Below are 57,671 nucleotides of genomic sequence, written 5' to 3'. Positions count from 1 at the left end.
TTCGGCTTGCTTGTGAAGCGTGAAACGCAAGTGACAGACGCGCAGGCTGCTGGGCTGCTGGGCCGCTGGCACCGCTGCCATTGACCCAGACCTTGCCTGGCCTTGTACTGCTACCTGCCTACCTGCCTGCTCCTGCTATGACGAGCCAGACCCCTCTGCTGGATACCGCCTTGCCGGGGCTTGCGGTAGCCTCCGTGCTGCGCTACCGCTTCGCTCGAGCACACGAGCGGCTCTCTCCCCTTCGACACCCTCCAGGGTTGCCAGCTCTGTCTGCGAGGCCGTCTCTGCGAATCAAGTTTTAATCGCAGGATCGTCTCCAACGCTGGCGGGCAGGCCCTGGCTGCCAGGAGCAAAAGAAAAAAGTCCCAAGCCGTGTTGTTCACACTGGCTCAGGACTTTTCAGTTCACTGTCCTGTCAATTCTATATTTAGTTGTCTCTGCTTTGCTACAATGGTAGCAGTACAGGCCGGCTAATAACCCGTGCCTTGCTTATAATATAGTTAACCCACCTTGCTTTGTCAAGTGCCGAATTGCTGACAGTCGGGCAGGCCCGCCCGGTCCCCGATGGAGATGGTCAACTGGCTCAGGCTAGACAAACAGGCTGCCTCCTGACTATAATAAAGATACAATGACGCTCCTGGACCACGCAGGTCGAGCGCTTCGAGGAACGGCCCCCTTGTTTCACCGAGGTGTGTATACGCAAGCTGCACTGGAAATTGTGCGTCTGGCGCGTCTCTACCCCGTAGCGGCGGCGCTCAAATCGGAGGAGGATATGCGCCTTGCTCTGGAGGCGGACACGCCCCTCCTCTTTCTGCTGAAGGGCGATGCCTTTCAGCTGGCCCCCTTTGTCGAAGAGGCGCGGCGGCGAGGCAAGCGCGTCGTAGTGCATGTCGACCTTGTCAGCGGCATCGGCAAGGACCGCGCCGGCATCCAGTATCTGCACCAAATCGGCATCGATGCCATCATCACCAGCAAGTCGCAACTGGTGACGGCGGCGCGTGCCGAGGGGCTCATCACCATTCAGCGCCTGCTCCTGCTTGACGACTCCGGCCTCGAAAAGGGGGTCCGTACCATCGCCCATGCTGGCCCTGATCTTGTTGAGGTCCTGCCAGGCATCATGTTCCCCGAAGTGGCTGCCACTCTGCGGCGTCTCCTGCCTGGTCCCTTCATCGCTGGCGGCTTCATCCGCACTGCTGAAGATGTGGCCCGTGTTCAGCAGGCCGGGGCCATCCTCAGCAGCAGCAGCACCTACAGCCTTTGGCGCAACCTCTCCCTGGCGTGAGTGAGCGGCTCAAGCGAGGGGCCTCCTCTGCGTTTCTCTCCTGAAAAAACGCAGCAGGGAGAGAAGAAGGAGGCCATGATACGCTGATGCTACGCGCCTGACGCTGCGGCGGCCTGCTCTCGCTGCCACTGGATCATGACCAGCCAGAAGAAGAAGAGGACGATAGGCAGGGGAAAGCCGGGAATCTCGATGATCGCTTTGCGGTTCCACAGACTTTGCGGGCGGATAGTCCCCAGCACTTTGCCGTCGCGTTCCAGCAGAAAGGTACGTGTCCACAGCGACTGCGCGCGCAGGCTGTAGCGCTGGCCCGCGTAGTCGATCTCAAAGCGGCGCCTGAACGAGTGGCTCATGGCCTGGGCCTGGGGTATGCCATCCACCTCGTAGAGAAAAGGCCCGGTCAGCCCGGCGCGCCGAATGGTACATGTCTGGCCTTCCACCACAATACTGCCCTGTTCGCGCAGGATGCCTCGCTTGATCTCTGCAATCTCCTGTCCATCCTGACGAATGGAGTAGGTGTTTGAATACCAATGATGGGGCACGGCTTCTAGCATTGTCGTTGCTCCTTTGCTGCCTGCTTCCTCTTGCAGTGAAAAACGTCGCCTATCTGCCTCTGCTTGGAAGAAGGGTGGGACTCGTATGCTTGCCAGCCGTGCTCGACCCACTTGTATCTTACATGGCTCCGCCGCCGCCGTCATGATGCTGACTATGCCAGGTCGTAATGGCCAGCCAGAACATAAAGAGGACCAGTGGCAGGGGGAGATCAGGCAGGTCAATCACGACTTGCCGAATCCACAAGAACCAGAGACCCCGCGGGCGGATCGTCCCGACTGCCGTGCCATTGCTCTCCAACACGAAGGTCATGGCCAGCGGTCGCCTGGGTCGCAGCCGATAGCCCTGCTCGGACCCGGCATAGCAGGTGATGGACCAGCTCCGTCCAGACCACGAGCCCCGCGCCTGGGCCAGTAAGGAGCCATTGACCTCCAGCAGGTATGCCTGGATCAGGCCAGAGCGCCCACGACGCACGGGACGGGTGCGTCCCGCGACCGTCAGGCCCTCTACCCGGCAAAAAAGCGCGGGACCAATCTCCGTGAACAGCGTCCCATCCCGGAAGAGGCGGTAGCTGTTCGACCAGCGCGTGCGTGGCACGGCTTCCAACATGGCTTAGACTCCTCTCCCCTGGCATGGAAAACGGCTCTGCACTTCAGACTACGGTTTGCTTCCCTGGCTGTACCCGCTGGGCCGTGCCTCCTGATGGATGATCAGCCTGATGGCAGAAGACTGCCCAGGCTCGCCTCGCTCCCATGCTCTAACAATGAGGCTACGCTGCTGGGGCCCGTATATCCACTACTATTCGTTGCCAATCTCTGAACTTCTCCCTTGTCTTGAGGATAGAGTCAGAACCTCTGCTTGTCAAGAGGAGGCTGCGCCAATTTGTACCTACAGCGCACGCTGTACGACAAAGAGCACATCCTGCCCGGCCTCTACCGTTCCACTGGCGCGCTGCGTCAGGACCCCGCTGCCGCTGAAGACCACCGGGCTAAGCATACTCTTGCCCCGCGCTTCGATGCGGGCGCGATCGAAGCCTACCACCGGCGTGCCGGCCTCGACATGCTCGCCTTCCTGCGCTAAGAGAGTGAAGCCGTCGCCGGCCAGTTCCACCGTGTCGAGACCCAGGTGGACGATCACCGCGGCCTCCTCCTCACTGTCCTCGGAGCCGACAGCGACGACGAAGGCGTGACCACCCGGAAAGAGGCGTACCAGCCTGCCGCTGATGGGAGCGACCGCCACGTTGCCCTGCGGATCAATAGCCAGGCCATCGCCAACCAGCTTCTGAGCGAAAACCTCGTCGGGTACCTGCTCCAGAGGCACTACCTGGCCATCAAGCGGGGCCACAATCACCAGATCATTTTTCTTGCCGACTCTCATGCTCTTCTTCAAAACCTGCGCTTTCCAAGAGTATCGCTCCATTGATGGAGTTGTTAAACGAGTCTGGCCAGGCGCGCGGCCTGCCCCCTCGACCGTCCTGACGAGCTGGCCGTAGTGGGTGATGGCGGCGGCCCGTGGCCTGAGAAAGATCTTCTTCCTGTCACAGGATCAGCCACAGGAGGGGCAGGCAGATGCACCTGTCTGCCTCGAGCGCTCTGGATTTTCTCCCAGAGCGGCCTTCCAACCTGAAGGCTTCACGTTGAACGGGCAGACCTCTTCAGGCTGCCCGTTCAAAACGAGAGGCACCACGCCGATCTCTCTCAGAAGAGCGCCAGCGCTGACAATGTGCACATGTGCACGGCAGGGGGAGGGGTCACTCGCGGTGACGCCAGTTCAGCCCTGGCTCTCCTCGCTCTCTCCATCTGATGTATCTGCGCTCTGCTCTAGCTCGCTGCTGCCCTTCTTCATCAGCTGTTTCATGCGGCTGGCCAGGCGATCGGACTGCGTGCCCATGACCACCTGGACGATCTTGCCGTGGCGAATGACTCCAGCGGCTCCCAGGCTCCTGAGCCGGGCCTCGTCGATGCGCTGCGGCTCGCTGATAAAGAGGCGCAGGCGCGTGATACAGCCCTCGACGCTCTCAACGTTCTCCTTGCCACCCAGAGCAGCCAGCAGCTCCGCAGCCAGGCGCTCATCGGCATCGCCTGCCGTTGTCGCTGCCTCCTCCGTCTTTCGTCCAGAGCGTGGCCCGCGCTGACTCTCGGGCAGAATCCAGTCGCTGCGGCTGTCTGTGGCCGTGCCGCCGCGCCCTGGCGTTGCCAGATTGAAGCGTGAGATACAGAAGCTGAAAGTAAAGTAGTAGATGACGGCATAGATCACTCCGATCAGCAACAGCACCAGCGGCTGGGTCGTATTGGCCTTACTGAAATTGATCAGGTAGTCGATCAAGCCGGCGGAGAAAGTAAAGCCGATGTGGATGCCCAGGGCTGTGCAGATCGCCAGGGCCACGCCGGTCAGCACAGCGTGGATCAAAAAGAGTACAGGAGCCACGAAGAGGAAGGCGAACTCAATTGGCTCGGTCACGCCCGTCAGGAAGGAAGTCAGGGCGGCGGAGAGCAGGATGCCCGCGGCCACCCGTGGATAATGGGCGCGGCGAATCATCGCCAGACAGGCTGCTGGCAGTCCGAACATCATCACGGGGAAGAAGCCAGCCATAAAATTGCCCGCTGTTGGATCGCCGGCAAAATAACGGTTGAGGTCGCCGTTAACGAGGCCGTGCGCCGTGTGGTAGGTGCCCAACTGGAACCAGACGTAGGTATTCAGCACATGGTGCAGGCCGAAGGGGATCAGCAGCCGGTTGAGGAGGCCATAGATCCCGGTGCCAAGTGGCCCCAGGGCCACAATACCCTGACCGAGGGCATTGATGACCCCCTGGATTGGCGGCCAGATCAGGCCGAAGATAGCTCCCAGCACGAGGGCAACCAGGGCCGTAATGATAGGGACGAAGCGCTTGCCTCCGAAGAAGGCCAGGTAGTCCGGCAGGCGAATGTCGTGGAAGCGCCGATAGAGGCCGGCGCTGACCAGCCCCATGATGATGCCGGAGAAGACGCCCATTGAGATCGAGGGATCAGGAGCGCCGTTGACCTGGGGAATGATGACGTTGAAGACGCCAGTGAAGACAAGGTAGCCGACCAGCCCGGCCAGGGCTGCTGCTCCCTCTCCTCCGGTGAGGCCAATGGCAATGCCTATGGCGAAGATCAGCGAGAGATTGGAGAAGACAGCGTTGCCCGCCGCCGCCATCCAGGGCAGGTTGAGCAGGTCGGGCTGCCCGAAGCGCAACAGCAGGCCCGCCGCCGGCAGCACGGCAATCGGCAGCATCAGCGAGCGCCCGATGCTCTGTAAGGCTCCCAGGATGCGGTCAAAGCCGCTGACTCGCCCAGGGAAAACAACACCAGGAGAAGCTGAACTATTGGCGGCACTCATTTCAATGCTCCTGACGAGAGAAACTTAAACTACCAGTGGACGTGCATTACATGACTATGTTCTACGCTACCACTGGTTCATTTGTCAAGTCATCTATACCTATCATTGTACAGACGCTGATCTGGCCCTCCTATGCTGGCTGGCTAACACCGGCGGTCTCGTCTTGTCTTGTCCCTTGCCGTGTCGCCCACTCCGGGCGTATAATAGAAAGCTTTGATTCGCTTCGAGGCCATCGTCTGCTGCTATGGTGTAGTAAAGAAAGGGAATTGCATGCGTTTCGGCGTCCTTGGTACAGGTATGGTTGGCCAGACGCTGGCTGGCAAGCTGGTTAGTCTCGGCCACGAAGTCAAGATGGGAGCGCGGCAAGCCGGCAACGAGAAGGCCCAGGCCTGGGTGGCCTCAGCTGGACCTTCGGCCAGCGCAGGATCATTTGCCGAGGCGGCGCGCTTTGCTGAAATTGTGATTAATGCCACTGCTGGGGCCTGGTCGCTGGAGGCCCTGACTGCTGCCGGGGCGGAAAACCTCGCTGGCAAGATCTTGATCGACGTGGCGAACCCAATTGCTCCCAATTCGGGGATGCCGCCTCAGTTGAGCTTTTGCAATAGCGATAGTCTGGCGGAGCGCATCCAGCGCACCTTCCCGGCCAGTCGCGTGGTGAAGACCCTCAACACCGTGAACGCCGCCGTAATGGTGAATCCTGCTCTGGTACCCGGGCGGCACCACATGTTCTTGTGCGGCGATGATGCCACCGCCAAGAGCGAGGTGGCGGCTCTGCTGGTCAGCTTCGGCTGGCCCCCGGAGAGCTTGATCGATCTGGGCGGCATCTCAAATGCGCGTGGCACTGAGATGTATCTGGCGCTCTGGCTACGCCTCTGGGGGGTACTTGGTAGCAGCCCCTTTAATATCCGGGTAGTCTCGAATGACTTCTAGCAGCGACGCCAGTGTGCTTCCGGCTGGCATCGTGATCATTTTTTTCAGGATCATCGAATCTGCCTGACAGAAGCGGCTGGTCATCCTGTCTCAGGAGAGGTGTCGTCAGACTGCCTGTTTAGCCTGCGCGAGGATTGCAGAAGCTCCAGCCCTGGCGGCGGACGGACAGAGGTTCGCGAGCAGAAGACCCCGTCTTCAGGTGCAGTGCTGAGAAGTCAAGCCTTTTCGCTGGCGATCGAGCTGCTCTCTTGAAGGAGTATTGCTCGGACCTCTGTACAGGTTCGTCAGTCCTTTCGGGCAGGTGCCGCCAGGACAGGTTGCCCGCCTGCACAGCATATCACTGACATGGCAGAGCAGAGCGGCAGAGGTAGCAGACGCTTCGGGCAGGTGTGGCAGGTGGGTGCCTGTAAGGCCGGGATGCGGGGTGATAGCAGGCATCCTCGACCTCGATTCGGCGGAAGCACGGTGACTGGCTGGCGAGGATGCCTGCACAGCAGGGCAGGGTCGACCTGCCTGCCGACTACGCTATGTCTGTCTGGCCTCCCTGACCCTGGTCGGGAGATGAGGGCGCTGGCCCTGCGCTCAGCGGAGCACCGCAATTGCCACAGAAGCGGGCCGCGACGACGCGCTCGTGGCAACTGGCGCAGGTCACCAGCTCGGGCGCTCCTGCGGTGCTGGCTGGGCTGGCTGCCAGAGCGGCGCCGCAGAGATGGCAGTGCTGGGCCGCTTCGTCGTTGAGGGCCCCGCAGCGCGCGCAGTAGAGGCCGTGCAGGGTGCTGGTGCTGATGCGCGTAGCCTGAGCCTGGGTGCAGTAGGTTTCGATGGCCTGCCAGACGTCCTGGTAAAAGCTAAAGGCTCCGATGCTCCGAATCAGAGGAAAGATCACCAGAGGTGGAAAGAACAAGGCTCCCCACAGCATGCCAGGCAGCGAGCCTTCCAACCAGTTGCTCTGGCCAACGCTCACGCTGATACCATCGGGCACACGCGAGATGCTGACGCCGAGGGCAGTGCGCAGGCGCCCGCTCCAGGGACGCGCCTGCGCGATCTGGACCAGAACGTGATCCCCCTGCCCGATCTTCTGGGCGATAGTGTTGAGCGTGCTGCCTCCCCAGCCGAGATAGCTGTAGTTCTGGCCAAAGGTCTGGACGAGGTAGTCGGCCAGGCCGTCCGGGGAAAGGGTGCCGTGGTAGATACGCTGTTCCATGTGCAAAGCTCCTCCTTTGCTAACTAACAGTCAAATCGGGACACGCGCTTAAAGGGGAACAAACAGCTGATCGACTCCGGGAGAGACCTGGGCTGCCGTAGCTGGGCGGCCTTCTCTATTGCTAGGGCTGGTCGAGATGGTGGTGGTTGCCAGCAAGAAGAGGAGTCGGGAGGAGCACGAAGGAGTGTGAAGAAGGTTTGGATAGGCGGCAAGAAGCAGCCCGCTGCTGTGCGGCACTGACTGGAACCGCCAGGTCGCTGCCGTGAACATCGCTGGTCCTCCTTGGGCGCCGAGCTAAGCAGTGCGGCCCGCGGCCCTGGCGGGTAGCACCCTGCCGGTCTGCCCGGCTGCTGAGCAGCCAGATGGTTGTCTCAGACACTGGGCTGCCTTTCCTGTTCTGCTCCTGAGTCTCTCCTGACTAGAGCTGCCAGCCTGCTTCTATAGTAGCAGAAAATGCGCGATAAATCAATTTTTCTACTCCTGGGTGCGATACTGCCCTGGCGAGGTTGCGTGATGCGCCTTCCCGATGGCCTGCTCCTGCGGCGTTGGGCGAAATATAACTGAGCCTTAACAACCCCTACTTTATCTATTAACTTCCTCTTAGCATGGCCGCCCTACCATGAAGAAGCGTGGAGAGAGCAAGCGTACGGAGAGGCAGGGCCTGTGCTCTGTGGTCCGCCTCGGGCCTGCCTGCCGTTGACCTGCTGTCTCGCCGTTTGGCCGTCTGCTGGATGCGCTTGCGGCTGCTCGTTCTACCGGGCAATGGAGATTGCTGCCTCAAGCGCCGGCTCAGCATGCTGGGCCAGCAGTCCTTCCCGTGTGACCTTTGACCGTGTTCTCCGTGCATGCCAACGATCAGGAGGTAGCCTTTTGATGCGCCCTGGACGCAGCCAGGAACAGCTGCTATTCAATGATCTCTTCGGCCAGCAGAGCCGCCGCCACTTTCTGCGGCGGGCGGGCGTGGCTGGCCTCTCGGCCAGCGCCCTGGCGGCCATGCTCGAAGCCTGCGGGAGCAGTAGCACTGGCAGCAGTGCCACCACTGCCAACGTCAACATGGCTGGTCCTATCAAGCTGGATACGCTGATTGCCAATGCCAAAAAAGAGGGCCAGCTGCAGGCCGTGGGCATCCCACCAGAATGGGCTGACTACAAAGATATCCTGGCCGGTTACACCAGCCATTATGGCCTGCCTATCTCCTACAAGGCCGAAGCCGAATACTCCTCAGCTCAGGAGCTAGAGGTCTTCAAGAACTCGAAGACGCGCCCTCACGGTGACATCGGTGACGTTGGCTTCAAGTTTGGGCCGCTGGCTGTTCAGCAGGGGCTGGTTGCTCCCTACAAGCATGCCTACTGGGATGACATCGATGCCAGTCTCAAGGACCCCGACGGCTACTGGTGCACCGAATACTATGGCGCGCAGGCTTTTGTGATCAATACCGACCTTGTGAAGAAGCCGCCGACCTCCTTCGCTGAGTTGCTGAGCGGCAACTATAAAAATATGGTCGGCATCGACGGCGACCCGCGCCAGGCCAACGATGCCTTTCTGGCGGTCTTTGCCGCTGCGCTGGCTCACGGCGGCAGCCTCGACAATATTCAGCCCGGCATCGACTATTTTGCACAACTCAAGAAGAGCGGCAATTTCACGGTTGCCCGCTCCAGCATTGCCAATATTTCGACCGGCGAAGTGGCCATTGCCGTGATGTGGGACTATCTCGGGCTGGGCTTCCGCGACCAGCTGGCCGGCAAGCCACATCTGGAAGTGATCATTCCCTCCGATGGCTCGATCGCTGGTCCCTATGTCTCAGTGATCAATAAGACGGCTCCCCATCCTTTCGCGGCTCGCCTCTGGATTGAATATATTTTCTCCGACGAGGGACAGCTCTTCTATCTAAAGGGCTACGCTCATCCAGCCCGCTATCAAAAGCTGGTGGCGGCTGGCAAGGTTCCCCCTGATCTCGCTGCCAAATTACCGCCTGCTGAGCAGTATGCCAATGTGCGTTTTCCGTCGCTGGCTCAGCTGAATGCGGCTTCGACGCTGGTCAATAACAACTGGGGGCCGCAGGTGCTTGGCTCGTAGCGAGCCTGAGATGAGAGGAAGAGGAGCACATTCTCGCTCGGCGCAGCGGCGCTCTTCGCTCCTCTGAGTGGTCCGCACTGGCTGGCCGCTGGATCGGAGCGAGTGCGCTCGCTGCGGCTATCTGATCAGGAGGGAGGGAGGCCTATGCTTTCGCAGGCGCTCGATGAGGAAGAGGGGCGGGCCCAGCCTGGCATGGCCGGAGAGAAGAGGCGCGAGCAGCCGCTGGCGCGGCGTAGTGCCTGGCGCCTGGCTGGGTTGCTGGCCTGGTCGATTCTCGTGCCTTTCTTGCTCTTTTGTCTGCTCTTCGAGTTGCTGCCCGTGGTCATCACGATTCAGGGGAGCCTGACCAACGGTGGCACTGGTGGGCTGAGTCTGGCCGGCTATCAGCGGCTCCTGGCCCAGGCCAGCAATCTGCGCGCTTTTCAGAATAGCGTTGCCCTTTCGCTGGTCACGGCCCTCATTGGAGGTTTGCTCGGAGCGGTGGCTGCCTATGGGCTGGCCAGCCTGCGCCAGGGCTGGCTGCGCAATTTGCTGATCAGCTTTTGCAGTATCGCCGCCAACTTTGCGGGTGTCCCTCTGGCCTTCGCCTTCGTCGCGACACTTGGCGTCACGGGCTTTGTGACGGTCGCCCTGCGCAGCTGGCTGCATCTCGATCTCTACGCGCTTGGCTTCAGCATTTACCAGTTTTGGGGTCTGGTGCTGGTCTATGTCTATTTCCAGCTTCCGCTGATGATCCTGGTAACGCTGCCCGCCTTTACGGGGTTACGCCCGGAGTGGCGCGAGGCGGCCATCAATCTGGGGGCCTCGCCGGCTGGTTACTGGTGGCGCGTAGCTCTGCCCATCCTCTTCCCGTCGCTGGTTGCTGGCACCATGCTGCTCTTTGCCAACTCCTTCGGGGCCTTCGCTACGGCCTATGCGCTGGCTCAGGGGAACATCAACCTGGTCCCCATCCTCATCGATTTTCTGGTCAATGGTAACGTGACCGTTGATTTTGGCCTGGGTGATGCTCTTGCTGTCGGCATGATGGGGCTGCTGCTAGCGGTGGTCGCGCTCTACACGACGATGCTCAGGCGGGCGAGCCGCTGGCAGGGGCAGGGTCGCTAGCGGACCAGGACAAGGAGAAAAAAGCATGCGATCGCTATTTCGGCCTCGTCACCGCGAACCGGGCCAGGACGTGGGGCAGCCCAGCCAGCACTTGGCGAACGAGGGCGGACTCCTGCCGGCCAGGCTGGCACTCGCTCTGGTCCTGCTCTATCTGTTGATCCCGCTGGCGGCCACCCTGGTCTTTGGTCTCAGTGGCAGCCACGGCTGGGGAGATCTCTCAAGTCTCGGCGCCGTCTTTGGCGATCCCGATTTCTGGCAGACGCTGCTGACCTCACTCGGGCTGGCGGCGGGAACAACGGTGCTGGTCATTCTGCTGCTGACCCCTACCGTTTACCAGGTGCGTCTGCGCCTGCCACAGGTGCAGCCTCTGCTCGGAGCACTGGTCTTGCTGCCCTTTGCCGTCCCACCCATTGTGCTCGGAACCGGTTTGTTACAGGAGTACAACGGGGCGGCCACTAACAGCCCCCTGGTGGCCCTGCTCTCCCTGGGTCTGGTGCCGTTGCTGAGCAATGTCTTCCCCTTGCTGGATCTTCCGTTCTTGCTCATCTGCGCCTATGTCATCGTAGCGCTGCCGTTTGCCTATCGGGCCATTGACAACAGCCTGCGCGCGGTCGATGTCAGGGTGCTCACGGAGGCGGCGGCCAGCCTGGGAGCGGGCTGGTGGAGGACGCTGCTGCTGGTGATTCTGCCCAATATCTGGCCGGGAATCTTGACCGCGGCCCTGTTGACCTTTTCGACGGTGATGGGCGAGCTGACGCTGGCCAGCCTCTTCAATACCTATACCTTCCCGATCTACCTGAACATGACGGGGCAGAATGATCCGCACCGGGCGGCTCTGCTGGCGGTCCTCAGCTTTCTACTGACGCTCCTCTGTGTGCTGGGCATGGTACCGGCCACGCGCCCGCGCACGGGCAGGGGGCGGGCCGCGCTCCCGGGACAGATCGAGGGGGCTGGCCCACGCTAGACCGACTGGCCCTGCTGGCTGTCAAGCATGGATGACACAAGGATGAATGCCTATGGCTTTTCTAGAATTGCAGGAGCTGAGTAAATCCTTTGGAAGAACGCGGGCCGTTGAGCGCCTCTCTTTGGAGGTTGAGCAAGGCGAGTTCTTGACACTTCTGGGACCAAGCGGCTGCGGCAAGACTACTATTCTGCGCCTGGTTGCTGGCTTTGAACAGGCGGATGCTGGGCGCATTCTCCTTGATGGGGAGGAGATCACAACCCGCCCGGCCAACCGGCGCCCGATGGGCATGGTCTTTCAGTCCTACGCCCTCTTCCCGCATATGACGGCTGAGCAGAACGTTGCCTTTGGCCTGCGTCTCAGGCGCTTGTCTCCTACCTTGGTCCACCGGCGCTGTGAGGAGCTGCTGGCCCTGGTAGGGCTGGCCGATCGGGCGCGCAATTATCCGCATCAGCTCTCGGGTGGGCAGCAGCAGCGCGTGGCCCTGGCGCGCGCGCTGGCCGTTGAACCGAAAGTGCTGTTGCTCGATGAGCCGCTCTCGGCCCTCGATGCGGCGGTGCGCGTGACCTTGCGTGAGGAGATCCGGCGCATTCAGCAGCAGCTGGGGATGACCGTTATCTACGTGACCCATGATCAGGAAGAGGCCCTGGCCATCTCCGACCGCATCGCCGTCATGGCCCGCGGTCGCCTTGAGCAGCTTGGGGCGCCCGAGGAGATCTATCGCCGACCGCGCACGGTCTTTGTGGCCGGCTTTGTCGGGGCCAGTACCCGCCTGCCGGCTCGCCTGGAGCGCGCGGCTGATGGTCACTGTCGTCTTGGCGAGATCCTCCTCCGTGTGCCACCTCAGCCGGAGCTGAGCGATGGCGCTGCTGTGCTGCTGGTGGTGCGCCCCGAGCTGGTCACACTGCAGCAGCTCGAAGAGGCTGATGGCGTGGCTGTGGACAGGGGTCAGAGCCAGGAGCAAGAGAATCTCCTCACAGGCATCGTGGAGCTACGCACTTTTCTGGGGGCAGTGACACGCTTCCGCGTGCGGGCCGACGGAGGCCAGCTCTTCACGGTTGACCTCCCTGGGCTGCAGGCCCGAACCCTGGTTCCCGGTCAGCGCGTCCTTCTCGCTTTTCCGCCCGAAGCCTGCCTGGTGCTACCATACGGGGAGAGCGAGGCAGAAGCGGCTGCCGGGCGCTCAGGCAGGGCCGCCGTTGTCGGGCAGGTCTCGCCCGAGCGCGAGCCGCAGCCGGAACATGCCTGAGAGTGGGTCGGAGACACTCTGGCCAGCTGGCGGGCGGACTGGCTCCAGCAGCCTTAAGGAGAAAAGAAAGCGCCCGCAGGAAGAGGGCGGCCAAAACGGTCGCTGTCTCTCCCCAACGGGCGCGGCGAGCCAGGAGGAGCGAGCACACGAGCGAGCAACAGTGACCCTGGCCCGCTGACGCTCGCGAACGAGCGAGCGAGCGCGCCGCCCGTCCCACGAGCGCCATTATGCAGGGGTATAGATGCCAAATTCCCAGAGCGAGTAGCCGTAAGAGGTACCGCGCGCTGTTCCATAGAGGCGCACATAGCGCCCTGAGCCGCTCACGTCGAAATCGTCGACCCCACCGGTCCCGCTCGTCGTCGAATAAATCGTCGTCCAGGTCGTGCCATTGTTCGAGACCTGGACCTGATAGGCCGAGCCATAGGCGGTCTCCCAGACCAGTTGAATATGGTTGATCTGTCTCGCCTGACCCAGGTCGACCATGATCCACTGCGGGTCACTCCAATCGCTGGCCCAGCGTGTTGACAGGTTGCCGTCGGTGGCATTCGATGGCGGATAAGGGGCGCCATTGCCGGTGGTCTGGTAAGAGGAGGCCGTTGTGGGTTTACCAATCGCCACATTGGTCCCGTTGACAGGCGGAGGCACCACCTTGAACGAGCGCGTCTCGATGCCAACGTTCCCCAGGCCATCGTAGACATACAGGTAGACCTTCCAGGTTCCCAGCACCTTGGGCGCCGTCACCGTGAAGGTGCTGTTCCCCGCCTGGCTGAAGGTGGCGTAACGCAGGCCAGTGCTGCCATCGATGTATTTGCTGCTAAACATCACAGTGTAGCGCAGCAGGTTGCCGCCGGGGTTGCTGACGCTCGCGCTCAAGGTAAACTGGCCGCCTGCTGGCACCGTATTGGTGCTCACCGTCAGATTCGAGATCACCGGCGGGGTGCTGCTGGCCGCGGGGGTCTGCCCCGTATAGAGCTGTTGGACCGTGTAGTAAGCCAGTCGTTTCCAGCCGCCGGTTTTCAGATTAAACCAGACGCCGCCGAAATCGTTCTCGATGCCGTAGTTGAACAGCGTCGCCCCCAATGCTACCCCGCGGTGACTCGTGATACAATTCCAGGCCGTGGCATAGCCCTGAGCTGACTGTGTGTCCGTACTTTCCTGGGGGACGCCGTTGGCATCGTTGGGTACCTCCCACTCGCCTGGCGGCCCCGACTCGGTCACGAGGTAGGGGACACTGTAGCCGCCGTTGATCCAGTCCTGTTTCACATTGCAGACCGCTCCATAGGAATTGACGGCGTAAAGATCCAGGTGTGGCGCGTTGGCCTTGTAGTATTGCCAGGCGCCGGTCCAGGCGTCGGTTGACGTCACAGGATGGTTCGGATCGATAGCGTGGATCGCCTGAGCCACCTGGTCCACGAACTGGGCGTAGGCGTTGCGTTCCTGCTCTAGCTGTGTCCCCGAAAAGCTATTTTGCAGATTGAGCAAGACCTCGTTGCCGACGTCCCACATCAGCACCGCCGGATTATTTTTGTAGGTGTTGACCAGACTCTGGATGGTGCTGAGCTGGCTCGTCTTGTAGGCGCTGTCGTTGAGATAGTCGGCGCTCTGGGAGAGCCAGAAGCCATTGATAACCTTGATACCGTAGGCGGCGGCAGCGTCGAGCAGCGACTGCGTACTGCTATCGGTCCCCCAGGTGCGGATCGTGTTGACGCCCAGTGCCTGCAGGTCGGGCATATAGGCCAGAGCGGCAGCGTTTGAGGGACCGAAGGTCACGCCCTTGATCAGATAGGGCGAGCCGTTGACCAGCAATTGCCAGTTCCCCTGCGTCCCAGTGACCTTGACGACACTGGCCCCGCTCGGAGTTGGCGGCGTCGTCAGAGCCGGCGGCGCTGTGCCCGTTTTCTGGTAGACCGCTACCGAGGCGATGCTCAAGGTGCCGCCCGAGGAAGTGGCGCTTGTGGGCGTCGTGCAGCTGCAAACGGTGTTTGGGAAGGAGCCGCCGATGGCCAGATCGAAGATCAGGAAGAAGCTGTGATCGACGGCGGCCTGCCAGGCGCTCACGCCGACCTGGCTCTCGCGCACAATCCAGATCTGCTGGTTATCCAGGTACCAGCGGATCTGCTCATCCGAGAGACTGCGGTCGATGATCACTGAATAGGTGTGATAGCCGCTCTGGCAGCCTGGACAGGTGGCCAGGCCGCTGGTGAGGCCATTGTACTCGTTGCACGGGCCGCCTGGGGCACTGCCGCAGTGCAGGGTTGCGATCTCAGCGTTGCGTCCGTTGACGTCCTCCAAAATGTCGATCTGGCCAACTGCCGGCCAGTTCTGGTAGTTGCCCCGGTACTGGGCGCCCATGGCGCTGAAAGCTGGCCAATAGCCGAGGCCGTTGGCCGGGTTGGGCTGCTTGATGGAGGCGCTAATTTGCAGCATACCGCCCGCGGGGGCGGCGAAATCGCTGCGCTTCGTTTCGATGCGTCCAGAGGTCCAGCTCCCGTTAGTGTTGAGCGCGGTAATATTCAGGTGGTTATTGCCGTCGAGATAGACGTTGCTGGCCGAGTTACTCATGGTCTCGACCTCGCCGGTGCCCCAGTTGGCCGCTCCGCCGGGGTAGCCTGTGCCAGTGTCGATGATCCAGTTGTCCGCTGAGGGCAAGCTGCCAGCAGGACCGCTGAAATTGTCGCTCCAGACGAGCGTCCAACCGCTGCTGGCAGCAGGCAGGACTTCGAGGCCGTTGAGCTGGGCCTGGTCGACAAGAGAGCTGAACTGGAGGGAGATCGTGCCGCCGGAGGAGGCGGTGGCGCTGAACTCCTTGATGATGGCTTTGTTGGCACCGCCCGCAGTGGCGAAGATGTCGAAGTTGGCGAGGACCGTTTGCCCGTTGAGACTGACGTTAAAGACGCGCTTGCCGGCGGTGGTCCAGTAGGTTTCGGCGAAGTGGAGGCGGACGGTATAGCTGGCGCCGGGGGTCAAATTGGGGATAGCGTAGGAGAAGTTGCCGAGGTGGGCGGTCTGGTAGACGGCCTGGGGGGCGGGATTGGAGAGGCCGGACGTGTCGACAGTGTTGGCGGTGGAGGAGGTGCCGCCACCGGAGAAGTCGGTGTCAGCCACGAAAGGAGAGACCGCCGGCCCACCGGCATTGATCTGGATAGCAGTGGCAGCTCTCGCTAGAGGCGCCCGGCCCAGCAGCGAGGCCATGACACTCCAGGAACAGATTAACATGAGCACGAGCAACCAGCGAAGCCTGGGCAAGGGCGCTGGCGCCAATGCTGACAGTGACATAGGCTGCTGCTGCCTTGCTACATCGGGAGCAGGTGCATCCATGACAAACTCCTTTGCTTGCTTGCTTGCTTCTTTGCGGCTTGAGCCGATCGCGCAGTTCTGCGATTCTGGCGGGGCCAGGCACCCTGCTGCCAGCCAGAGGACCTCGCTGTCGCGCTGACCAACTGCCGGCCTGCTGGCCTGCCGACCTCGACCGGGGGCGGGAACACAGCGCTGGGGCTTTCCCCTCCTTTCTTTCCGAAATTTTGCGAAATCAATATCGATGCCTTTGTTTTGAATATAGAGAATTCGGGGGGTCATGTCAAGAGGGAGTGAAACTTTACTTGTTCTTTTTCGAAAAATGGCAGTGCAGGGGAAAGGCTTGCCCTGCTAGCGGGCAAGATGCTATCATAGGGCCTGCCGATACAGTGACCATCGCTTTTTTCCTGCATCGAGCGGGTTGCATCGGAAGAGAGCGACCCTGACCGGGGATGGATGCCAGCAATGTTCACTCTGCGCCGTTATAGGCCGGCTGATCAGGAAGCCGTAGAGCGACTCCACGTAACGCTTCTCAAAGAGACGGGGGCCTATCTTGGGCGAGGTTCCTGGGATGACGACGTCTACGCTATCGAAGAGCACTATCTGAACAACGGCGGGGAATTTCTCATAGGAGAATGTGACGGCAAGATCGTAGCGATGGGGGCCTTAAAGCGCACGGATGCTGAGCGTGCTGAAATCAAGCGCATGCGTGTGCTGCCTGAATATCAGGGTCGGGGCTACGGTCAGCGTCTCCTCGAAGCCCTCGAAGCGCGGGCGCGTACTCTTGGTTATCGCCTGCTGCATCTTGATACATCGGTGCTCCAAACGGCGGCCCAGCGTCTCTACACAAAAAATGGTTTTCGCGAGGTAGGCCGCTCCTTCTATCAACAAGGTCAGCCTTCGGGAGAAGGGGAGAGCCGTCCGCTAGAGAAGATCCTTTATGAGAAGCCGCTGATCTAACCCTGAACAGCGGGTAGGTCCTCTGGACTCTTCCCGCGGGGAGGGACAGAAGAAGCCGTCAGCGCCGCAGACCCTGCTCAGGATGTGGGAGGAGAAGGAGAGCGGGCCCCTTTGCCCGCCCGGGGCGTGCCGATTCAGCCTGCGCGTGGTGGGCAGCATGACTGGCGCTCGACCAGGTGCGTCGGCAACACGACGCGCGGCATCTCTAGCTGTTCTCCATTGAGAAGACGGAGCAGCATCGTCGCCGCCGTGCGACCCAATTCCAGGCGTGGTGCATGAATGGTCGTCAGCGGTGGATTCATGATCTCAGTATAGGGCAGATTGTCGAAGCCCACCACGCTCAGCTGGTCAGGCACTGCCAGCCCGCGCTCATGCAGGGCGCGGTAGACGCCCGCTGCCTGGCGATCGTTACCAGCGAAGATGGCCGTCGGTGGCTCGGGCAGCTCTAGCAAGCGCAAAGCGGCTTGATAGCCGCTGGCCTCAGTGAAGTCGCCATCGCACTCCAACTCGGGCATCAGCGGCAGCCCGGCGGCATCCAGAGCGGCGCGGTAGCCGGCGATGCGCTCGATGGCATCCCTGGCCGGCGAGGTCTTGCCAATGTAGGCAATGCGCCGGTGGCCCAGCCGGATCAGGTAGGTCGTGGCTACAAAACCACCCTCCCAGCTCGTAATGCGCACCGAAGGCGCCGTCGCCTGCAGTCCCCCCTGGTTGTGAATGAGCACAAATGGCAGGCCCGAGCGCTCAAGTTGCTCGATCGCTCGCTCCGACGGCAGGACCACCAGGATGCCATCGGTCGAGTGGTCGGTGACCGTGGTAATCCAGCGCACCTCTTCCTCCGGCTTGTAATCGGTGGCCGTCAGGACCAGGCGCAGGCCAGCCTCACGCACTACCTGGGCTACTCCCTCCAGAATGGGTAGATAATATTCGTCGTCCAGTCGCGGCAGCAGCAGGTCGACCAGCCCGGTCTTTCCTTTGCGCAGCGCCCGCGCCGCTCGGTTGCGTACAAAGCCATACTCTTCAATAATCCGCTCGACTTTCTCTCGCGTTGGTAGCGAGACGTCTGCTCTCCCGTTAAGAACTTTGGAGACCGTGGGGACCGAAACCCCCGCTATTCTGGCGATTTGGGCAATGGTGGGTCGCCCGTCACTGTTGTGTCGTCTTGCCATTGGCTTACGCTGTGCTTGCTCCCCTCTGAAAGTTTCCGACCTATTATAGCACAGCCACTGCACAGTCATCTGAACGCTCCTTTGCTCCTTCTCTCTTGTTTCCGCTGCTGTTGCTATCCCTCCAGCTCGCTCTCTTGACAAGCCACGGGCAAATCCGTATAGTTTTCTTCTAGAAAACGATTTCGCCTTTCTTTCGAAAGAAAAGGTTGGCGAGCCGAAGACCTCAGCCCCGCCGCTCTGGCTGGCTCGCCTCGTCACAACAGGCGGACAGAAATAGAAGAGAAAGGAGGCGAGGCCCCGCTTCTCGATAGCGTTCGCTGAATGTTGCCCCAGTACCAGCCAACTCGCTGCTTTGCTGGCTGTCCTTGTGAGGGAGCCTGGCCTGGCTTGCTCGACTGCCCGAGGCATGACGCATGACTGGCAGTACAGCGCGAGGCTCACTTCCTGATCGTACCTGCCAGCAGCGACCATTCAGAAAGGAGATGTCATGGACGCATATGCTCCCAGGGTGACGCAACGGCGCAGGATTGCGCGGCAAAGTCTTTTGAGTCTGCTGATCCTCCTCTCTATTTGCTCGCTCTTTCTCGTGCTCCCATCGCTCAACTCGGCTCCCCATGCCCATGCCGAGGCTCCTGTGCAGATCAATGCAGGTGGGCCGGCGACGGCGCCGTTTGTGGCGGACAGCTACTACAGTGGGGGGACGACGGCCAGCACGAGCAACGCCATAGATACATCGGGGGTAACGAACCCGGCGCCGCAGGCGGTCTATCAGAGCAATCGCTATGGGAACTTCACCTATACGATCCCGAGCCTGACGGCGGGGGCGACCTATACGGTGCGGCTGCACTTTGCTGAGACGTACTGGAGTGCGGCGGGCAAGCGGGTCTTTAATGTAAGCATCAATGGGCAACAAGTGCTGACGAACTTTGATATCTATGCGGCAGCGGGTGGAGCGAACAGGGCGGTAGTGAGGCAGTTTAGTGCGACGGCGACGACGAGCGGGACCGTGACGATCCAGTTTAGCACAGTGGTGGACAATGCCCAGGTCAACGGGCTAGAGATCCTGCCAGCGGGCAGCGCTGTGCAGATCAATGCAGGTGGGCCGGCGACGGCGCCGTTTGTGGCGGACAGCTACTACAGTGGGGGGACGACGGCCAGCACGAGCAACGCCATAGATACATCGGGGGTAACGAACCCGGCGCCGCAGGCGGTCTATCAGAGCAATCGCTATGGGAACTTCACCTATACGATCCCGAGCCTGACGGCGGGGGCGACCTATACGGTGCGGTTGCACTTTGCTGAGACGTACTGGAGTGCGGCGGGCAAGCGGGTCTTTAATGTAAGCATCAATGGGCAGCAAGTGCTGACGAACTTTGATATCTATGCGGCAGCGGGTGGAGCGAACAGGGCGGTAGTGAGGCAGTTTAGTGCGACGGCGACGACGAGCGGGACCGTGACGATCCAGTTTAGCACAGTGGTGGACAATGCCCAGGTCAACGGGCTAGAGATCCTGCCAGCAGCGGGCGGCACGCCGACACCGACGCCGACCCCAACAGGGACGCCGCCGGGAGGCACGCCCAATTTCGGGCCGAACGTCTACATCTTCGACCCCTCGATGCCCAGCTCGACGATCCAGAGCACCCTCGACGCCATCTACAGTCAGCAGCAGACCAACCAGTTTGGCACCAATCGCTACGCCCTGCTCTTCAAGCCGGGCACCTACAATGTCACGGTCAATGTCGGCTTCTACACTCAGGTGCTCGGGTTAGGCCGCTCGCCTGATGATGTCGTGATCAATGGGGCGGTCGATCTCGACGCGGCCTGGATGAATGGCAACGCCACCCAGAACTTCTGGCGTGGCGCCGAAAATCTCAAGATTATTCCCTCGGGCGGCTGGAACAAATGGGCAGCAGCCCAGGCCTCGCCACTGCGCCGCGTAGACATCCAGGGCAACCTCCTGCTCTGGGATGGTGGTTGGGCCAGCGGGGGGTTCCTGGCCGATAGCCTGGTCACGGGTCAGACGCAGTCTGGCTCGCAGCAACAGTGGCTCTCACGCAACGATCAGCTTGGGAGCTGGAACGGTGGGGTCTGGAATATGGTCTTCGTGGGAGTCAACGGCGCGCCGCCGCCGAGCTTCCCCAATCCGCCCGAGACGGTGGTCAACCAGACGCCAGTCATTCGCGAGAAGCCTTTCCTCTACATTGACCAGGCCGGCAACTACTATGTCTTCGTGCCGGCGCTGCGCAGCAACAGCCAGGGCACAACCTGGGCCAACGGAACGGCGGCGGGCACCTCGATTCCCTTGAGCCAGTTCTACATTGCCCATCCTGGCGATTCTGTCGCCACCATCAATAATGCCCTAGCTCAGGGTCTCAACCTCCTCTTCACGCCGGGGGTCTACCAGCTCAATGGCACCATCAACATCACGCGCCCGAATACAGTGGTGCTGGGCTTGGGACTGGCGACGCTAGTGCCCCAGAATGGGGTCATCCCCATGACAGTGGCCGACGTCGACGGGGTCTCGATCGCAGGACTGCTCTTTGACGCTGGCCCGGTCAACTCACCGGTCTTGCTCCAGGTCGGTCCCAGCGGCTCCTCTCAAAACCATGCTGCCAATCCGACTGTGCTGAGCGATGTCTTCTTCCGCATCGGCGGGGCTGGCGCCGGCCAGGCTACTCAGAGCCTGGTGATCAACAGCAACAACGTCATTGGCGATGACCTCTGGCTCTGGCGGGCCGACCACGGCAGCGGCGTTGGCTGGACCGTCAACCCCGCCGCCAATGGCCTGGTTGTTAATGGCAGTAACGTGACGATGTATGGCCTCTTCGTCGAGCACTATCAGCAGTACGAGGTCATCTGGAACGGGAACGGAGGGCGTACCTACTTCTTCCAGAACGAGATGCCCTATGATCCGCCCAACCAGGCAGCCTGGATGAACGGGAGCACACGCGGCTATGCCGCCTACAAGGTGGCGAACTCGGTCACCAGTCATGAAGCCTGGGGAGTGGGCAGCTACTGCTACTTCAATGTCGATCCCTCAATCGTCGCGGACCGCGCTTTTGAGGTACCCAATACGGCGGGGGTGATCTTCCACGACCTGGTGACGGTCTCGCTCGGCGGCGTGGGGACGATCCAGCATATTATCAACAACACTGGAGGCCCCTCGAATTCGAGCACGACGAACGCCTATCTGGTGAGCTATCCCTGACGCTTGCTTCCTCCCAGGCTGGCAATCTCTCCTGTGGAGGCATTCGCTAAGGACGGAATGCAGCTACCTGAAAAGCAGCTGCATTCCGTCGTAGCAGCAAGGCAAGAGGGTGGATATCTGGTCTGCTGTGGAAGGAGGGGAGCCGGGAGCTAGCGCTCTTTTGGCTGAGCAAGGCCATGCCACTTGCGCAGATGTTCGGTATGGGTGCGCAGGTAGGCCCCAGGCTCAAACAGGGTGTCGTAGTATTCCAGGTCCAGGTGATGGGCTTGCAGATACATCAGAATGAAAATCGTTGGGACCGTAGCCGGAAATTTGCCGAATGTGTCAAAGATATACTGGGCCTGGAGTGCGACGCATTCGCGAAAGCGCTCGTCATGGACCTGAGCGCTGGCGCGCACTCGCCGGCTCTCCTTCCACGGGCCTGGAGTATCGGGATGGAAGGGCCCGCCAGGGCCAAACTTGCGCTCGCAGAAGCGCTCGACGGCTGCCCGCATCGTCGGGAAATGTGGTGGACAATAGCCTTCGAAGATGCCCGGTAGGCCGGTTGGGTTGGGCTGTGACCAGCGCTCATCGGTGTCATAGCGGAAGCCAAGTCCGGGCACTGCGGGGTCGCCGCTGGCGCCCAGCATTGTCAGACGATCGATACCGTCGAACATCCAGCCGCCAAGACCCAGGGCCTGGAGCATCAACATGCCGGCATAGGCAGCCGTGGCCAGCTCGGCAGTGCACTCGGTCAGCGAATATTGATCCAGAAAGGTCAGTGGCAAAGGATTGTCAACATCGACCGGATCGGCGAAGCGCTCGAGGCCCGGAATGGGGCGCCGATGGATGTCATCGTAGATACAGTAGCCGTTCTGCACATAGAAGCACAAATTGGCGATCGTGTGCTGAGCAACGTCGCCGACTGGGATCACGAGCAGCGAGCCGGGGCGGTTGGCCACCCAGGTATTGTGTCCCTCCATATAAGGCTCGCGCGGTGGCAGGTAGATCCGCTGGCCTGAGAGGCGGCGAATCCGCACACGATGGGCGCGCAGTAAGTCCGCCAGGGAGAGCTGGCCATCCGCTGCGCGCGGCACCAGGGCAGGGGCGTCGCGCGTGGCGAAGAAATAGGTGCCGCTGTCGTCAGTGAAGAAGATCTCACTGGTGTGGAAGCCGGCAGCAGAGGGGAAGGTTCTTCCGCCAGCGGCGCCCGCGTAGTTGGCGAGACGGGGGGCGTAGCGCTCATGGCGCGTAATAGAATGGTGCCAGCCAGTGTTACCGCCAACGGCAAGCAGCACTAGCAGCGTCTCCAGCTCTGATAAGGGCAGCGGCTCGTAACGAGAGCGATAGGCCAGTGGCCCGTCAGGAATCTCGGCCCCGAGAAGAAAGCGGCGCGAGCGCCTTCCAAAGAGGGCCTCTACGAAAGGAAAGGTCAAAAGCTCTTGCAAGGCTTGCTCCTCGTCTGGCCCTTCTGGGGAGAAGTCAAGCTGTCGCTGCTGATCGCTCATGATCTTCGTCTCCTCGCTTATCCTCTGAACAGCTCCCCCACCGCGGCGCACAGCACGCCCTCGTCTCTTCCCTTGGCCCCCTCACCCCGTCACGGAGGGAGTGAAATCAGCCTGGCCTCCCTCCCTGGTCGCTGCGCTCTTGCTTTCCGCTGCCTGCCGCGAGCAAGGCAAGGCAAGGCTGATTCCCAAAGCTATTATTGACTATCTGGATGAACTTTGTCAACAACCTATTGACAGAGCCGGCAGCGGCAGGTAAGCTATCATTAGCTGGACCAGCAAAGTGTGGAGCGAACGGTGCCGTTGCCGCCAGTGTCGGCGGCTTATCTTTTCCCTGGAAGAGCAGAGAGGAGTCATTTCTCTCTGTTTTTGTTTTTGCTCTGAGGAATGAGGCTGCTTCTAGTGAGAGAAAGGGGAATGACCATCTATGTCTGAGACGTCCGAGCACCTTGCCGAGGCGGTGCTGAGCGGGGAGCAAGGGGAAGGAGTGGCTCAGCCCGGCCTGCGACGCAATGCCATCGGTCTCTCCGAGGTACTCTTTCAATCCATTACTTCGATGGCTCCGGCCACTGCCGTTACCGCCGCTCTCACTCCTGCTATCCCCTATACGGGGGCCTCGCTGCCGCTAGCTGTGCTGCTGGCGACCGTGGCCAGCACTCTGGTGGCGGCTAACATTGGCCAATTGGCCATCCATATCCCCTCGGCTGGTGGATTGTATACCTATATCAGTCGCGGTCTGGGGGCGCGCCTTGGCTTCCTTGCTGGCTGGATCTTTCTGCTTGCGCAGCCCTTGCTGCTGCCATTTATCAGCCTCGTCTGGGGAACTGTCAGTGAAAGTCTGCTGGCGAACCTGACGGGCCTGCACCTGCCCTGGTATGTTTGGGTCCTGATTGGCAATGGCCTGCTCCTCCTGCTGACGTATTTCGGAATCAAGCTGTCGGCAGACGCCAGCCTTGTCCTGGGCCTGATCGAGATTGGTGTGCTGCTGGCCTTGAGCTTCACTATGATCATTACTGCCGGAGATCATAATGACCTGACTACCTTTACACCGGCTTTTAGCGTCGATCGCGGCCTGGGGGGCTGGCTTGGTATTGGGCAGGGCATGGTCTTTGCCTTTCTGGCCTTCTTGGGCTTTGAGGCCGCTGCTCCTCTGGCGGAGGAGAGTGAGCAGCCGCGTCGGACGATCCCGCAAGCGGTAATCTTTTCGGCTCTGGGCATCGGTCTCTTTTATGTGCTGGCCTCTTATGCAGGTGTCATCGGCTGGGGGCCGGCTCGACTGGACAGCTACGTGGCGGCCTCCAACCCCTGGGTAGTCTTAGGGGCGCGCTATTGGGGCGTGGCTGGACCAGTGATCTTGAGCCTGGCGGTGATCAATAGCTCGCTTGGGAACGGCAATGCGGGCATCAATGCCGCGACGCGCGTGGTCTATGCTCTGGCGCGTGCTGGGGCGTTGCCGTCTTTCCTGGGGCATCTGAGTCGGCATCGAACCCCGAGTGTCGCAATCGCTCTCCACGTTGCCTTGGCCACGCTGGTAGCCCTGGCGACGGGCTTTCTCTTTGGGGTGTCAGTGGCTTTCTCGCTGCTGGGCACCGTCTTGACGCTTGGTTTCTTGTTGCTCTATATAGCTGCCTGTCTGGCTTCTGCCGCTTTCTATTTCCGCGAGCGGCGGCTGGAGTTTGGCTTCTGGCGTCATGTCGTCCTGTCGCTGGTTCCTACGATCATACTCTTCTTCCCGCTGGCAGTCCAGGTCTATCCGCTGCCGGCCTACCCGCTCAATCTGGCGCTTCCCATTCTAGTGCTCTGGATTGTTCTGGGGGTGATCTATCTCGGGTTTCTGCAATGGCGTCACCCGAAGGCGCTGGAGCGAGGTAAGGCAATCTTTCTTGAGGAAGAGGAGGAAGTGGCCGTATGAGCACGAATGGCCTGGTGACCGCTTTCGACTGGCTCTTCCTCGAGACCCTGGGCTGTGGCGAACTTAGGGATGATCACTTGGATGAGCCGCTGCTGACCAGGATGCTGCTGCTCTGTTATGCTCAATTTGAGCGGCTGCAGCGCCGTCGGTCTCCTGTCTCGTGGCCTTTTCATGGGCGATTGCTCCCTCGCCGTTCCGGTCTGCCCTCGCGCCTGCTTGTCTACAGGCTACCGGTCAGTGAGCGCGGTGAGTTGAGCTTTGTTGGCTTCATCGGGAAGAAGCAAGCTCAGCGTCCTATGGGACTGGACGAGCAGATTCAGCAAGTCGATCTGGCGCTCATTGGGGAGCTGACTCGTTTCCCTGAGCTGGTGAGCTATGCTTCTCTCCAGCTCGGAGATGGCAATTGGAGCAATCTGGTCTTGTTTGCCCAGCCATCGTTGCCGGAGCGTCTGCGGGCCAGCGAGCAGCATCGCCATGCTGCCTTTGAACTGGCCCCCTACTACTATGAGTGGATTCGCCTCCATTATGGCCTGGTCTGGCCCGGAGAGCGCTCTCCCTCGCTGCAGTTCCGGACGACACGCTACTATCTCTTTCAGGGCAGGCCACCGCGACCGCTGATTCAGGAGCGCCAGCGCCGCGGTCTGGCCCGTGGCGCCTGAGCGCTCTGCCCTCCTGGAGATGGGATGAGGCCCGTAGCCCGACTCTGAAGAGTTCGGTGCCAGGGGCCTCATCTCTCCTGGTCATCTTGCCTGGATAGGGCTGCCTTTCCTTGCTAAGGCAGGCCTCTTGAGTGAAGAAGCGGTCCCACTCCTGTGATCTGTCTGCAGGGCTATTCTGCCCCGGAATCCTGCTGGTGAGGTGTCGAGGGCGGGGGGAACTGCGGGCCGCCGGCGGGAGCCGGCTCGCTCTGGCCGTGCTAATGCCGGGCTTGCTGGCGATCAGCGGCTCCGGCCAGGAGGCTGATGCCCAGGCTCAGCAGGATGATGATTCCCAAAGCCAGGCGTAGGCCCACAAAGCTGGCCACAAAGCCGATCGTGGGAGGACCAGCCATGAGACCCGTATAGCCGCAGGTGGCAACGGCGGCCAGAGCGGTGCTGGTGGCCTGACCTTGTCCGGCAAAGCGCCCAGCGGAACTGAGGGTCAAGGGAAAAATGACGCTGAGACCGCAGCCGATCAGGGCAAAACCGCAGAAAGCCAGCACCAACCAGGGCGCGAGCAGCACCAGTGCCAGGCCGCTGGCTGCCAACAGTCCTCCAAGATGGATCATCAGGGCCGCTCCCAGACGCGCCGTGAGAGCGTCGCCAACGCTGCGGCTGACCATCATCATGACGGAGAAGATGGCGTAACCGATGGGGGCCAGGCCAGCCCCGCTGTGCAGGTTGTTGTTGAGATAGAGAGCACTCCAGTCGGCCATCGCTCCCTCTCCAAAGAGAGAGCAGAAGGCAATCAGTCCCAGCACCAGTGTGGCCCGCGAGGGGCGGGCAAATATCACTCTCCTGGCCTCGCCCGTGCGCTCGCCAGCGGGCTGATCATGAGATGAGGGCAGGAGGCCCGGAATGCAACAGAGCGTCAAGATCGCGCCCACTAGGGCAACGCCGCTGAAATGTGGCAGCAATGGAATATCGTATCCAGCGATGAGTCCCCCGAGCAGGGAGCCTGCCAGGCTCCCAAGGCTGTAGCAGGCGTGAAAAGAGTTGAGGATAGGCTGGCCGTAGAGGCGCTCTGCAGCTACCCCCTGGGTGTTCATGGAGACGTCCATCGCTCCTGAGCTGGCTCCGAGCAGGGCCACGCTGGCGATGAGCAGCGGCAGGCTCGGCGCTACTGCGACCAGGGTCAGCATCACGCAGAGGCTGAATGTGGCAAGGGTCACAATGCGCCGACTGCCATAGCGCGCTGCCAGGTAGCCACCTCCGCTCATGCCGGCCAGGGCCCCAGCAGCCCCGCTAAAGAGGACGCTACCGAGAAGCGCCGGTGCCAGCGCCAGACGGGCCTGCACGGCAGGAATACGCGCCGCCCAGGTTGCGAGTAGTACGCCGTTCAAAAAGAATAAAAAAGCGACGGCCAGCCGAGCCCAACGCCGCCGCGCTAACGAAAGGGGATGCATCCCTGCGGTCTGGTCCATAAGTCGTCTGTGTACCCTCCTTCCTGCTTGCTTATTCTCCGATGCCTTCCCGCCGCTCTCTCCGTGACCAGCCGGGATACTCGGAAGCAAAAATATAGTAGCCCGGCTCCTCTAGCTCTTCGGGCAGCCGCCGCAGGCCAATCTTGAGGGCGACCTGTTGCGATGGCAGGTTAGCGCTTCTGATGCGCGCGATGATCGGTAGCGACGGTAGATAAGCCTGGGCGAGCTGCAGAGCTGTGCGGGCCATCTCGGTGGCGTAGCCGTGGCCCCAGGCGCTCGGAGTGAAGCGATAGTAGAGGTTGAGAACGGTGTACTCGTGCCAGCGCTGCTGCTCCAGTCCGCCGAAGCCGATGATTGTGCGATCCTGTGCTAGCTCTACGGCCCAGTAGCCGAAGCCGTGCTCGGCCCAGTGCCGCCGGCAAAGGCGCAGCATGGCCTCGCTCCCCGCCAGGGAGCGGTGGACGCTCTCCGGGCTGTACTGATAGGTGGCCGGGTCGCCGTGCACGCGAAACATCGCAGGCCCGTCCTCAGCTTGCAGACGGCGAAGCAGCAGGCGTGGTGTGCGCACAGCACTCCAAATAGCTGCCAGCTCTCCAGGTGAGCGATGGGCCAGTTGAGGCTGAAAGCTCTCTTCGTGAGTCAGTGCTGGTTTGCCTCCCTCTAGGTTGGTTGTGGTAGTGGGGCACCGGCCAGGATGAGCGATGAGTCGCTCCTTCCTGGCCGCGATGCCGTGCTTCTGCTTCCTTCAGTCTATCACACTCGTCAGCTCCGCCAGGTGCGGGCGAGGGGTGGGAAGGCAGGAGAGTTGGCGGGACTCGCTCGCCATCCCGCGTCGTGAGACCTGAGAGCCTGCTCAGGATTGCCCTTCATATTGCTCATCGCTGACCGGCTCCTGCCAGTCGGCTATGCGCCCTGCGAGCTGCTCTTAAATAGCGATGTGCGTCATGGCCGTGGTGGGAGCGGCGCCGTGCCAGCGCTTCTCACCGGGCGCGAACCAGACCACATCTCCTGGACGAATCTCTTCAACAGGGCCGCCCCAGCGCTGGACCCGTCCGTTGCCGTCAGTCACGATCAAGATCTGCCCGAAGGGATGACTGTGCCAGGCCGTACGGACACCCGGCTCGAAGGTCAGGCTGATGGTGTGCACCCCTCCAGGCTCCTGGGCTTCGCCCAGTGGATCAATACGCACCGGACCCGTGAAGTGCTCGGCGGGTCCTCGCTGTGATGGCTGGGTGCCACTTCGGCAAAGCTCCATCTTGCTTCATTCCTCCTTCTGCCCGGAGACTGCCCTCTCAGGAGAACACTCAGCAGCGCTCTTTTCTTCCCCCCAGATGTCGCTTTCATTCTGGGGTTATAACATTAGTTTTTCGGTATAAATCAAAATTAGAATATCATTAGAAGTCAAAGAAAGACTTGCATTCATAACATGAATAGACTACCATGTTATCGCACCGTATCGCTATACAGTTGTCCTTTCGCCTGGTGGCGAGCTGCCCTTACGAGCGGGAGGGCAGAGCGATGGCATAGAACAGGGATTGAAGGTATGGAAGAGGATCAACATCAAGAGGCGCTGGCGTGGTCTGGGGCCGTCTCCTGGCCGGTGAAGTCGCTGGTGGAGAGAGCGGAGAGTACGGAAGAGCAATTGTGGCGCAGCGAGGTTGAGGCGTTGCGGACCTTGCTCTGGCAGCGTCGGCTCTGGCTAGTGGAGGCGCTGGATGCGCTGATGGAGGAGGCGGGACTACTCAACCAGGCGGCGCGCTGGCTCTGCAACACCCTGGCGGCTGGGCGGAAGGTTCTGGTGGCTGGCAACGGAGGCAGTGCCGCCCAGGCCCAGCATTTTGCCGCTGAGCTAGTGGGGCGTTTCAAGCGCGAGCGCCGTCCCTACCCAGTGGTTGCCTTAACAAGCGATAGTGCCACTCTAACGGCTCTGGCCAACGACTATGGCTATGCGGCAGCCTTTGCGCGCCAGATTCAAGCGCTGGGGCAGCCGGGCGATCTGCTGTTGGCACTGAGTACCAGTGGTGAGTCTGAGAACCTGCTGCAGGCAGCGCTGTTGGCACGGCAGCAGGGGGTATTTGTGTTAGCGCTCACAGGAGAGCGAGAGAGCCGCCTGGAGACGCTGGCCGATCTTACGCTGCGCATGCCCGGCGGGACCGAGCCGGCACGCACACAGGAGCTGCAGCTGCTGCTCATCCATGTGCTCTGTGATCTGACTGAGGCCCAGCTCTGCCTGCGGGAGCGCCACCGTGCGCTGCGGATGGAGGCACCTGAAGGTCTATGATGCGACCTGCGCTCTTTCTGGATCGTGATGGGACACTGGTCCAACCCGTCCATTATCCGCGCCGCCCCGAGGATCTCCACCTCTATGAGGCGATTGCGCCGGGCCTGCGTCTCCTGCAAGCTCTGGGCTACGTGCTCGTCGTGGTGACGAACCAGTCCGGTCTGGCCCGTGGCTATTTCACTGAGGCGGCCCTGGAGGAGATGCATGCTTATCTGCGCCGGGAGCTAGCACGGGAAGGGGTCTATCTCGCCGCCATCTATTATTGCCCTCATCATCCCGAGGGCCGTATCCCTGCCCTGGCAATTCAGTGCAATTGCCGCAAGCCTCAGCCGGGACTGTTATTGCGGGCCGCCGCCGAGCTTCGCCTCGATCTGACCCGCTCCTGGTTCGTGGGCGATATCCTGGACGATGTCGAGGCGGGGAATCGGGCCGGCTGCCGCACGGTGCTGGTTGATCTTGGAACTGAAGGCCCGCCCGAATCTGCCCTGCGCCGGCCTACCTTTGTTGCTCGTGATACCTGTCAGGCTCTAGAGTTGATCGTCGGGTCTGTTCTGATGGCGAACGCTTCGCGGGAGCCTGACCCTTCCTCGAAGGTACTCCCCTGTCAGGGGGGAGCTGCGCCTGCTGTGCCTGTCGAGCTACCCCGCCTGCCAGCGCGTCTGGCTGAAAAGCTCAGCTGAGCTGATGGTCCATCCTGCTGGCTGGTCAAATATGCTCGCGCAGGCCGGAACTGCTGCCTTATCCCCGACCATTATGCCGCTGGGCAGTCCTTCTGCGGCTGCCAGCTGGGTGCTCTCTATCTGCCTGACTACCTGGCTGATTGCTTGCCCATGAAGAGGCCCTCAGAGGGGAGGGAGGTGCGGGGATCTGCTTCCAGCAAGATGAGGTGGAGACGGCGGTCGCGATTCCTCGGGGCCAGATCGGGAGATTGCTGGATTGTCTGCTTCTGCTTGCTTGTTTGGGATTGGCTCGACTGGATCAGATTGGAGGCTGGAGTGTCAAGGTATGGCTTTTGTTGATGTGGTGTCTGCGTTTCGTTGTCTACGCGCCCTGGTCATTGGCGATGTCATGCTTGATACCTACCTGGAGGGCACCGCTACGCGCCTCTGCCAGGAGGGGCCAGTGCCAGTAGTGACTCGGCGGGCTGAGCATCGCCTGCCCGGTGGCGCTGCCAATGTGGCAGCCAATGTGCAGTCTCTGGGCGCTGAGGCGCTCTTGCTTGGGGTGGTCGGCTGCGACAGCGCTGCGTCCCTCTTGCGGACTACGCTGAGGCGTGCTCAGGTTAGTCTGGATTGGCTGCTGGCTGATCCTTCTCTGGAAACGTTGCACAAGGTACGCATTCTGGCCGATGGGCAATATGTGGTGCGCTTCGACGAGGGGGACGAGCTGCAGCTGGGACCCGTTCTTTTAGAGCGCCTGCTGACTGCGCTGGAGGCTGCCTACGCCTGTTGTGACCTGGTGATTGTCTCGGACTATCGCTATGGGGTTGTCTCGGACCAGGTGATTACGCTCCTGGCGCAGCTTCAGGCGCGCAGGCCGAAGGTGCTGCTGATCGATTCGAAAGCGCTGGGACGTTTCCGCTCGGTGCCGGCGACTGTAGTGACGCCTAATTACCTGGAGGCTCGGCTCTGCCTGGCTGAGCGTTTGCCTGTGGCGGCCCATGCTGTCCAGCGGGGCGAACCGCTCTCTGAGACAACCCTGCGTCAGCTTGGCGAAGGGCTGCTCTCCTCACTCCAGTGTTCAGCAGTGGTCATCACGCTGGCGGAGCAGGGGGCTTTCCTGCTCGATCGCCGTGGAGAAGCGTACCATCTGCCGGCCAGTGCTCTACAGTGCGCCAGCGAGGTTGGTGCGGGTGACTCTTTTGCGGCGGCCCTGGCTCTGGCTCTGGCGGCGGGGGCCTCACTGATCGAGGCGGGGGTGATTGCCTCTGAGGCCGCAGCCCTGGCAGTGGCTCAGCGCTGGACGGCCAGCGTGCGTCAACAGGAGCTACTTCAGCGCCTTGGCCTGCGCGCGGCTCTGGAGGAAGGGCACCAGGCTGCCAGCTCGCTTGCGCAAGAGATTTCCTATAGTTTAGAACGCCAGCGTTTGGCTGCCCTGCTAGAGCAGGAGCGGCGAGCGGGGCGGCGCATTGTCTTCACTAACGGCATTTTTGATCTGCTGCATGCGGGCCATGTCCACTTCCTGCGCCAGGCCAAGGCTCTTGGCGATGTACTGATCGTGGCCGTCAATAGCGATCGCAGTGTGCGGCGTCTTCGGGGAGAGGGGCGACCGATCACGACGGAGCGCGACCGGCTGGCGCTCGTTAAGGCGCTTGATATGGTCGACCATGCCCTGCTCTTCGATGAAGAGACCCCGGCTGCTCTGATTCGCTGCCTGCGTCCCCATGTCCATGTCAAAGGGGGAGACTACCGGACAGAGGAGCTGCCAGAGGCTGAGGCGGTGCGAGCTGTCGGTGGGCAGGTGGTGATCTTGCCGCTGCTGCCCGAGCGCAGCACAAGTGCTGTCATTGAGCGCATCCGTGCCAGCACCGAGGCTTGTAGCCCGGTCAGAGTGGCTGCTTCGGGTGAGGGAGGAGACCATGAGTGAGCAGCATGAGCAAGGGACTCTGGGGCTGGTTCCATCCTGGGAGGAGAGGCCCCTCTTAGGGGGCGAGGGTGTTGATGAGCGCTGGCGGCAGGCGCGGCGCCTGCTGCTAGTGCGCCTGGACAATCTGGGTGATGTACTGCTCATGACGCCGGCCATTCGGGCGCTCAAGCGGGCCTTACCGCAGGCCAGGCTGACCCTGCTGGCTAGCCCTGTTGGGGCTCAGGTTGGTCTGCTCAATCCCGATCTGGAGGCAGTGATCATCTATGAAGCCCCCTGGGTTGATCCCTGGGCTTGCCTGCCGCACGACAGTCAGCGTGAGCAGGCAATGATTCGCTGTCTCAAGGAGCGGTGCTTTGATGGGGCTATCATCTTTACCTCGTTTCGCCAGAGTGCCTTGCCAGCGGCCTATCTCTGCTATCTGGCTGACATTCCTTTACGGCTTGGGGCATCTCTCGATGGTTCCGGCTCTCTGCTAACCACGCGCCTGCGGCCAGCGCCGCGCTTGATGCACGAGGTGGAGCGAGCGCTGGAGCTAGTGGCGGCGATTGGGGTGCCGCCGGACGAGCGTGGTCTTGTGCTGCGCGTGCCCCCCGAGGCGCACTACGAGTGCGCGACTGTGGTGAGCAGTATCGGGGAGGACGCCGGGCAGACGCAGGCGCAACCGCTGATCGTGGTCCATCCGGGCTGTAGCATGCCAGCGCGGACCTACCCCTGGGAGCTGTTTGGGGCCACGGTGAGGTTGCTGGTGCGTGAGTTGGGGGCGACTGTCTGTGTGACAGGAAGCCAGCAAGAAGAGGAGCTGGTGGCGCGAGTCTGTGCTTGTGTACCGTCGCCAGAACGTCAGCGGGTGCTGCCGCTGGCCGGACGCCTCTCCTTTGCCGGTCTGTGTGCGCTGATTCAGCGCGCGGGGTTGGTTGTGACCAATAACACGGGGCCGATGCATATCGCGGCTGCCGTAGGCACCCCGGTGGTCGCCCTCTTTGCCCTCACCAATCCGCCTGAGCAGTGGGGGCCGTGGCTGGTGCCGCATCGCCTCCTCTATCGTGAAGTTGCCTGCCGTCTCTGCTATCAGCGCTGTTGTCCCAATGATCAGCTCTGCCTCCGTGGGGTGAGTCCCGCTGAGGTACTGGCGGCAGCCGCTGACTTGCTAGGTCTGGCTGCTGTGCCAGCGAGAGGAGAAGGATCGGCTGAGGTGGACGCTGGGCGGCAAGAGCGGCGGTCGGAAAGGAGAGGCGCGTGAGCAGAGGTCTGGACCTTGAGACGGTCTCGATTCGGCGTATCGCTGTTGTGCGGGCGCTCCACCTTGGCGATCTGCTGCTGGCGGTGCCGGCTTTGCGGGCTCTACGGCGGCGCTTTCCTGGAAGCGACATTACCCTGATCGGCCTCCCCTGGGCGCGGGCCTTTGTCCGGCGCTATCACCGTTATATCGATCGTCTGGCTATCTTCCCTGGCTTTCTGGGCATCCCAGAGCGGCCCTGGGAGCCGCGGCGAGCAGCAGCGGGTCTGGCGCGCCTGCGGGGGAGGGGCTATGACCTGGTTGTGCAGTTGCATGGCAGTGGCCAGGCGAGCAATCCGTTTGTGCGCGCGCTGGGGGCGCGCTTGAGTGCCGGTTATTACGATCCTGCGACGGGTGAGTCTCATGGCTTAACCCTGGCTGCCCCTTATCCCTATGATGAACATGAAATCTGGCGCAATCTCCATCTAGTGGCCCTCCTGGGAGCGGAGGCTGATGATCCTGGCCTGGAGTTCCCTTTGACAGCTCGCGATCGCGCGGAGGCAATCGCCTTGTTGAGGCCCCTGAGCAGGGTACAAGGCCCGCTGGTGGGGCTGCACGTTGGAGCAAGGGACCCGGCGCGTCGCTGGCCTGTGACCTCTTTTGCCGCCCTGGCTCAGATGCTGGTCCAGTGCTTTGGTACTCATATCATCCTGACTGGAAGTATGGACGAACAGTCAACTGTGCAAGAACTGATGCAGCATCTCCCTGCGCCAGCTCTTAATTTGGTGGGACGCACTGCCCTGGGTACGCTGGGGGCTGTCTTGCGTCAGCTGGATCTCTTCGTCAGCAACGACACTGGGGTGGCGCATCTGGCCTATGCCCTCGATGTGCCCAGCATCACGCTCTTCGGTCCGACTGATCCCCAGCGCTGGGGTCCGCTTGATCAAGGGCGCCATCTCGTCGCGCGATCGCCTGTGGCCTGCAGCCCCTCTGCTCACAGGCTCTGCTCATCATGTGATCAGTGTTGCCTGCAGCGACTGGCTCCAGAGGCGGTCTACGCTCTGGCCGCGCGCCTGCTGGAAGGAGGGTGGAGGTCCACGGCTCGCGAGCGTGCAGGAGCACTCGCGCTGCATGAAAGGAAGTATCAATCTTGGAAAGAAGATTACGCATTTTGATCTGGCACATTCATGGAAGCTACTTGAATGCGCTGGCTCGTCTTGACCATGACTGGTATCTGCCAGTGAAGCCGGGGCGTCCTCCTCGCTACACTGGGCGCGGTCCCACCTTTGATCTACCCCCCACGGTGCGAGAGGTTCCCGCGGAGCAGGTGCGTCACTTGTCTTTTGATCTGGTCATCCATCAGACACCCGAAAATTTCTTTGAAGACCAGTACGCCATTCTCTCCAGGGAGCAACGGGCTCTGCCGTGCATTTACCTGGAGCACAATACGCCGCGTCCTCATCCCTGTGATACGCGCCATCCAGTTGATGAGCCGACGGTGCTGTTGGTGCATGTGACGCACTACAATCGCCTGATGTGGGACTGTGGTCGGACGCCGACGCAGGTGATAGAGCATAGTGTGGCCATTGATCCGCGTGTGCGTTATCGGGGCGAGCTGGAGCGTGGGATGACGTTGGTCAATGGTCTGGCGCGGCGCGGACGTCTGGCCGGCTGCGATCTCTTCCTCTGGATGCGCGAGCGCCTGCCGCTGGACCTGGCCGGGATGGAGAGTGAGCAGCTCGGCGGCCTCGGCGATATTCCCTATCGGCAGCTTCACCGTCGTCTGGCGGCTTACCGTTTCCTCTTCAGCCCCATGCGTTATAGCAGCCTGCCGTTGGCCGTCATCGAGGCCATGACCATTGGTATGCCGGTCGTGGCGCTGGCAACCACAGCGCTGCCCACGGTGATCACTCATGGCGTTCACGGCTATCTTTCCTGTGATCCCGATGAATTGCTGGCAGGCATGCGCCGCTTATTGCAAGATGCTGCCCATGCGCGCAGGCTGGGGGAGCAGGCGAGACGCCTGGCGCTGACGCGCTTTGGCCTGGAGCGTTTCCGTCGCGACTGGGAGAGGGCCTTTGCGCGTGCCCTGGCCCTTCGTCAGGCTGTAGTGGGTGGGCGTGAGAGCGAGAGTGAGAGCGAGGCGCTTCAGCCAGGGAAAGGCATCTCTTTGGCTGCCGACGGGGCGGCCAGGCCAATCGCTATGCCCCAAAGGAGTGAGCAACAATGAAAGAGCGCAGAGGACGAATTGCCTTGCTCAGCGAGCATGCCAGCCCGCTGGCCTTGCTTGGTGGAGAGGATGCGGGGGGCCAGAATGTCTACGTAGCTGAACTGAGTCGTCATCTGGCGGCCTGTGGCTATGCTGTCGACGTCTTTACGCGCCGCACTGGTCTCAGCCAGCCCGAGGTTGTGAACTGGCGGGACGGCGTGCGCGTCATTCATCTGATGGCGGGTCCGCCGCTGCCGTTGGCCAAAGATGCTCTTTGGCCGCTCATGGGCGACTTCCGTGCAGCCCTACTGCGCTTTATCGCCTGTGAGGGAAGCCGCTACGACGTGCTGCATGGGAATTTCTGGATGGCGGGCCTGGTCGCGGTCGATCTGCAGCGGTGGCTCAGCGCGCCTGCTGTCCAGGTGTTCCATGCCCTGGGCACAACCAAGCGGCGGCATCAGCCGGAGCACGATACCAGCCCTACGGTGCGCATTCCTCTTGAGCGTGAAATTGTGAGACGGGCGGCGTGTCTGATTGCTCAGTGCCCTGATGAGCGGCAGGAGTTGATCGAAGACTATGGAGCTGATCCTGAGCGCATTGTCTTGATCCCTTCGGGGGTGGATATCGAGCTTTTCCGCCCGTGGCCTCAGAGCGAGGCCCGCCGGCGTCTTGGACTCCCACACGAAGAGGCGCTCATCGTCTACGTTGGGCGTCTCTTGCCCCGTAAGGATGTACGAACGGTTGTACGAGCTGTAGCGGCGCTGGTGCACGACTATGGCTATGGCAGGGAATACCCTCCTCTGCGCTTGCTTGTGGTTGGTGGCGAGACGACGGAGCCAGATCCGCAGGCTACGCCGGAGATAGGCATCTTACAGCAACTGGCCATCGAGTTGGGCGTTGCTGAATACGTTATCTTCACAGGCAGGCGTCAGCCGGCTCTACTTCCCCTCTTCTATAGTGCTGCTGATGTGGCGGTAACCACTCCCTGGTATGAGCCATTTGGGCTGACTCCCTTGGAGGCTATGGCCTGCGCCCGCCCGGTGGTCGCCTCGGCAGTCGGGGGCCTGACCTATACCGTGGCCAACGGGGAGACGGGCCTCCTGGTGCCTCCGCGCGAACCGGCGCTGCTGGCGGCACGTCTTCACGAGCTGCTTGCTGCGCCGCATCGCCGTCAGCGTATGGGAGAGGCCGCGCGCCGGCGGGTAGAGCGTCGCTTTACCTGGCGCCTGACTGCCCTGCGCACCGCTGCTCTCTACGAGACGCTGCGAGAGGCACGGCTGGGGGGAACACGAGCAGACGCTGGGTCTTCCTCTCAGCTGGCCGCGTCGTACGATACCCTATTGGCGGGGGAGGTGCAAACGCTGTGGCCCTGGTAGAGGTCCTGATTCCCACCTGCGGGCGCAAGACCGGCCTGGCGGTTGTCCTGGCCGGCTTGCTGGCCCAGGACTTCGTCGACTTTGATGTGATCATCTCTGATCAGACCGAAGCAGGGGAGGACTATCTGGAGAGTGTCGAAATTCAGACGCTGGTGCGGGCCTTGCGCTGGCGCGGACATCGGGTGACGCTCCATCGTCATCTGCCGCGCCGTGGTCTGGCGGAGCAGCGCCATTTTCTCCTGGAGCAAAGCCGCGCTCCATATGTCCACTATCTCGATGATGATGTGCTTCTGGAGCCGATGGTCCTGGGGCGCATGCTAGCCGTGCTGCGCGCCGAGGGCTGTGGTTTTGTCGGTTGTGCCGCAGCGGGCCTGCATTTCCTGGAGGATGTGCGCCCGCATCAGCAGCAGATCGAGCTATGGGAGGGGCCAGTTTTGCCCGAACCCTTTACACCGGAGACCGTGCCTTGGGAGCGCCATCTCGTCAATAACGCGGCCAATGTCTTACATCTGGAGGCGCGTCTCCTCTCGCGCGAAGCCTGGCGCAGCGCTGACCCAAGTCACTGTCTGCGCTACAAAGTGGCCTGGGTGGGGGGAGCGAATGTGCTCTACGACCGCGCCAAACTCCTGGCGGTCGGCGGCTTCTCCTGGTGGTGGCGTCTGCCGCCCGAGCACGCTGGCGAGGAGGTTCTCGCTCAGTGGCTGCTGCTCTGTCGCTACGGCGGCTGCGCTTTGTTGCCCTGTGGCACCTATCATCTCGGCCTGCCGACGACAGTGCCTGATCGACGCTGCAATGCCACTCATCTCTTTGCTGAGCTGGCTCGCCAGTATCTGGCTCCCTACGACTGGTCAGCTGCCCCTGCCTCCGATGAGGAGAGCAACAAGGAGGGACCTCAGCACCGCCGCGGCGGCCATGAGTCCAAAGGGCGGCCTTCTCCCTCTGGACGCCGTGACCGCGCTTGAGATCTTCCAACACAACAACAGACAGAGAAAGTTGAGGAGCGTCATCATGTCAGAAATGGTAAGGCAATGGCGTCAAGCGTTGCAGAAGCGGGTTGTTGCGGTCACAGGAGCTGGCAGTGGTCTGGGCGAGGCCACTGCTCGCGCCTTTGCTGCTGCTGGCTGTTATCTCGCCTGTCTCGATATCAATCTGCCGGAGCTGCAGCGTGTTGGTCGTGAGCTGGAGGAGGCCAGTACTGAGGTCCTGACCTGCCTCTGCGACGTTAGCCAGGAGGCAGCCGTGGCGGAGAGCGTGGCCGCGATCTTAGGCCGCTGGCAGCGCCTGGACATTCTGGTCAATTGCGCGGCGGTGGACCACACGTTGCCGGTAGAGGAACTGAGTGTCGGACAATGGGATCAGGTGCTCGGGGTCAATCTGCGCGGGCCTTTCTTGTTGGCACGGGCGGTTTTCCCACCCATGCGTGCCCAGGGAGGTGGTCATATCATCAATGTGGCCTCGACGGCTGCCTTGCGTGCCTGGGCCAATGCCTCCGCTTACCACGCTTCGAAGTGGGGACTGCTCGGCTTTAGCCGCGGACTCAGCGTCGAGGGGCGCCCCTATGGAATTCGCGTCACTACGATCATTCCTGGGGGAATGCGGACGCACTTTTTTGATCGCTTCCTGGCGCAGGGCCTGCCCTTGCCGCAGGAGGAGCAGCTGCAAGATCCAGCGACGGTTGCCGAGACTATTGTCTTTGCTGCCAGTCTGCCCCCCGAGTCGGCCTTGCAGGAGCTGCTGGTGACGCCCTTCAATGAGACGAGCTGGCCGTAAGGGGAGGTGACCGATGATTCGCGGTGAGAAGGTCGCGAAGGTCGAGAAGATTGCTGTGCTGCGTGCCAATGGCCTGGGCGACTTTATCTTTCTCTTACCAGCCCTGCAGGCACTGCGAGCGACCTATCCTACAGCCGAGCTGGTGCTGTTGGGCAAGACCTGGCATGCCACCTTTCTGGAGGGGCGTGGCCTTGTTGACCGCGTGGTGGTGGTACCGCCCTATGGGGGAGTAGGCGAGCCAGAAGGAGTGGAACCGGATACTGCCCAGGTCGAGCGCTTCTTTGCCGCTATGCGCCGCGAGCGCTTCGATCTAGCCCTCCAGCTTCATGGGGGCGGACGCTATTCCAATCCGTTTGTGGCCCGCCTGGGCAGCCGCCTCACCGTTGGCCTGCGTGCCCCCGAGGCAGCTCCCCTGGATTGCTGGCTGCCCTATGTCTACCTGCAGCCTGAAATTGTGCGCTATCTGGAGGTGGTGGCCCTCGTGGGAGCAACGACCACAACGCTGGAGCCACATCTGCCGCTCATAGCGGCTGATGTCCGGGAGCTGAGACGGTTGCCTGGTCTCTCCTGGCCGCTTGCCAGGCTGGTGGTCTTGCATCCGGGCGCCAGTGATCCGCGGCGCCGCTGGCCACCGGCAGCCTTTGCCTGGGTGGGGGAGAGGCTGGCGGCGGCAGGGGCTCAGCTGGCCCTGATTGGTACGGAGGCCGAGCGGGCGCTCGTAGAGGCGGTGAAAACTGCTATGCGGTCCCCCGTCCTCGATCTCTGTGGGCGCCTCTCGCTCGGTGAGCTAGCGGCCCTCTTGCATGCGGCTCGCCTGGTAGTCGGTAACGACTCTGGTCCTCTGCATCTGGCTGAGGCCGTAGGTACGGCCACTGTTGGCATCTATTGGGCCTTCAATGCGCTGACTGCTGGCCCTTTGACTCGTGCTCGGCATCGCTTGCTGGTGGCCTGGCAATTCCGCTGTCCAGTCTGTGACCTTGATTGTCTGACGGCCTCCTGTCCTCATAGCGACTCGTTTGTGTCGTCTATCAGGCCCGAAGAGGTGCTGGCGGAGGCGCTGGCGCTCTTTACATCTGAGGAAGGGCGGGAGCTACGCCGTCAGGAGCAGGATACAGCCCTGTGGCAGGCTGGCTGATGAGGAAGGGATGGAAGAGGCGCCGGGCAAGGCAGGCGCTGGCTCCTGCTCGGTTCAGACGACACGCGAACAGGGGTTGACTCGTGCCGAAGGCAGAAAGAACTGCCAACGCTCAGACGGAGGTTGGGTCTCCCAAAAGGAGAGGCCTCAAGCAGCATGCCGCTGGCCCATCGGGGCAGTGAGGGCGCTCTGGCAGGCTGCTGTCCACTTGCTCATCATCTGTCGTTGATCTGCCCAGCAGACCTGAACTATGGTGAGGCCGTGGAAAAGACAAATGCAAGGCAGAAGAGCCTGCCCCTTGCAGCGGCAGGCCCTTCTCAAGGCAAGGGAGGAGCTACAAGGGGAATGTCCGCCATGCTTGCACGCCTGCGCATGCCCCGGCCTCACTGGAGGCAGACAGCAGCCGTCGCCGCTCTGTTGCTCTGCCTGCTCATTTCGACGCTTGTGCTGCTCAATCCACTCGGTGCAAGCCATGTGGCAGCTGCTGGCAGCGCTCAAGTCACGGTCAATGCGAACCAGTCGCTGGGAACGTTGACCGCGCTCAGTCGAGGCTTGAACACGGCTGTCTGGGATAGCAATCTGCGGGATAGCGCAGCCAGCACCGATATCAAGAACGCTGGCCTGGGCATGCTCCGCTTTCCGGGCGGCTCAACGTCCGATGTCTACCATTGGCAGACGCATTCTCTGGTCTCCGGCCAGGGCTGGCTCGACCCCAACAATACCTTTGATGCCTTTATGGGCCTGGTACAGGCCGTTGGGGCGCAGCCGATCATTACCGTCGATTATGGCGCTGGTACGCCTGCTGAGGCCGCTGGCTGGGTTCAGTATGCCAATAAGGGGGGACCGGGCTACAGCGGCCCCGTGCCGACCTATTCGGGGGCCAGCAGTACTGGCCATACCTATGGTATTAAGTACTGGGAGATCGGCAACGAAGTCTATGGCGATGGCACCTATGGGGCTAGCTGGGAGTATAACAATAACCCTCATACCTCGGCAGCCTATGCCAACAATGTTGTCACCTATAGCCAGGCCATGAAGGCCGTCGACCCAACAATCAAGGTTGGCGCTGTGCTGACGACGCCGGGCAACTGGCCCGATGGCGTCACTAATTCCGCTTCGCCTCAGCCCTGGAACCAGACCGTTCTGTCAACGGCCTGCTCGGCTATCGATTTCGTCATCATTCACTGGTACCCGCAGAATCCGGGCAATGAGTCGGACTCGGGCCTGCTGGCCTCGACCAGTCAGATCTCAAGCATGGTCTCGACGCTGCGCTCGGAGCTGTCGCAGTATTGTGGCTCCCATGCCAGTGCCGTTCAGATTCTGCTGACCGAGACTAATTCGGTCTCTTCTAATCCCGGTAAGCAGACCGTCAGCATCGTCAACGCGCTCTACGAGGACGATGATTACATGACCTGGCTGGAGAATGGGGTGACCAGCGTCGATTGGTGGACGCTGCATAACGGTCCTGTAGCCGGCAATACGAGCTCGTCGCTCTACGGCTCAGCACAGTACGGCGACTATGGGGTCCTGGCCAATGGCGCCTGTATCAGCGGGGGACCGTGTGAGCCGGCTGCCGATACGCCTTTCCCGGCTTACTATGGCCTGCAGATGCTCTCGTACCTGGGCAATGCCGGCGATACGATGGTCTCCTCTTCGTCTAATCAGGCGCTGGTGGCCGCGCATGCGGTGCGCCAGGCCAATGGTAACCTGGCAGTACTGCTGATCAACAAGGACCCGAGCAATAGCTACACGGTAACGTTCTCGCTCAATGGCTACAATGCCGCCAGCAGCGCGCGCGTCTACTCCTACGGTCCTGCGAGCAGCTCCATTAGCTCGACGAGCGCCTCGGGCTCGCCTTTGCCCACTATATCGATCGCTCCCTATACGTTGACGACGGTCGTCTTCACACCGGGCAGCGCAGCCACGCCCACGCCCGCGCCAACGGCAACCGCTACGCCCAGCCCGACGCCAAGACCGACTGTGACGCCAACGGTGGCCCCAACGCCGACGGCAACCACGGCGCCGGCCACACCAACGCCTACGCCGACAGCCGCGGCGGGCCTGAGCTGCTCCATCCACTATGCTGTCACCAGCCAGTGGCCGGGCGGCTTTACGGCCAGCCTGACAATTACCAATACGGGCAATACGGCTATCAATGGCTGGACACTTCAGTTTGCTTTCCCAAGCGGTCAGACAATTACTCAGCTCTGGAACGGCTCCTATACCCAGTCGGGGAGCACAGTAACTATCACCAATCTGGCATATAATGCCGCTATTCCGCCGGGGACCACGCTCGGCTCCGCGCCCGGTTTCAATGGAACCTGGAACGGCAGTAATGCCAGTCCAACAGCCTTCACCTTGAACGGGCGGACCTGCAGCGTCGTTTAGCGGCCAGGACGCCGGCTTCTACCTGCCTCTAGCTGGACCGCTCTCGTTGGGCTGTCTCGGAGCCGGCAGCGGCCTCGCTACCGCTGCCCTCCGGGGCAGCTTTTGCGCCTTTAATGGTTTTGGATGAAATGCAGCCGTGACGCTGGATGGGTGCCTTTACCCTGGTGGGTCCTATTGCTATGTGCTATAATTAGAACACCTGCTGTAAATACGTAGATGAGATGGTCCGATGTTGAACTTCTCTTTCCCTTGGGCTGAGTTCGCCGTCCTGACCGGAGCGGCACTCGTCAGTGTTGCCTGTCTCACTCCCTATCTGCTCGAACTGAATAGTCAGGCTTTCAAACAGGCACAGGAGCGCCTGCGGCGTCCCTTGTGGGTGCTGCTGTTGCTGCAGTGGTTGCAAAGTGGTGTGCTGCTGGTGGTAGCGGTGGGCCTGGGTCTGCCTATTGCCCATCGTATTGGCCTGGGTGCTCCCTTGCTGGAGGGGCTGCTGGCAGGTAAGGCGGTGACGGCGCAAGCGCAGGCGCTTGTTGGGCCGGCCCTGCTGTTGGGCCTGGGACCCGCCGCGCTGCTGCTTGTCCTGGAGATCGTGGTTTTCTGGCCTCGGCTACCGGAGGCCATGCGCACGGCCTTGCCGATCCCTGCTCTCTGGAAGCGTTTCCTGGCCTGCTTTTACGGTGGCATTGCTGAAGAGCTGCTGTGTCGTCTCTTCCTGCTCTCCTTATTCGCCTGGCTGCTCGGCTTTGTCTGGCGCCTGCCAGGAGGTCAGCCAGCGCCTGGTGCCTTCTGGTTGGCCGCGGTCGTGGCGGCTCTGCTTTTTGGTCTAGGCCATCTGCCGACCACAGCGGCGCTGACCAGGCTGACCCCCCTCTTGATCGGGCGGGCTCTTCTCCTGAACGGCGTGGTCGGCATCGCCTTCGGCTACCTCTTCTGGCGCTATGGTCTGGAGACGGCCATGCTGGGCCACTTTTGCGCCGATCTCGTCTTCCATATCCTTGGGGATTCCATCGCGAAGAGGCTGCGCTCGGCGCAGGCGGGGGAGCCACCAGTCGATCGCGCGTTGTCCTAACCCTTGTAGTCTCAGTCACATCTGTTCTCTGTACTACACACAGTGCCTGGCCATAAGGAAGTCAGTTCTTATCGCACGAAGAAGGTGGAAAAAACTGCTGCTCCTTCGTTCTCTCAAGAGGATAGGTAGACATCCCCCGTAGTGCTCGCGAGCGTAGTTTGCTGCAGCAAAGAGCCAACCTTGCTGCCTTCAGGAGAGAAGGTCAGGTGATCCTCGGTGTTGCCATCTCCCCAGAAGAAGACGCGGTCACTCCTCTCGGTTCCACTTGAAGTGGAGCAGGTAGCCCAGAGCGCCGATTTGGGCCTGCCCAAGAAGCACTACCGACCGTCGGTTCTCACTTGGTTTGGAAGTTTCCTGAGTATAGCAGGATGGTTACTATGGCTGCTTTTATCATATTTTGTTGTTATATTACTTATAAGACACGATGATATACTTGAATTGCTTCGCGAGTACTTTTTCATCGTGCTACTGGCAGCAGGTGCGTTGCTGATACCAGCCTTACTGCTCTCCCCACTGGTCTTACTCGTGCATGAGGTCACCTCCTCATGGGGGTTCTATGTGTACGATAGGGGATTGGTCTACAAAAGGGGCCGACGTGCGACTGCCTGGCGCTGGGAACAGATTACGGCCCTCTGGCTGGAAGTAAGAGAAAAGATGCGTATGATCGCTGTTGGTGATTGTCTTGTCGATTACACTGAAACCAAGCGTTTATATAAACTGGAGTTTCAAGATGGTAAAAAGATCATTTTTGACCTGTATTTGGTCAAAATGCAGGAGCTACTCGATCTCCTGGACGAGCAGATTAGAAACCATCTCCTCCCCCGGGTCATTGCGGCCTTCGAGCGGGGCGACACAGTGACCTTTGGCGATTTGCGTCTCAACCGGGAGGAAGTGGGCTGGAAAGATAAAAGTCTCTTTTGGTTCGAGATTCGTGCCTTCACGCTTCGGGATACCTCTCTGATCATAGAAAAGATAGACAAGAAGAGGGTCTATTGGGATCTAGTCGCTATGCCCAATATCAGCCTGTTCCAGGGCCTCAAAGATTACATCTTCCAGCGCTATCAGGGCATCACTGAGCTGAAGAGTTGAGCGAAAGGAGGGGTTTCCGGGCCAGCCGGGCCTCCCGCTCTCCGGGGTGATTTCAGCGCCCTTGCCCTGGTCTGGCTGGCCCGGAGTCAGGACCAGTCGCTGCTAGCGAGAGTGCGAATCTGTCTTTCCGTCAGCCAGCCCAATTTCTCGGGATTGACCACGCCGTAGATCCGTCTGATGCGCTCCCCTTGCGGCTCCAGCTCCAGCATGACCAGTCCTACCGCTTTCCCCTGTGCCAGGCCGATGATGGCCGGCTGGCCGTTGACCTCGGCGAGCTGCGGCTGCAGATCCGGCGGGAACCACTTGCGCAGTGCGCCGAGCATGCCGCGTGCCACGCGCTTCGCTCCCTGGATTGGCTTCAGGGCGGCCTTGACCTTGCCGCCGCCGTCGGCAACGAAAATGGCCTCGTCGGTCAGCAAGCCAAGCAATCCCTCGACATCCCCCTCGGCGGTTGCTTGTAGGAAACGGGCCGTGAGCTGCTCCTGTTGGGCACGTGGGACGCTGAAGCGTCGCTCATGCTGACCCAGGCGCTGGTGGGCGCGGTGGAGGAGCTGTCGACAGGTTGCCGGATTCGTCCCGAGGATGGTTGCGATCTCCGGGTATTGATAGTCAAAGACCTCGCGCAGCAAGAGGACTGCCCGTTCGCGGGGGCTGAGCTTTTCTAGCATGAGGAGGTAGGCGAAGGAGAGCGATTCCGCCAGCTCTGCTGTGGCCACCAGCTCAGGATGCTCGCCTGTGGCCAGGGGCTCGGGCAGCCACGGGCCGACATAGACCTCGCGCTGCGCTCGGGCGGAGCGCAGCTGATCGATGCACAGCCGCACAATGATCGTGGTCAGGTAGGCACGTGGCGACTGCACTGCCTGCTCGTCGGCCTGCAGCCAGCGTAGAAAGGCTTCCTGTACCATATCCTCGGCTGCGCTGGCCTCGCCTAGCATGCGGTAGGCGATGGAGAAGAGCAGGAAGCGGTACTCTTCAAAGATGCGGGCTGTCTCTTCGCTTGTGTTTGTCATTTGCCTGCGACTTGATCTGCGGGCCCGGGCTGGAAGCTCTCAGCGGCTGCTTCCCTGCCGGACCGGACGCGGTCATGCTCTGTCATGTGCCTTCCTCGCAGCGACACATGACAGAGCATACCATACTTGACCTGCCTTATGCTATGCTGCTACCCTGACGTGACGGGCTGCTGCTCGCCGACCTAGCCAGGCGAGCAGCAGCTGCGCCGCCCGACGGGCGCTGGCAAAGCAAGCGTCGGTGAGATAGCCCTCATGGCCGACCCAGTCTCCTGCCAGGTAGAGACCTCCGATGTGCTCCACTTGTGGCTCTGGGCGCCCTGCAAAGCCGTGACGGCTGGCGCTCGGCACGGCCCCCATGACCGGCAGATGGGGCAGGAAGAAGCGCTTGACCACCAGATCGCGCCAGCCCGGTTGTGCAAGGTCGAGCAGCGCCTCTAGCTCGCGCTCGTGCTCTCGGGCCTCGCCAGGGTCTGTCGGGTCAAGGTAGCGGACAGCGTGCAATACTGCTCCGCCGGCAGGCGCAACGCGAGCAAAGAGCGATTGGGCCGAGTAGAAGCGCGGCTGATCAAGGTCCAGGGAAACTGGCCGCTCGGGATGTGGCAGGCGCTGCAGAGCGACGTCGAGACAGGCCACAGGCAGCGGCGTCAGAGCTGCCAGACGCTGTTTCAACAGAGGATCAGCTACCAGGCGCGCGACGTCGGCTGGTTCAGTCGCCAGGAGCACGGCCTGCGCCTCGTACAGGCTCCCGTCGCCCAGCTCAAGGCCACGAACGCGCCCGTTATCCTGGAGGACTGTCGCGACGCGCGTCCCGGGCTGGAGATGAGCCCCAGCCTGCTCGGCGGCGCGGCGCAGCTCTGCGACCAGGGTCTGCCAGCCCCCATCGATGTAGAGCACGGGTCGTTTCAATGAAAGCTGCAGCTGAGTGACCACAGCCTCCATACTGATCAGATCTAGATTCCCGCTGTAGGTCAGCGTACGGGCTGTGGCAAGCAGAAGCTGGCGTACACGTGTGTGCCTGGTGTGGGCATCGATCCAGGCGTGGGCGCTCTCGGCGGCCAGACGGCGTGGTTTGAGAATCGCCAGTCTGGTCAGGAGTCTCAGTAGCTCCACTTTCTCGGCTCCGTTGAGCAAGGTCGTGCTCAGGAAGCTGACGGCGTCTCCCGGGTAGGCAAAAAAGCGCTCCTGGAAGAGGGCCTGAACGCCGCGCGGTGAGCCGGCGTGGAAGCTGATGCCCAGCTCGCGCAGGACGCGGGTCGCCGCGCCTCCGCTATAGAGGGCGTGGCCCCCACGGTTCAGGCTGTAGCCTTGATGAACCTGGGTGGCGGCCCGCCCGCCGAGGTTGGCTGCTTTTTCAAAGACGGTTACCTGCAGGCCGGCCCGCGCCAGGTAAGTGGCGGCGGTCAGTCCTGTCAGACCACCACCGACGATTGCGATATCTGTCTGCATCTTATTTTCCTCCCGAACAGGGGTGATCTTTGCTGATGACACAAAGCAGACGGGGGGCAACCCCCATTTGTGACAGTGTGAGCCGGAGACTTTGCTCTGCTCGATGGCGCCTGCTCTGGTCTGTGGCAGGCACCGCCTGGCCGGCCCTGTGATGCGCAGCAGCGCCGGATCGTTCGCATTGTAACTGTCTCTCTTCCATTGCATGGTCTGCTGCTGGTACACTTGAGAAAGAAGCGCTCGGGGCTGTCCCAGTAGTGCTTATCTGAATGCCAGGTGAAACCAGGACGAAGCAAGGAGCACAGTCAATGGCCGAACCAGAGAATAGCTATCCGATTGACCCGGAGAACGCGGGCGAGTTGGCGCGGCTGATGCAGCAGGATCGGCTGCTGACGGAAGGGATGGGGGGGCTGTTGCCCGAACCAGGGATCAGGCTGCCGGAGCGGGGGAGAGTGCTGGATCTGGCATGTGGGCCGGGAGGATGGGCCTTAGAGCTGGCCTTTCACTATCCGAAGGCGGAAGTGATTGGGGTAGATATCAGCCGGCAGGTGATCGAGTATGCGCGGGCGCAAGCCTGGTCGAGGGGGCTGGAGAATGCGCACTTTGAGGTGATGAATGTGATGGAGCCGCTGGCCTTCGAAGACGGCTCCTTTGATTTAATCAACGGGCGCTTGCTCGCTGGCTTCATGTTGCCGGGGGCCTGGCCGAAGCTGCTGGCGGAGTGCGACCGGTTGCTCAAGCCAGGTGGCGTCGTGCGCCTGACAGAAACCGAGGCACCCCTGACGACCAGTCCAGCCTATGAGCGCTTTGCTTCTCTGGTGGCACAAGCGCTGAAGCGGGCTGGTCAAAGCTTCTCGGCGGATGGGCGCCACTTAGGGATCACGCCCGTCCTGCCGCGCCTGGTGAGGAAGGCGGGCTTTGAGCAGGTGCGGCTGCGCGCCACGGTCGTCGAGTGGTCGATGGGAACGGAGGCCCACTATCCCGTCTTTAAGGACTATCTGCTCGGCCTGGAGCTGGTTCAGCCTTTCCTGGTGAAAGTGGGAGTGGCGACCAGGGAGGAGCTGGAGCGCTTGTATCAGCAGGCCGTGGCTGAGATGCAGCAAGACGATTTCTGCGCGCTCTGGCATTTGTTGACTGTCTGGGGCTATAAGCCTCTGGCCAGTCATGAGTGAGACGCAAGCGGAGCCGGAGCAGGCTCTGTCTGGATCAGACCTCGACAGGACGGATGGCTGAGTGATGGGATGGCACTGCTTCGATCTTCCCGGCCTCCACTTGAGGTGAGGCCAGGAAGATCGAAGCTCCAAAGAGGAGCTGCTTGCCGTGAAAGCAGTGCATGATGAGAGTGGACAGGTGACGAGGGATAGGGTCGGATTCTGTAGTGAGGGTCGCTTGCTGGTTAGCTCAGCCTGCCGATGCTTACCGGATCGGTAGTATTGTTACTGTCTCCCTTCCGCTGCGCGGTCGACTCCTGGTACACTTGAAGAAGAAGCGCCAGAGGCGGTGGTGATCACACTGATCTGGACGCCAGGTGAACATGAGGTTGAGCAAGGAGCATGGTTAATGGCCGAACCGGAAAATACCTATCCGATTGACCCGGAGAACGCAGGTGAATTGGCGCGGCTGATGCAGCAGGATCGGCTGCTGACGGAGGGGATGGGGGGGCTGTTGCCCGAACCAGGGATCGCGCTGCCGGAGCGGGGGAGAGTGCTGGACCTGGCATGTGGGCCGGGAGGATGGGCCTTAGAGCTGGCCTTTCGCTATCCGAAGGCGGAAGTGATTGGGGTAGATATCAGCCGGCAGGTGATCGAGTATGCGCGGGCGCAAGCCTGGTCGAGGGGGCTGGAGAATGCGCACTTTGAGGTGATGAATGTGATGGAGCCGCTGGCCTTCGAAGACGGCTCCTTTGATTTAATCAATGCACGATTGATGTGTGCCTTCATGTTGCCGGGGGCCTGGCCGAAGCTGCTGGCGGAGTGCTACCGGCTGCTCAAGCCGGGCGGCATCGTGCGCCTGACTGAGACTGAAGGCCCGTGGTGTAGTAGCCTTGCTACCGAGCAGTATTGGGGGCTGATCTATGAGGCCTTCAAGCGTGCGGGTCAGAGCTTCTCGCCGAATGGGCGCCGTATGGGGATCACGCCCGTCCTGCCACGTCTGGTAAGGCAGGCGGGCTTTGAAGGTGTGCAGGTACGATCGAGTATCATCGAGTGGTCAGTTGGTACAGAGGCCCACTATGCTGTTTTCAAAGACTATCTGCTTGGGTTTGAGTTGATCCAACCTTTCCTGGTGAAGATGGGGGTTGCGACGAAGGCAGAGCTGGAGCGCTTGTATCAGCAGGCCGTGGCTGAGATGCAGCAAGACGATTTCTGCGCGCTCTGGCCTCTGGTGACGGTCTGGGGACGCAAACCGCTGGCCGCAAATGCGGATGAGCCAGAGACGAAAGAAGAGGGGGCTCAGCCTCGCGCGGAAGTAGAGGGCTAACAGCTACCCGTTTTCTTGCTGGTAGCGGGCAGGGCAAAGTGAGCGCGCCTGTGTGCCTGCCTGACCAGTGGGCGACTCTCTGCAGCAGGGCCGAAGCAGGTCGATAGCCGTGGGAGAGGAAGCAGGCGGCCTTGCTTTGCCCGGTCCCGGTGGCCCAAAGACCGTGAGAGATGAGCCGGAGTAAGGAGTAGGTGCGGTATGGAAGGATCGGAAAGTATCTATCCGATTGACCAGGGGAACGCAGGTGAATTGTAGCGGCTGATGCAGCAAGAGGATTTTTGCGCACTTTGGAACCTGCTCACGGTCTGGGGACATAAGCCCCTGGCGGGGGGCGAGAACAAGCCGGGGGAAGGGTCGTAGCAGAGGTGATCAGGCGCGGCGCACGAGTAATGCCGTTCCCTGGTGTGCCCGTGCCAGCCATGAGCGAACAAAGCGCTGCTCGTCTCTTTGCAGATCCCTGGCTCATGGGTTACAATGCGAATCAGAGAGGCTCGCGGGCCACCGGACTATTGACCGACCGGGCCACGTCTGCCACGGATGTTCGTCCTCGAAGAAGAGAAAGGCGGCCAGTCTATGAAGCTGATCACCCCTGTTATCGAGCGCTGGCTAGAGGAGGCGCGCGAGAACCCGGAAGCCTTCTGGAGCAAGGCAGCGGAGCAGCTCCCCTGGTTTCGGCACTGGGATCGCACCTTTGAGTGGACCCCGCCGACCTTCCGCTGGTTCATCGGCGGGGAAACGAACCTCTCCTATAGTGCCCTGGATCAGCATGTCAAGCGTGGCTGGGGCGGCCACACGGCCCTCATTTATTTGAATGAGCGCGGCGAGCGTCGCCTCTACACCTATGCCCAGCTCCTGCACGAGGTTGAGCGGCTGGCTGCTGCCCTGCGCGGTCTGGGCATCCAGCGGGGGGACCGTATTACTATCTATCTGCCGACCTTCCCCGAGGCCATCATGCTCATGCTCGCCGCCGTGCGTATCGGTGCCATTCACCTTGTCGTCTTCGCCGGCTTCGGGGCCCAGGCCCTGCGCGATCGCATCGAAGCCAGCGGCTCGCGCCTGGTCTTCACCGCCGATATCACCTATCGCAAAGGCAAAGAGACCAACCTCAAAGAGATCGTTGACGCCGCTCTGGCCTCCGGCAACGGCAGCGTCGAGCACGTTGTGGTCTTACAGCGTGGTAGTCAGCCGGTGACTATGCAGGCCGGGCGTGACCTCTCCTGGCAGGAATTTCTGGCCCAGGCCAATGGCCAAAGCGGCAGCTATCTTCCCCTTGAGGCTAACGAGCCGGCCTATATTCTGGCTACCTCGGGCACAACTGCCAAACCCAAGCTTGCGGTCCACATGCATGGCGGCTACCAGGTGCACATTCATAGTATGGGCCAATGGGTCTTCGGTCTCAAGCCGACCGACGTCTGGTGGTCCACTTCAGACATCGGTTGGGTGGTCGGGCACAGCTACATTGTCTACGCCCCACTCATCGCTGGCGCCACCACCCTGGCCTTTGAGGGAGCACTTGACTATCCTACGCCCGATGTCCTCTGGCAGACCGTCGAAGAATTTGCCGTCAGCGGCATCTTCACCTCTCCCACCGCCGTCCGTCTGCTCATGAAATATGGCGCAGAGCCGCCGCGACGCTATGATCTCTCCACGCTGGATCGCGTCTTTTGTGCCGGTGAGGTTCTCAACGCTCCGGCCTGGTCCTGGCTGCAGGAGACCGTCCTGCGCAATCGTGTTCCCGTCATCGATCACATGTGGCAGACAGAGACCGGCGGTCCGATCTTTGGTAATCCCTATGGCCTGGGCATGCTCCCGATCAAGCCGGGTTCTGCCACCATACCTCTGCCCGGCATCGAGGCCCGCGTCGTCTCGCCGCTTGACGGCACACCGCTTGGTCCCGGGGAAAAAGGCGTCATGGTCATCACGCGCCCCTTCCCCGGCCTGATCCCAACGCTCTGGGGTGATCCAGAGCGCTATGCGCGCGATTACTGGGGTATCTTGCCCGGCGTCTACTACACCGGCGACTCCGCTCATGTCGACGAGGATGGCTACGTCTGGTTTGCCGGGCGCGCCGATGAGATCATTAAGATCGCTGGCCATCGTATTGGCACCATCGAGGTCGAGACCGCTTTCCTCAAACATCCTGCCGTTGCGGAGGCTGGTGTCACCGGGCGCCCCGATGAGCTGCGCGGCGAGGTCATTGTGGCCTTCGTCGTCCTCAAGCAGGACTACGAGCCATCCGAGGAGCTAAAGCAGGAGCTGCTCAAAACAGTGCGCACGGAGCTGGGTCCGGTGGCCGTGATCGGCGAGCTGAATTTTGTCAATATGTTGCCCAAGACACGCAGCGGCAAGATCATGCGTCGTGTGCTGCGGGCCGTCACCCTGGGGCGCGACCCTGGTGATGTCTCGACCATTGAGGATGAGGCTTCGGTCGAGGAGGCGCGCCTGGCCTGGCGGCGGCTGCAGTCTGATATCTCCGCACGCTAAGTCTGGCTTTGCGGGCGTGTGGCATCCCCTGACTGACTGCTGCTGCGACCAGAAGTGGCCAGCCAGGGGCGCCCCGCCCTGGTCAGGACGCAGCAGCCCTCTTCTCACTGGTGGAGGCAGTGGCCTCTCTCGTCTGCCGACCTCTTCCCTGGCCCTGCTCCTGCTAGGGAAGCGCTGACTGGTTGGCCGTTTGCTACCATCAGTCGGTTTTGATAGCCACAGCCAGGCTCTCCAGCTGCTGGCGCAGCTGCTGGATATCGCGCGCGGGCGGCTGCCCGAAGAGGCTTCGGTAGTCGCGGTTAAAGTGCGAGACGTCCTGATAGCCGACGCGGAAGGCGGTGCTGGTGGCGTCCAATCCCTCGTTGAGCATCAGGCGACGCGCCTCCTGCAGGCGCAGCTGCTTCAAATACTGCAGCGGGCTGAGGCCGGTCACAGCCTTAAAGTGGTGGTGCAGACTGGAGGCACTCATGCCCAGCTCGCGGGCCAGGCTCTCGACGCGCAGCGGCTCTGCGAAATGCCGGCGTAAGTACGTGACGGCGCTGGCAATTTCCGAGGGTACGCCGCCCTGCAAAGCCAGATGGCACAGGCGCCTTCCCTGCTCGCCAACCAGCAACCGATAGATGATCTCCTGGGTTACCAGCGGCATCAACACCGGAGCCTCCTCGGGCGTTTCGAGGAGCCGGACCAGGCGCACCACAGCATCGAGCAGTCGCTCGTCCAGGGGACTGACATTCATGGCGTGTACCGAGCTGCGTTTTGGTACATAGCCGGCGGAGAGCAGGACCGCCGTGACCTGTGAAGGCGCAAGGCGTAGCGTCAGACTCAAATATGGTCGCTCTGGGCTGGCTTCGATGACGCGGCTGAAGCGTGGCAGCTCAACGGTGGCCAGCAAGTAATGAAAAGGATCATACTCGTAGCGGCTGCGCTCGACGAGCACCTCCTTGCGCCCCTGAGCGATCACGCAGAAGGATGGTTCGGCAACGCTGGGTAAGGGAATGGACGGCGAGGAGAGGCGTGCCAGAACGAGGCCCTCAAACGGCTCGACGGTCCCGTCGTGAGAAATAGCCTGCGCAATACGCTCGGCCAGCTCCTCACGATTGGCCTGAAGGCGCTGGAGTAGCCGCTCGTCTTGTTGACGCTCGCGCTCTGCGATGACGGTGAGAGTCATTGAAAAAGAACCTCCTCCACTAAGGCGTTGCCTCATGGCATATGCAGAATCAGCCAAATTCTGACGAAGATTATTCTATCACCTCTGCCCAGGCAATCTCTATAATGAGAAAGGAACGTGAGACTGACTGCGCCGCCACTCTGCTGGTCCGGTGAGGTGAGCAGAGAGCAGGCGGCCAGTGAAGAAGAGAGGGGGAATGCAAGTCATGGAGATCAGAAGGAACGGCTCGCAGCCTTCGCAGAAGGGGCCGGCTGCCACCTTTACCGGGGCAGTACGTATTGATCCGTTGTTCGAGGCACCCAGCCCGGCGCGCGTGCGTATGGCCAGCGTCACCTTTGAGCCAGGGGCCCGTACGGCCTGGCACAGCCATCCGCTCGGGCAGACGCTGATCGTCACTGCCGGCTGTGGGCGGGCCCAGCGCTGGGGCGGCCCTATTGAGGAGATTCGTCCGGGAGATGTAGTCTGGTTCGCGCCCGGTGAGAAGCACTGGCATGGAGCGGCGCCGACCACGGCCATGACGCACATTGCTATTCAGGAAGAGCTTGATGGCAAGGTAGCCGACTGGATGGAGCATGTCAGCGATGAGCAGTACGGGCAGCAGTCCTAGCGGGCCCGCCGTGACTGGCGACCTGCCCGCCGGACAGGTGGCCTGCTGCTCTGATTGGTGAGAGGAAGGAGGCCATTCCTTCTATGAGTCAGACAGACCTTCGCACGGCCTTGCAGGGCCGCAGTGAGATTGAGATCACGGTCAAGGGGCGCGCCAGTGGGCGCTCTTACACGTATCCGGTCTGGTTTATCCTGGAGGACGATGTCCTCTATTTGTTGCCTGTGCGCGGAACCGGGACTGGCTGGTACAAGAACTTGCGCCAGGCTCCGACCTTGCAAGTGCGTGCCGGTCAGCAGGCTCTCACTACCGGCGTACGGCTCATTGAGGATCAAAGCCGCGTGGCGGCCATCGCGGAGCGCTTCCGCGAGAAGTATGGCTCCAGGCAGATCCAGGCTTACTATCCGCTCATCAACGTGGCTGTCGAGGTTCCGCTCGGCAGTTCACATCATTAAAAACTGTCGCGCTACCAGAGCACATGAGCGCTAGCTGGGTAAGAAAACAACCAGCCAGTGCGCCTGACCCTGTAGGTGGAGATGCGTGGTCAGCAGCGGCCAGCCGTCGGGCCACCGGGCCCGGAGCAGACGGCTGGCCTTGTTTGCTCTCGGGCGTGACGGTGGACAGTGACCAGAGAGGAGTTTGCGGGCGAGCAGGCTCCTGGGGCCATCATCAGAGCACCACCTGCCGATGTCTCTGGTCGCACTCGGGGGTAGCGTGAAAAGCAGGCACACTGTCATGTTGCCGTCCTGTTATGTCAAAACATGTGTGGTAGTGAGCAGGTTGGAACAGATTAACAGCCACGTTATTCGATTACCGAGATGTTCCTGCCATCAGTACTATTGACAGGAGTGATTTTATATATTACCATCCAGGCAAATAAAGTTGTTAGTTTTTGCTCTGTAGATTTTAAGAGAGCATTATGGAAGATACCATTCTCTATCCTCCTCAGAAGCTGGCGAGTACTGCCAGAACACAGCAGAAGGACCTGCACGAAGCCTGGCAGGCTCACCTCGTTCAGTTGCATCAGCAGATTCTCCAACCAGCCTCTCAGCTTGCTGCTCAGGTAAGCGAGCCATTTCGTCAGCATATGGGTACCTGGCATCAGAATCTGGAACGGGCGTATGCAGCCCTCTCGGCCTTTGCGGATCTGCTGCAGGGCAGCGGTGCCCGGATGCAGGATCTCGATACGGTACTCAGCCAGGCTTTTGAACCATCGCCTGATGGTGAGCCATAACGAGAGGACAGTGGCCGCTTCTTTGTGTGCATTGCACTGTACCAGGGAGAGAGGACATCGCGATGAGTGACCCGCTTGTCGATGCTGCCATCAAGGGCCTGGCTGCGATTGGCATCGATGTACCACCGTTTGCCGAAGGCATAATTCAGCTGCTGATTGAAGCGGGAGAGGATGTCCCCGCCGTTTTGCCGCGTCTCCTCTCGCTGATCGAGCAGCTAGGCGCCGAGGCCTGGACTACGCTGGAGCAAGTGGCCAGCGGCATGCAGCGCTATGGGCCAGTGGGCTACGTCCAGCACCTCATGACTCAGGCATTCAGTCCCCATGTCGAGACGATTCGACAGATCCACCAGCAGAAACGCGCACTCTTGGCGCATCATCGGGCGACGCTGTCCCGCTTCCAGACCGAGACGGCAGCGCTCTTTACTCACGCCTCCCCCTGGCAGGGTCAGGCGGCAGAGCAGGCTCAGCTGCATCTTGCTCATCTCACAGCGGGGGTTTCTGCCCATCTGGATCTGCTCGAAGCCTCTCTTGCTATCGATCAGAAATTCTTTCACGATTACCAGAACGCCTATGAGGCCGCTGCTGATGCTGCGCTGATTGCACTCATCATTGTGTGTGCGGTCCTGGCTATTGCTTTGGCTACTGCTGCCTTTGATGGTGGCCTCTCCCTGGCTCTGGCTGGCGGTCTGTTGAGTATCACTCTGAGTGCGACAGAATGCTGGTTACTTGCTGGCATGCTGGCCTGTTTTGTCGCCTGGGGAACCGCTCATGAACTGCTGGCCCATCCCCTTCATCTGAGTTGGAATCCCTCGCTGCCGGCAGGGCCGAGCCTTGTTCCCGGAACCACTCAGAGTGGCGTCGGGTCCATGCCGGCAACAGGAGAGGACGCTGCCAGCATTGCTGCTCAGATTGCCAGCAGCTGGGGTCAGGCGCGCTTCTGGACAGATGATGAACAGCAGGAGCTTGCTCAATCTTTGAGTACGGAGACCGGGCGTCGTCGCGCACAGGCAGTGGCCCGCTATAGGCAAGATGTTGCTAATGGTAAAGAGCGGTATGATCAGAGGAGAGATCCGTCTCTGGCTAGTGCAGCGATGATTATCCTCTTCATCGCTGACCGTCAGGGACGCACTGTTTTCAATGGGGTCAATTTCGCGCTCGGTTTCAAGTACGCACCTCCTGAACAACATGCCGAGGCCAAATTGATTGAGTGGGCGGCAAAGATTATTGCCACACGCCAGCCTCCCGGGATCTTGCAGGAAGCAACTATCAATGCACTTATCTTTAGCCGGACAGTGGTATGTTCAGCCTGTAGGGCCAGTTTGTTCTCTGGTCAATGGATTATGAGCTTGTACGCCGCTACGGACCAGCCCCCAGGCAATGCGACCGTAGGGCTGGCGGTCTGGCAGACCAGCACCGATGCTGGCTCGATCTCTGGAGTGGAGCCAGTCTATAGTGCCACTACCAATGGCGTCTCCATTTCTGGCTCGGCCTCAGCTCAGCCAGAGAGTCAGCTCATTGCTGTCTAGGAGCCCGGGAGCGGTATACTCTGTGTTGGCCCCTCTGACTCAGAGCAGAGAAGAGAGGTCTCAGCCTCCCAGAGCCGATGAGTGAGTGAGACCCTGGCCAGGAAAAGGTTTCCTGCGAAGAGGCGCGCAGTCGGCTTCACTTCAGAAGAAACAAGGTGAGCGCGATGCTTTGGTGGAAGGAATTTCCCGAAGGTCTGATCTTTGGGGAAGAGAGCTTCTTGACGGAGCCGGGCTATCTGCCGCGGCAGTACCCGCGCTCTATTGCACGGGCCTTCCTGTTGGTGGACTACAATGAGGAAGAGGGGCCCAGGGACGAGCTGGCGCGTCCCTGGTACCGGGTGGCCTGGGAGGCAGCGGAGGCCTTTGTCGAGCGCTGGGGGGGAGTAGATGAGGAGACGCTGAAGCGGGTGCTGCGGGAAGGAGAGGGACGGGACCGGCTGGCGGCGGTGTTTGCGCTGGGGCACAGTTCCGGTGAGGGGATCAATGAGATGCTGGCGCCGTTGCTGGGGCATCCAGACTGGCTGCTGCGCTGTGCGGCGGCCTGCTGTCTGGTGCTGCGTCGAGACGAGCGAGCCATCCCAGTGATTGAGCGCTATCTGCTTACGCCGGGGCCGACGATGGTGAACAGCGAGGGGCTGATTTGTCCGGTGCCGGAAGCGCGCTGTTGGTATGATCACCACAAGGCGTTAGTGCCGTGGGTGTTGGCAGAGTGGGGGCCGGAGTCGGTGGTGCCGGTGTTGCGGCAGGCGCTGCTGCAGCTATGGAAGGAGGAGGAGAATGCCGAGGGGCTGCCTGGTCCTGTGAGCCTGAATGTGTATGAGGCGCTCTGCTATGCCCTGGGCAGGCGGGGGGTACTCGGTGCACTGCACGGGGTAAGACTACCGGGACCGCTGAGGAGACAGACGCTTCGGCTGCTGGCGCTGGGGTATCTACGCGCTCCAGAGCGCTTTGGTACTAACGATTGCTACACGCTCTTGCAGGAGAGGGTGGTGCGGGATGAGGTGCAGGTGGTCGTGATAGAGAAGTTCGGTTTAGGAGAAAACGAAGCGAACGAGCTGTTCGAACGCGCCTGGGATGATCGAGAGCAGTTTGACTTGTGGTGGCTCGACCCCCAGGAGATGGACAAGGAGATGGCTCTCAACAAGGATAGCGAAACAGTGCATCTGGCCGCCGAGCTGGCGCGCGCACGGCGAGAGAGACAGGAGAGGCAAGAGCAGTCCAGTTAACGGCAAGCTGCAGCTAGCAAGCGATAAGCAAGCAGCTTGCATGAAAGCGAGCGGGCGAGAGCGATGCTTTGGTGGAAGGAATTTCCCGAAGGTCTGATCTTTGGGGAAGAGAGCTTCTTGACGGAGCCGGGCTATCTGCCGCGGCAGTACCCGCGCTCTATTGCACGGGCCTTCCTATCCCTGACCTATCCTGAGCATGAGCAAGGGCCTCCTCGTGAGGAAGCAGGCCCAGCAGAGGAAGTAGAGCGTCCCTGGTACCGGGTGGCCTGGGAGGCAGCGGAGGCCTTTGTCGAGCGCTGGGGGGGAGTAGATGAGGAGACGCTGAAGCGGGTGCTGCGGGAAGGAGAGGGACGGGACCGGCTGGCGGCGGTGTTTGCGCTGGGGCACAGTTCCGGTGAGGGGATCAATGAGATGCTGGCGCCGTTGCTGGGGCATCCAGACTGGCTGCTGCGCTGTGCGGCGGCCTGCTGTCTGGTGCTGCGTCGAGACGAGCGAGCCATCCCAGTGATTGAGCGCTA

45 protein-coding genes and 1 pseudogene are annotated in these 57,671 nt (G+C 61.3%); 32 read left to right on the top strand and 14 right to left on the bottom strand.

Annotation, left to right across the window (positions count from 1 at the left end):
* Positions 1-676: 676 nt before the first annotated feature.
* Entirely contained in the window at positions 677-1,282 is a 606-nt protein-coding gene (locus BGC09_RS11415; protein WP_069804120.1) for a glycerol-3-phosphate responsive antiterminator, read from the top strand.
* 89 nt (positions 1,283-1,371) lie between these two features.
* Here BGC09_RS11415 and BGC09_RS11410 read toward each other — a convergent pair whose 3' ends face one another.
* From BGC09_RS11410 to nagE, 4 genes are all read right to left on the bottom strand, one after another.
* A complete protein-coding gene (locus tag BGC09_RS11410; protein WP_069804119.1) occupies positions 1,372-1,833 on the bottom strand; it encodes an LURP-one-related/scramblase family protein in 462 nt (153 codons plus the stop codon).
* Positions 1,834-1,951: 118 nt separating this feature from the next.
* Positions 1,952-2,440, bottom strand: coding sequence for a hypothetical protein (locus BGC09_RS11405; protein WP_069804118.1), 489 nt, complete (start codon positions 2,438-2,440; stop codon positions 1,952-1,954).
* A 279-nt stretch (positions 2,441-2,719) separates the two neighbouring features.
* Complete coding sequence (locus tag BGC09_RS11400; protein ID WP_069804117.1) at positions 2,720-3,208, bottom strand: PTS sugar transporter subunit IIA; 489 nt, start codon at positions 3,206-3,208, stop codon at positions 2,720-2,722.
* A 393-nt stretch (positions 3,209-3,601) separates the two neighbouring features.
* Positions 3,602-5,191, bottom strand: a complete 1,590-nt coding sequence (gene nagE / locus BGC09_RS11395; protein WP_084658481.1) for an N-acetylglucosamine-specific PTS transporter subunit IIBC — start codon at positions 5,189-5,191, stop codon at positions 3,602-3,604.
* Between the two features lie 270 nt (positions 5,192-5,461).
* Between nagE and BGC09_RS11390 the strand changes: the two genes are divergently transcribed.
* Positions 5,462-6,121, top strand: a complete 660-nt coding sequence (locus BGC09_RS11390; RefSeq protein ID WP_069804116.1) for an NADPH-dependent F420 reductase — start codon at positions 5,462-5,464, stop codon at positions 6,119-6,121.
* 520 nt (positions 6,122-6,641) lie between these two features.
* Here the strand turns inward: BGC09_RS11390 and BGC09_RS11385 are convergent.
* Entirely contained in the window at positions 6,642-7,325 is a 684-nt protein-coding gene (locus BGC09_RS11385) for a zinc ribbon domain-containing protein (RefSeq protein WP_069804115.1), read from the bottom strand.
* Between the two features lie 873 nt (positions 7,326-8,198).
* Between BGC09_RS11385 and BGC09_RS11375 the strand changes: the two genes are divergently transcribed.
* The 4 genes from BGC09_RS11375 (at position 8,199) to BGC09_RS11360 (ending at position 12,715) form a co-directional block, all read left to right on the top strand.
* Complete coding sequence (locus BGC09_RS11375) at positions 8,199-9,401, top strand: extracellular solute-binding protein (RefSeq protein ID WP_176728907.1); 1,203 nt, start codon at positions 8,199-8,201, stop codon at positions 9,399-9,401.
* Positions 9,402-9,545: 144 nt separating this feature from the next.
* Positions 9,546-10,505: an ABC transporter permease gene (locus tag BGC09_RS11370; protein WP_084658475.1), complete on the top strand. Its 960-nt coding sequence runs from the start codon at positions 9,546-9,548 to the stop codon at positions 10,503-10,505.
* A gap of 25 nt (positions 10,506-10,530) precedes the next feature.
* Positions 10,531-11,469 (top strand): ABC transporter permease, encoded by a 939-nt coding sequence (locus BGC09_RS11365; RefSeq protein WP_084658472.1) that lies wholly within the window; start codon positions 10,531-10,533, stop codon positions 11,467-11,469.
* Between the two features lie 52 nt (positions 11,470-11,521).
* Positions 11,522-12,715, top strand: coding sequence for an ABC transporter ATP-binding protein (locus BGC09_RS11360; protein ID WP_069804113.1), 1,194 nt, complete (start codon positions 11,522-11,524; stop codon positions 12,713-12,715).
* 225 nt (positions 12,716-12,940) lie between these two features.
* Here the strand turns inward: BGC09_RS11360 and BGC09_RS11355 are convergent, their stop codons facing one another.
* Positions 12,941-16,033 carry a discoidin domain-containing protein gene (locus BGC09_RS11355; RefSeq protein WP_176728906.1) on the bottom strand — a complete coding sequence of 1,031 codons (3,093 nt, stop codon included), beginning with the start codon at positions 16,031-16,033 and terminating at the stop codon, positions 12,941-12,943.
* A 441-nt stretch (positions 16,034-16,474) separates the two neighbouring features.
* On the opposite strand from BGC09_RS11355, the gene BGC09_RS11350 reads away from it, so the two are divergent.
* The gene (locus tag BGC09_RS11350; protein WP_069804112.1) at positions 16,475-16,969 is read left to right on the top strand and encodes a GNAT family N-acetyltransferase; all 495 of its coding nucleotides are present in this window, start codon (positions 16,475-16,477) and stop codon (positions 16,967-16,969) included.
* Positions 16,970-17,103: 134 nt separating this feature from the next.
* Here the strand turns inward: BGC09_RS11350 and BGC09_RS11345 are convergent, their stop codons facing one another.
* Positions 17,104-18,135, bottom strand: a complete 1,032-nt coding sequence (locus BGC09_RS11345) for a LacI family DNA-binding transcriptional regulator (RefSeq protein ID WP_069804128.1) — start codon at positions 18,133-18,135, stop codon at positions 17,104-17,106.
* A gap of 487 nt (positions 18,136-18,622) precedes the next feature.
* Between BGC09_RS11345 and BGC09_RS22185 the strand changes: the two genes are divergently transcribed.
* The gene (locus tag BGC09_RS22185) at positions 18,623-21,343 is read left to right on the top strand and encodes a malectin (protein ID WP_084658461.1); all 2,721 of its coding nucleotides are present in this window, start codon (positions 18,623-18,625) and stop codon (positions 21,341-21,343) included.
* 149 nt (positions 21,344-21,492) lie between these two features.
* On the opposite strand, the gene BGC09_RS11335 is transcribed toward BGC09_RS22185, so the two are convergent.
* Complete coding sequence (locus BGC09_RS11335) at positions 21,493-22,830, bottom strand: hypothetical protein (RefSeq protein ID WP_069804111.1); 1,338 nt, start codon at positions 22,828-22,830, stop codon at positions 21,493-21,495.
* A gap of 424 nt (positions 22,831-23,254) precedes the next feature.
* Between BGC09_RS11335 and BGC09_RS11330 the strand changes: the two genes are divergently transcribed.
* Both BGC09_RS11330 and BGC09_RS11325 read left to right on the top strand, forming a co-directional pair.
* Positions 23,255-24,739 (top strand): APC family permease, encoded by a 1,485-nt coding sequence (locus BGC09_RS11330; protein ID WP_069804110.1) that lies wholly within the window; start codon positions 23,255-23,257, stop codon positions 24,737-24,739.
* Positions 24,736-25,398, top strand: coding sequence for a hypothetical protein (locus BGC09_RS11325; RefSeq protein ID WP_069804109.1), 663 nt, complete (start codon positions 24,736-24,738; stop codon positions 25,396-25,398). Before BGC09_RS11330 ends, BGC09_RS11325 begins: the two co-directional genes overlap by 4 nt.
* 257 nt (positions 25,399-25,655) lie before the next feature.
* Here BGC09_RS11325 and BGC09_RS11320 read toward each other — a convergent pair whose 3' ends face one another.
* From BGC09_RS11320 to BGC09_RS11310, 3 genes and pseudogenes are all read right to left on the bottom strand, one after another.
* On the bottom strand, positions 25,656-26,861 hold the full coding sequence (locus tag BGC09_RS11320; protein ID WP_069804108.1) for an MFS transporter: 1,206 nt from the start codon (positions 26,859-26,861) through the stop codon (positions 25,656-25,658).
* A gap of 31 nt (positions 26,862-26,892) precedes the next feature.
* Positions 26,893-27,429: a GNAT family N-acetyltransferase gene (locus BGC09_RS11315; RefSeq protein WP_176728905.1), complete on the bottom strand. Its 537-nt coding sequence runs from the start codon at positions 27,427-27,429 to the stop codon at positions 26,893-26,895.
* A gap of 285 nt (positions 27,430-27,714) precedes the next feature.
* A pseudogene (locus tag BGC09_RS11310) lies at positions 27,715-28,116 on the bottom strand ((R)-mandelonitrile lyase).
* 288 nt (positions 28,117-28,404) lie between these two features.
* On the opposite strand from BGC09_RS11310, the gene BGC09_RS11305 reads away from it, so the two are divergent.
* From BGC09_RS11305 to BGC09_RS11245, 13 genes are all read left to right on the top strand, one after another.
* Positions 28,405-29,142 (top strand): D-sedoheptulose-7-phosphate isomerase, encoded by a 738-nt coding sequence (locus BGC09_RS11305; protein ID WP_218104024.1) that lies wholly within the window; start codon positions 28,405-28,407, stop codon positions 29,140-29,142.
* Entirely contained in the window at positions 29,139-29,822 is a 684-nt protein-coding gene (locus BGC09_RS11300; protein WP_069804106.1) for a D-glycero-alpha-D-manno-heptose-1,7-bisphosphate 7-phosphatase, read from the top strand. Before BGC09_RS11305 ends, BGC09_RS11300 begins: the two co-directional genes overlap by 4 nt.
* 325 nt (positions 29,823-30,147) lie before the next feature.
* On the top strand, positions 30,148-31,728 hold the full coding sequence (gene rfaE2, locus BGC09_RS11295; protein ID WP_069804105.1) for a D-glycero-beta-D-manno-heptose 1-phosphate adenylyltransferase: 1,581 nt from the start codon (positions 30,148-30,150) through the stop codon (positions 31,726-31,728).
* On the top strand, positions 31,721-32,968 hold the full coding sequence (locus BGC09_RS11290; RefSeq protein WP_084658454.1) for a glycosyltransferase family 9 protein: 1,248 nt from the start codon (positions 31,721-31,723) through the stop codon (positions 32,966-32,968). The genes rfaE2 and BGC09_RS11290 overlap by 8 nt, the downstream gene beginning before the upstream one ends.
* Positions 32,965-34,119: a glycosyltransferase family 9 protein gene (locus BGC09_RS11285; RefSeq protein ID WP_069804104.1), complete on the top strand. Its 1,155-nt coding sequence runs from the start codon at positions 32,965-32,967 to the stop codon at positions 34,117-34,119. The genes BGC09_RS11290 and BGC09_RS11285 overlap by 4 nt, the downstream gene beginning before the upstream one ends.
* Positions 34,095-35,174, top strand: coding sequence for a glycosyltransferase family 4 protein (locus BGC09_RS11280; RefSeq protein ID WP_084658451.1), 1,080 nt, complete (start codon positions 34,095-34,097; stop codon positions 35,172-35,174). The genes BGC09_RS11285 and BGC09_RS11280 overlap by 25 nt, the downstream gene beginning before the upstream one ends.
* Entirely contained in the window at positions 35,171-36,529 is a 1,359-nt protein-coding gene (locus BGC09_RS11275) for a glycosyltransferase (protein WP_069804103.1), read from the top strand. The genes BGC09_RS11280 and BGC09_RS11275 overlap by 4 nt, the downstream gene beginning before the upstream one ends.
* On the top strand, positions 36,517-37,491 hold the full coding sequence (locus BGC09_RS11270) for a glycosyltransferase family 2 protein (RefSeq protein WP_084658448.1): 975 nt from the start codon (positions 36,517-36,519) through the stop codon (positions 37,489-37,491). The genes BGC09_RS11275 and BGC09_RS11270 overlap by 13 nt, the downstream gene beginning before the upstream one ends.
* A 46-nt stretch (positions 37,492-37,537) precedes the next feature.
* Positions 37,538-38,299 (top strand): SDR family oxidoreductase, encoded by a 762-nt coding sequence (locus BGC09_RS11265; RefSeq protein ID WP_218104023.1) that lies wholly within the window; start codon positions 37,538-37,540, stop codon positions 38,297-38,299.
* Between the two features lie 13 nt (positions 38,300-38,312).
* The gene (locus tag BGC09_RS11260; RefSeq protein WP_069804102.1) at positions 38,313-39,434 is read left to right on the top strand and encodes a glycosyltransferase family 9 protein; all 1,122 of its coding nucleotides are present in this window, start codon (positions 38,313-38,315) and stop codon (positions 39,432-39,434) included.
* Positions 39,435-39,779: 345 nt separating this feature from the next.
* On the top strand, positions 39,780-41,822 hold the full coding sequence (locus BGC09_RS11255) for a cellulose binding domain-containing protein (RefSeq protein ID WP_084658445.1): 2,043 nt from the start codon (positions 39,780-39,782) through the stop codon (positions 41,820-41,822).
* Positions 41,823-42,051: 229 nt separating this feature from the next.
* Positions 42,052-42,891 carry a CPBP family glutamic-type intramembrane protease gene (locus tag BGC09_RS11250; RefSeq protein ID WP_069804101.1) on the top strand — a complete coding sequence of 280 codons (840 nt, stop codon included), beginning with the start codon at positions 42,052-42,054 and terminating at the stop codon, positions 42,889-42,891.
* Positions 42,892-43,107: 216 nt separating this feature from the next.
* Complete coding sequence (locus tag BGC09_RS11245; protein ID WP_069804100.1) at positions 43,108-43,980, top strand: DUF6585 family protein; 873 nt, start codon at positions 43,108-43,110, stop codon at positions 43,978-43,980.
* Between the two features lie 86 nt (positions 43,981-44,066).
* Here BGC09_RS11245 and BGC09_RS11240 read toward each other — a convergent pair whose 3' ends face one another.
* Together BGC09_RS11240 and BGC09_RS11235 are read right to left on the bottom strand one after the other, a co-directional pair.
* Positions 44,067-44,990: an RNA polymerase sigma-70 factor gene (locus BGC09_RS11240; RefSeq protein WP_069804099.1), complete on the bottom strand. Its 924-nt coding sequence runs from the start codon at positions 44,988-44,990 to the stop codon at positions 44,067-44,069.
* Between the two features lie 141 nt (positions 44,991-45,131).
* Positions 45,132-46,436 (bottom strand): phytoene desaturase family protein, encoded by a 1,305-nt coding sequence (locus tag BGC09_RS11235; RefSeq protein ID WP_069804098.1) that lies wholly within the window; start codon positions 46,434-46,436, stop codon positions 45,132-45,134.
* A gap of 305 nt (positions 46,437-46,741) precedes the next feature.
* On the opposite strand from BGC09_RS11235, the gene BGC09_RS11230 reads away from it, so the two are divergent.
* The 3 genes from BGC09_RS11230 to BGC09_RS11220 all read left to right on the top strand — a co-directional run bounded on the left by BGC09_RS11230 (position 46,742) and on the right by BGC09_RS11220 (position 51,395).
* Entirely contained in the window at positions 46,742-47,605 is an 864-nt protein-coding gene (locus tag BGC09_RS11230) for a class I SAM-dependent methyltransferase (RefSeq protein ID WP_069804097.1), read from the top strand.
* Positions 47,606-47,993: 388 nt separating this feature from the next.
* A complete protein-coding gene (locus tag BGC09_RS11225; RefSeq protein WP_069804096.1) occupies positions 47,994-48,911 on the top strand; it encodes a class I SAM-dependent methyltransferase in 918 nt (305 codons plus the stop codon).
* A gap of 573 nt (positions 48,912-49,484) precedes the next feature.
* Positions 49,485-51,395: an acetate--CoA ligase gene (locus BGC09_RS11220; RefSeq protein ID WP_069804095.1), complete on the top strand. Its 1,911-nt coding sequence runs from the start codon at positions 49,485-49,487 to the stop codon at positions 51,393-51,395.
* Between the two features lie 199 nt (positions 51,396-51,594).
* On the opposite strand, the gene BGC09_RS11215 is transcribed toward BGC09_RS11220, so the two are convergent.
* Entirely contained in the window at positions 51,595-52,563 is a 969-nt protein-coding gene (locus BGC09_RS11215) for an AraC family transcriptional regulator (protein ID WP_069804094.1), read from the bottom strand.
* A 205-nt stretch (positions 52,564-52,768) separates the two neighbouring features.
* Here BGC09_RS11215 and BGC09_RS11210 point away from each other — a divergent pair, with 205 nt between their 5' ends.
* The 6 genes from BGC09_RS11210 to BGC09_RS11185 form a co-directional block, all read left to right on the top strand.
* The gene (locus tag BGC09_RS11210; RefSeq protein ID WP_069804123.1) at positions 52,769-53,170 is read left to right on the top strand and encodes a (R)-mandelonitrile lyase; all 402 of its coding nucleotides are present in this window, start codon (positions 52,769-52,771) and stop codon (positions 53,168-53,170) included.
* Between the two features lie 83 nt (positions 53,171-53,253).
* Positions 53,254-53,622 (top strand): nitroreductase/quinone reductase family protein, encoded by a 369-nt coding sequence (locus tag BGC09_RS11205; protein ID WP_069804093.1) that lies wholly within the window; start codon positions 53,254-53,256, stop codon positions 53,620-53,622.
* Positions 53,623-54,086: 464 nt separating this feature from the next.
* Positions 54,087-54,401, top strand: coding sequence for a hypothetical protein (locus BGC09_RS11200; protein WP_069804092.1), 315 nt, complete (start codon positions 54,087-54,089; stop codon positions 54,399-54,401).
* A gap of 62 nt (positions 54,402-54,463) precedes the next feature.
* A complete protein-coding gene (locus BGC09_RS11195) occupies positions 54,464-55,927 on the top strand; it encodes a hypothetical protein (RefSeq protein WP_069804091.1) in 1,464 nt (487 codons plus the stop codon).
* A gap of 164 nt (positions 55,928-56,091) precedes the next feature.
* Positions 56,092-57,153 (top strand): HEAT repeat domain-containing protein, encoded by a 1,062-nt coding sequence (locus BGC09_RS11190; protein WP_069804090.1) that lies wholly within the window; start codon positions 56,092-56,094, stop codon positions 57,151-57,153.
* 63 nt (positions 57,154-57,216) lie between these two features.
* Positions 57,217-57,671, top strand: a 455-nt coding sequence (locus BGC09_RS11185) for a HEAT repeat domain-containing protein (protein WP_141727749.1), incomplete at its 3' end; no start/stop codon positions are given.

The sequence above is a fragment of the Thermogemmatispora onikobensis genome, assembly GCF_001748285.1.
Taxonomy (GTDB): Bacteria; Chloroflexota; Ktedonobacteria; order Ktedonobacterales; family Ktedonobacteraceae; genus Thermogemmatispora; species Thermogemmatispora onikobensis.
Note: the sequence above shows the minus strand (reverse complement) of the source record. Positions and strands in the feature narration are given on the sequence as shown.

What these genes read in the sequence shown, in the direction of transcription:
- BGC09_RS11410 (WP_069804119.1), bottom strand. Translation starts at nt 1,833, where the DNA reads ATGCTAGAAGCCGTGCCCCATCATTGGTATTCAAACACCTACTCCATT.
- BGC09_RS11190 (WP_069804090.1), top strand. Translation starts at nt 56,092, where the DNA reads ATGCTTTGGTGGAAGGAATTTCCCGAAGGTCTGATCTTTGGGGAAGAG.
- BGC09_RS11325 (WP_069804109.1), top strand. Translation starts at nt 24,736, where the DNA reads ATGAGCACGAATGGCCTGGTGACCGCTTTCGACTGGCTCTTCCTCGAG.
- BGC09_RS11320 (WP_069804108.1), bottom strand. Translation starts at nt 26,861, where the DNA reads ATGGACCAGACCGCAGGGATGCATCCCCTTTCGTTAGCGCGGCGGCGT.
- BGC09_RS11240 (WP_069804099.1), bottom strand. Translation starts at nt 44,990, where the DNA reads ATGACAAACACAAGCGAAGAGACAGCCCGCATCTTTGAAGAGTACCGC.
- rfaE2 (WP_069804105.1), top strand. Translation starts at nt 30,148, where the DNA reads ATGGCTTTTGTTGATGTGGTGTCTGCGTTTCGTTGTCTACGCGCCCTG.
- BGC09_RS11330 (WP_069804110.1), top strand. Translation starts at nt 23,255, where the DNA reads ATGTCTGAGACGTCCGAGCACCTTGCCGAGGCGGTGCTGAGCGGGGAG.
- BGC09_RS11220 (WP_069804095.1), top strand. Translation starts at nt 49,485, where the DNA reads ATGAAGCTGATCACCCCTGTTATCGAGCGCTGGCTAGAGGAGGCGCGC.
- BGC09_RS11215 (WP_069804094.1), bottom strand. Translation starts at nt 52,563, where the DNA reads ATGACTCTCACCGTCATCGCAGAGCGCGAGCGTCAACAAGACGAGCGG.
- BGC09_RS11275 (WP_069804103.1), top strand. Translation starts at nt 35,171, where the DNA reads ATGAAAGAGCGCAGAGGACGAATTGCCTTGCTCAGCGAGCATGCCAGC.
- nagE (WP_084658481.1), bottom strand. Translation starts at nt 5,191, where the DNA reads ATGAGTGCCGCCAATAGTTCAGCTTCTCCTGGTGTTGTTTTCCCTGGG.
- BGC09_RS11400 (WP_069804117.1), bottom strand. Translation starts at nt 3,208, where the DNA reads ATGAGAGTCGGCAAGAAAAATGATCTGGTGATTGTGGCCCCGCTTGAT.
- BGC09_RS11305 (WP_218104024.1), top strand. Translation starts at nt 28,405, where the DNA reads ATGGAAGAGGATCAACATCAAGAGGCGCTGGCGTGGTCTGGGGCCGTC.
- BGC09_RS11205 (WP_069804093.1), top strand. Translation starts at nt 53,254, where the DNA reads ATGAGTCAGACAGACCTTCGCACGGCCTTGCAGGGCCGCAGTGAGATT.
- BGC09_RS11365 (WP_084658472.1), top strand. Translation starts at nt 10,531, where the DNA reads ATGCGATCGCTATTTCGGCCTCGTCACCGCGAACCGGGCCAGGACGTG.
- BGC09_RS11300 (WP_069804106.1), top strand. Translation starts at nt 29,139, where the DNA reads ATGATGCGACCTGCGCTCTTTCTGGATCGTGATGGGACACTGGTCCAA.
- BGC09_RS11235 (WP_069804098.1), bottom strand. Translation starts at nt 46,436, where the DNA reads ATGCAGACAGATATCGCAATCGTCGGTGGTGGTCTGACAGGACTGACC.
- BGC09_RS11355 (WP_176728906.1), bottom strand. Translation starts at nt 16,033, where the DNA reads ATGGATGCACCTGCTCCCGATGTAGCAAGGCAGCAGCAGCCTATGTCA.
- BGC09_RS11200 (WP_069804092.1), top strand. Translation starts at nt 54,087, where the DNA reads ATGGAAGATACCATTCTCTATCCTCCTCAGAAGCTGGCGAGTACTGCC.
- BGC09_RS11345 (WP_069804128.1), bottom strand. Translation starts at nt 18,135, where the DNA reads ATGGCAAGACGACACAACAGTGACGGGCGACCCACCATTGCCCAAATC.
- BGC09_RS11225 (WP_069804096.1), top strand. Translation starts at nt 47,994, where the DNA reads ATGGCCGAACCGGAAAATACCTATCCGATTGACCCGGAGAACGCAGGT.
- BGC09_RS11230 (WP_069804097.1), top strand. Translation starts at nt 46,742, where the DNA reads ATGGCCGAACCAGAGAATAGCTATCCGATTGACCCGGAGAACGCGGGC.
- BGC09_RS11350 (WP_069804112.1), top strand. Translation starts at nt 16,475, where the DNA reads ATGTTCACTCTGCGCCGTTATAGGCCGGCTGATCAGGAAGCCGTAGAG.
- BGC09_RS11385 (WP_069804115.1), bottom strand. Translation starts at nt 7,325, where the DNA reads ATGGAACAGCGTATCTACCACGGCACCCTTTCCCCGGACGGCCTGGCC.
- BGC09_RS11290 (WP_084658454.1), top strand. Translation starts at nt 31,721, where the DNA reads ATGAGTGAGCAGCATGAGCAAGGGACTCTGGGGCTGGTTCCATCCTGG.
- BGC09_RS11210 (WP_069804123.1), top strand. Translation starts at nt 52,769, where the DNA reads ATGGAGATCAGAAGGAACGGCTCGCAGCCTTCGCAGAAGGGGCCGGCT.
- BGC09_RS22185 (WP_084658461.1), top strand. Translation starts at nt 18,623, where the DNA reads ATGGACGCATATGCTCCCAGGGTGACGCAACGGCGCAGGATTGCGCGG.
- BGC09_RS11195 (WP_069804091.1), top strand. Translation starts at nt 54,464, where the DNA reads ATGAGTGACCCGCTTGTCGATGCTGCCATCAAGGGCCTGGCTGCGATT.
- BGC09_RS11370 (WP_084658475.1), top strand. Translation starts at nt 9,546, where the DNA reads ATGCTTTCGCAGGCGCTCGATGAGGAAGAGGGGCGGGCCCAGCCTGGC.
- BGC09_RS11250 (WP_069804101.1), top strand. Translation starts at nt 42,052, where the DNA reads ATGTTGAACTTCTCTTTCCCTTGGGCTGAGTTCGCCGTCCTGACCGGA.
- BGC09_RS11360 (WP_069804113.1), top strand. Translation starts at nt 11,522, where the DNA reads ATGGCTTTTCTAGAATTGCAGGAGCTGAGTAAATCCTTTGGAAGAACG.
- BGC09_RS11255 (WP_084658445.1), top strand. Translation starts at nt 39,780, where the DNA reads ATGTCCGCCATGCTTGCACGCCTGCGCATGCCCCGGCCTCACTGGAGG.
- BGC09_RS11375 (WP_176728907.1), top strand. Translation starts at nt 8,199, where the DNA reads ATGCGCCCTGGACGCAGCCAGGAACAGCTGCTATTCAATGATCTCTTC.
- BGC09_RS11260 (WP_069804102.1), top strand. Translation starts at nt 38,313, where the DNA reads ATGATTCGCGGTGAGAAGGTCGCGAAGGTCGAGAAGATTGCTGTGCTG.
- BGC09_RS11265 (WP_218104023.1), top strand. Translation starts at nt 37,538, where the DNA reads ATGTCAGAAATGGTAAGGCAATGGCGTCAAGCGTTGCAGAAGCGGGTT.
- BGC09_RS11390 (WP_069804116.1), top strand. Translation starts at nt 5,462, where the DNA reads ATGCGTTTCGGCGTCCTTGGTACAGGTATGGTTGGCCAGACGCTGGCT.
- BGC09_RS11405 (WP_069804118.1), bottom strand. Translation starts at nt 2,440, where the DNA reads ATGTTGGAAGCCGTGCCACGCACGCGCTGGTCGAACAGCTACCGCCTC.
- BGC09_RS11335 (WP_069804111.1), bottom strand. Translation starts at nt 22,830, where the DNA reads ATGAGCGATCAGCAGCGACAGCTTGACTTCTCCCCAGAAGGGCCAGAC.